The sequence below is a fragment of the Xenorhabdus cabanillasii genome (genome assembly GCF_003386665.1).
GTDB classification, from domain to species: Bacteria; Pseudomonadota; Gammaproteobacteria; order Enterobacterales; family Enterobacteriaceae; genus Xenorhabdus; species Xenorhabdus cabanillasii.
Window position 1 is genome coordinate 634,387 of the sequence record NZ_QTUB01000001.1, and the last position, 56,926, is coordinate 691,312.

56 protein-coding genes, 3 tRNA genes and 15 pseudogenes (2 of these 74 running past the window's edge) are annotated in these 56,926 nt (G+C 43.3%); 45 read left to right on the forward strand and 29 right to left on the reverse strand.

Annotated elements, in window-relative coordinates; all coding sequences use genetic code 11:
• The 3 genes and pseudogenes from tnpB to BDD26_RS03205 form a co-directional block, all read left to right on the forward strand.
• On the forward strand, positions 1–46 hold the 3' end of the coding sequence (tnpB, locus tag BDD26_RS03195) for an IS66 family insertion sequence element accessory protein TnpB (protein ID WP_170140365.1). The gene continues 308 nt to the left of window position 1, outside the view; 46 of the gene's 354 nt are visible here — the last part of the coding sequence; its start codon lies off the left edge, out of view; the stop codon is at positions 44–46.
• Between the two features lie 33 nt (positions 47–79).
• Positions 80–427, forward strand: coding sequence for an IS66 family transposase (locus tag BDD26_RS03200; protein WP_244922638.1), 348 nt, complete (start codon positions 80–82; stop codon positions 425–427).
• A pseudogene (locus BDD26_RS03205) lies at positions 403–1,297 on the forward strand (conjugative transfer ATPase); the annotation flags it as partial. The gene BDD26_RS03200 and the pseudogene BDD26_RS03205, both read left to right, overlap by 25 nt.
• A 38-nt stretch (positions 1,298–1,335) precedes the next feature.
• On the opposite strand, the gene BDD26_RS03210 reads toward BDD26_RS03205, so the two are convergent.
• Together BDD26_RS03210 and BDD26_RS20455 are read right to left on the reverse strand one after the other, a co-directional pair.
• Entirely contained in the window at positions 1,336–1,671 is a 336-nt protein-coding gene (locus tag BDD26_RS03210; RefSeq protein WP_115825527.1) for an immunity protein YezG family protein, read from the reverse strand.
• Positions 1,672–1,692: 21 nt separating this feature from the next.
• Positions 1,693–2,645, reverse strand: a pseudogene (locus tag BDD26_RS20455) (DNA/RNA non-specific endonuclease).
• Between BDD26_RS20455 and BDD26_RS19685 the strand changes: the two are divergent.
• Together BDD26_RS19685 and BDD26_RS03225 are read left to right on the forward strand one after the other, a co-directional pair.
• On the forward strand, positions 2,644–3,636 hold the full coding sequence (locus BDD26_RS19685; RefSeq protein WP_211305443.1) for a hypothetical protein: 993 nt from the start codon (positions 2,644–2,646) through the stop codon (positions 3,634–3,636). The pseudogene BDD26_RS20455 and the gene BDD26_RS19685 sit on opposite strands and share 2 nt — an antisense overlap.
• Complete coding sequence (locus tag BDD26_RS03225; RefSeq protein WP_038262848.1) at positions 3,633–4,094, forward strand: DUF4279 domain-containing protein; 462 nt, start codon at positions 3,633–3,635, stop codon at positions 4,092–4,094. Before BDD26_RS19685 ends, BDD26_RS03225 begins: the two co-directional genes overlap by 4 nt.
• Before the next feature lie 422 nt (positions 4,095–4,516).
• Here the strand turns inward: BDD26_RS03225 and BDD26_RS20725 are convergent, their stop codons facing one another.
• Positions 4,517–4,681 (reverse strand): HNH endonuclease, encoded by a 165-nt coding sequence (locus BDD26_RS20725; protein WP_368656201.1) that lies wholly within the window; start codon positions 4,679–4,681, stop codon positions 4,517–4,519.
• Positions 4,682–4,756: 75 nt separating this feature from the next.
• Between BDD26_RS20725 and BDD26_RS19900 the strand changes: the two are divergent.
• Positions 4,757–5,183, forward strand: a pseudogene (locus BDD26_RS19900) (transposase); the annotation flags it as partial.
• A 62-nt stretch (positions 5,184–5,245) separates the two neighbouring features.
• Positions 5,246–5,946: pseudogene (locus BDD26_RS03235) on the forward strand (IS6 family transposase).
• Between the two features lie 101 nt (positions 5,947–6,047).
• Here BDD26_RS03235 and BDD26_RS03240 read toward each other — a convergent pair.
• The 8 genes and pseudogenes from BDD26_RS03240 to BDD26_RS19695 form a co-directional block, all read right to left on the reverse strand.
• Complete coding sequence (locus tag BDD26_RS03240; RefSeq protein WP_115825529.1) at positions 6,048–6,350, reverse strand: helix-turn-helix domain-containing protein; 303 nt, start codon at positions 6,348–6,350, stop codon at positions 6,048–6,050.
• Between the two features lie 5 nt (positions 6,351–6,355).
• Positions 6,356–6,706 carry a type II toxin-antitoxin system RelE/ParE family toxin gene (locus tag BDD26_RS03245; RefSeq protein WP_115825530.1) on the reverse strand — a complete coding sequence of 117 codons (351 nt, stop codon included), beginning with the start codon at positions 6,704–6,706 and terminating at the stop codon, positions 6,356–6,358.
• 447 nt (positions 6,707–7,153) lie between these two features.
• Positions 7,154–7,806 (reverse strand): annotated as a pseudogene (locus BDD26_RS03250) (IS6 family transposase).
• A 111-nt stretch (positions 7,807–7,917) separates the two neighbouring features.
• Positions 7,918–8,344: pseudogene (locus tag BDD26_RS19905) on the reverse strand (transposase); the annotation flags it as partial.
• A 123-nt stretch (positions 8,345–8,467) separates the two neighbouring features.
• Positions 8,468–8,740 (reverse strand): hypothetical protein, encoded by a 273-nt coding sequence (locus BDD26_RS03260; protein WP_115825532.1) that lies wholly within the window; start codon positions 8,738–8,740, stop codon positions 8,468–8,470.
• Positions 8,741–9,267: 527 nt separating this feature from the next.
• Positions 9,268–9,711 carry a hypothetical protein gene (locus BDD26_RS03270; RefSeq protein WP_115825534.1) on the reverse strand — a complete coding sequence of 148 codons (444 nt, stop codon included), beginning with the start codon at positions 9,709–9,711 and terminating at the stop codon, positions 9,268–9,270.
• Complete coding sequence (locus BDD26_RS19690) at positions 9,680–9,868, reverse strand: transposase (protein WP_211305444.1); 189 nt, start codon at positions 9,866–9,868, stop codon at positions 9,680–9,682. Before BDD26_RS19690 ends, BDD26_RS03270 begins: the two co-directional genes overlap by 32 nt.
• On the reverse strand, positions 9,817–10,683 hold the full coding sequence (locus tag BDD26_RS19695) for an IS630 family transposase (protein ID WP_211305445.1): 867 nt from the start codon (positions 10,681–10,683) through the stop codon (positions 9,817–9,819). The genes BDD26_RS19690 and BDD26_RS19695 overlap by 52 nt, the downstream gene beginning before the upstream one ends.
• Positions 10,684–11,761: 1,078 nt before the next feature.
• Between BDD26_RS19695 and BDD26_RS19910 the strand changes: the two genes are divergently transcribed.
• The 3 genes and pseudogenes from BDD26_RS19910 to BDD26_RS19920 all read left to right on the forward strand — a co-directional run bounded on the left by BDD26_RS19910 (position 11,762) and on the right by BDD26_RS19920 (position 12,486).
• The gene (locus BDD26_RS19910) at positions 11,762–11,956 is read left to right on the forward strand and encodes a hypothetical protein (protein ID WP_115825535.1); all 195 of its coding nucleotides are present in this window, start codon (positions 11,762–11,764) and stop codon (positions 11,954–11,956) included.
• A 24-nt stretch (positions 11,957–11,980) separates the two neighbouring features.
• A pseudogene (locus BDD26_RS19915) lies at positions 11,981–12,322 on the forward strand (helix-turn-helix domain-containing protein); the annotation flags it as partial.
• 23 nt (positions 12,323–12,345) lie between these two features.
• Positions 12,346–12,486: a helix-turn-helix domain-containing protein gene (locus tag BDD26_RS19920; protein WP_244922639.1), complete on the forward strand. Its 141-nt coding sequence runs from the start codon at positions 12,346–12,348 to the stop codon at positions 12,484–12,486.
• A 492-nt stretch (positions 12,487–12,978) separates the two neighbouring features.
• On the opposite strand, the pseudogene BDD26_RS03295 reads toward BDD26_RS19920, so the two are convergent.
• Positions 12,979–13,131: pseudogene (locus tag BDD26_RS03295) on the reverse strand (IS110 family transposase); the annotation flags it as partial.
• A gap of 568 nt (positions 13,132–13,699) precedes the next feature.
• On the opposite strand from BDD26_RS03295, the gene BDD26_RS19455 reads away from it, so the two are divergent.
• The 6 genes and pseudogenes from BDD26_RS19455 to BDD26_RS03320 form a co-directional block, all read left to right on the forward strand.
• Entirely contained in the window at positions 13,700–13,864 is a 165-nt protein-coding gene (locus tag BDD26_RS19455; RefSeq protein WP_170140366.1) for a hypothetical protein, read from the forward strand.
• Between the two features lie 2 nt (positions 13,865–13,866).
• Complete coding sequence (locus tag BDD26_RS03300) at positions 13,867–14,064, forward strand: hypothetical protein (RefSeq protein ID WP_115825536.1); 198 nt, start codon at positions 13,867–13,869, stop codon at positions 14,062–14,064.
• A 138-nt stretch (positions 14,065–14,202) separates the two neighbouring features.
• Positions 14,203–15,339 (forward strand): ISAs1 family transposase, encoded by a 1,137-nt coding sequence (locus BDD26_RS03305; protein ID WP_115825537.1) that lies wholly within the window; start codon positions 14,203–14,205, stop codon positions 15,337–15,339.
• Between the two features lie 862 nt (positions 15,340–16,201).
• Positions 16,202–16,348 (forward strand): hypothetical protein, encoded by a 147-nt coding sequence (locus BDD26_RS19705; protein ID WP_211305446.1) that lies wholly within the window; start codon positions 16,202–16,204, stop codon positions 16,346–16,348.
• 34 nt (positions 16,349–16,382) lie between these two features.
• Positions 16,383–17,289: pseudogene (locus BDD26_RS03315) on the forward strand (integrase domain-containing protein).
• Between the two features lie 39 nt (positions 17,290–17,328).
• Positions 17,329–18,286 (forward strand): annotated as a pseudogene (locus BDD26_RS03320) (IS256 family transposase); the annotation flags it as partial.
• Between the two features lie 46 nt (positions 18,287–18,332).
• On the opposite strand, the pseudogene BDD26_RS03325 reads toward BDD26_RS03320, so the two are convergent.
• The 4 genes and pseudogenes from BDD26_RS03325 to BDD26_RS20730 form a co-directional block, all read right to left on the reverse strand.
• Positions 18,333–18,587, reverse strand: a pseudogene (locus BDD26_RS03325) (transposase); the annotation flags it as partial.
• 141 nt (positions 18,588–18,728) lie between these two features.
• Positions 18,729–19,205, reverse strand: a complete 477-nt coding sequence (locus BDD26_RS03330) for a glycine-rich domain-containing protein (RefSeq protein ID WP_115825539.1) — start codon at positions 19,203–19,205, stop codon at positions 18,729–18,731.
• 333 nt (positions 19,206–19,538) lie between these two features.
• Positions 19,539–19,712: pseudogene (locus BDD26_RS03335) on the reverse strand (IS30 family transposase); the annotation flags it as partial.
• Positions 19,713–19,816: 104 nt separating this feature from the next.
• Positions 19,817–20,038: a Tn3 family transposase gene (locus BDD26_RS20730; RefSeq protein ID WP_115825540.1), complete on the reverse strand. Its 222-nt coding sequence runs from the start codon at positions 20,036–20,038 to the stop codon at positions 19,817–19,819.
• On the opposite strand from BDD26_RS20730, the pseudogene BDD26_RS20735 reads away from it, so the two are divergent.
• From BDD26_RS20735 to BDD26_RS03390, 11 genes and pseudogenes are all read left to right on the forward strand, one after another.
• Positions 19,998–20,120 (forward strand): annotated as a pseudogene (locus BDD26_RS20735) (IS110 family transposase); the annotation flags it as partial. The gene BDD26_RS20730 and the pseudogene BDD26_RS20735 overlap by 41 nt on opposite strands.
• Before the next feature lie 45 nt (positions 20,121–20,165).
• A pseudogene (locus tag BDD26_RS03345) lies at positions 20,166–21,154 on the forward strand (IS630 family transposase).
• Entirely contained in the window at positions 21,138–21,944 is an 807-nt protein-coding gene (locus BDD26_RS03350; protein WP_115825541.1) for a DNA adenine methylase, read from the forward strand. The pseudogene BDD26_RS03345 and the gene BDD26_RS03350 overlap by 17 nt, the downstream one beginning before the upstream one ends.
• 584 nt (positions 21,945–22,528) lie before the next feature.
• Positions 22,529–22,960, forward strand: coding sequence for an antirestriction protein (locus BDD26_RS03355; protein WP_115825542.1), 432 nt, complete (start codon positions 22,529–22,531; stop codon positions 22,958–22,960).
• A 12-nt stretch (positions 22,961–22,972) separates the two neighbouring features.
• Positions 22,973–23,434, forward strand: coding sequence for an antirestriction protein (locus BDD26_RS03360; RefSeq protein ID WP_115825543.1), 462 nt, complete (start codon positions 22,973–22,975; stop codon positions 23,432–23,434).
• Between the two features lie 120 nt (positions 23,435–23,554).
• On the forward strand, positions 23,555–24,115 hold the full coding sequence (locus BDD26_RS03365; protein WP_115825544.1) for a hypothetical protein: 561 nt from the start codon (positions 23,555–23,557) through the stop codon (positions 24,113–24,115).
• The gene (locus BDD26_RS03370) at positions 24,112–24,408 is read left to right on the forward strand and encodes a TA system toxin CbtA family protein (RefSeq protein ID WP_115825545.1); all 297 of its coding nucleotides are present in this window, start codon (positions 24,112–24,114) and stop codon (positions 24,406–24,408) included. The genes BDD26_RS03365 and BDD26_RS03370 overlap by 4 nt, the downstream gene beginning before the upstream one ends.
• 94 nt (positions 24,409–24,502) lie before the next feature.
• Positions 24,503–25,426, forward strand: a complete 924-nt coding sequence (locus BDD26_RS03375) for a DUF1281 domain-containing protein (RefSeq protein WP_115825546.1) — start codon at positions 24,503–24,505, stop codon at positions 25,424–25,426.
• A 110-nt stretch (positions 25,427–25,536) separates the two neighbouring features.
• On the forward strand, positions 25,537–26,211 hold the full coding sequence (locus BDD26_RS03380) for an N-6 DNA methylase (protein WP_115825547.1): 675 nt from the start codon (positions 25,537–25,539) through the stop codon (positions 26,209–26,211).
• Positions 26,212–26,426: 215 nt separating this feature from the next.
• A complete protein-coding gene (locus tag BDD26_RS03385; RefSeq protein ID WP_115825548.1) occupies positions 26,427–27,443 on the forward strand; it encodes a TraI domain-containing protein in 1,017 nt (338 codons plus the stop codon).
• A gap of 57 nt (positions 27,444–27,500) precedes the next feature.
• Positions 27,501–28,550, forward strand: a complete 1,050-nt coding sequence (locus BDD26_RS03390) for a tyrosine-type recombinase/integrase (RefSeq protein ID WP_425330418.1) — start codon at positions 27,501–27,503, stop codon at positions 28,548–28,550.
• Between the two features lie 337 nt (positions 28,551–28,887).
• Here the strand turns inward: BDD26_RS03390 and BDD26_RS03395 are convergent.
• The 6 genes from BDD26_RS03395 to BDD26_RS03420 form a co-directional block, all read right to left on the reverse strand.
• Positions 28,888–28,963: transfer RNA gene (locus BDD26_RS03395), tRNA-Phe, on the reverse strand.
• Between the two features lie 130 nt (positions 28,964–29,093).
• Positions 29,094–29,666 carry a division control transcriptional repressor DicD gene (dicD, locus tag BDD26_RS03400; protein WP_038260428.1) on the reverse strand — a complete coding sequence of 191 codons (573 nt, stop codon included), beginning with the start codon at positions 29,664–29,666 and terminating at the stop codon, positions 29,094–29,096.
• 68 nt (positions 29,667–29,734) lie between these two features.
• The gene (locus BDD26_RS03405; RefSeq protein WP_115825549.1) at positions 29,735–31,453 is read right to left on the reverse strand and encodes a protein-disulfide reductase DsbD; all 1,719 of its coding nucleotides are present in this window, start codon (positions 31,451–31,453) and stop codon (positions 29,735–29,737) included.
• A gap of 154 nt (positions 31,454–31,607) precedes the next feature.
• A complete protein-coding gene (locus BDD26_RS03410) occupies positions 31,608–32,909 on the reverse strand; it encodes an anaerobic C4-dicarboxylate transporter (protein ID WP_115825550.1) in 1,302 nt (433 codons plus the stop codon).
• 635 nt (positions 32,910–33,544) lie between these two features.
• A complete protein-coding gene (locus tag BDD26_RS03415; protein WP_115825551.1) occupies positions 33,545–34,456 on the reverse strand; it encodes an AEC family transporter in 912 nt (303 codons plus the stop codon).
• A gap of 54 nt (positions 34,457–34,510) precedes the next feature.
• Entirely contained in the window at positions 34,511–35,413 is a 903-nt protein-coding gene (locus BDD26_RS03420) for a TauD/TfdA family dioxygenase (RefSeq protein ID WP_115825552.1), read from the reverse strand.
• Between the two features lie 272 nt (positions 35,414–35,685).
• Here BDD26_RS03420 and BDD26_RS03425 point away from each other — a divergent pair.
• Positions 35,686–36,436, forward strand: a pseudogene (locus BDD26_RS03425) (IS5 family transposase).
• Positions 36,437–36,555: 119 nt separating this feature from the next.
• On the opposite strand, the gene aspA reads toward BDD26_RS03425, so the two are convergent.
• The gene (gene aspA / locus BDD26_RS03430) at positions 36,556–37,980 is read right to left on the reverse strand and encodes an aspartate ammonia-lyase (protein WP_115825553.1); all 1,425 of its coding nucleotides are present in this window, start codon (positions 37,978–37,980) and stop codon (positions 36,556–36,558) included.
• A 396-nt stretch (positions 37,981–38,376) separates the two neighbouring features.
• On the opposite strand from aspA, the gene BDD26_RS03435 reads away from it, so the two are divergent.
• The 4 genes from BDD26_RS03435 (at position 38,377) to BDD26_RS03450 (ending at position 41,589) form a co-directional block, all read left to right on the forward strand.
• On the forward strand, positions 38,377–38,895 hold the full coding sequence (locus BDD26_RS03435) for an FxsA family protein (RefSeq protein ID WP_038260432.1): 519 nt from the start codon (positions 38,377–38,379) through the stop codon (positions 38,893–38,895).
• A 177-nt stretch (positions 38,896–39,072) separates the two neighbouring features.
• On the forward strand, positions 39,073–39,366 hold the full coding sequence (locus BDD26_RS03440) for a co-chaperone GroES (RefSeq protein WP_038260433.1): 294 nt from the start codon (positions 39,073–39,075) through the stop codon (positions 39,364–39,366).
• Positions 39,367–39,427: 61 nt separating this feature from the next.
• The gene (groL, locus tag BDD26_RS03445; RefSeq protein WP_038260434.1) at positions 39,428–41,074 is read left to right on the forward strand and encodes a chaperonin GroEL; all 1,647 of its coding nucleotides are present in this window, start codon (positions 39,428–39,430) and stop codon (positions 41,072–41,074) included.
• 173 nt (positions 41,075–41,247) lie between these two features.
• Complete coding sequence (locus BDD26_RS03450) at positions 41,248–41,589, forward strand: DUF4156 domain-containing protein (protein WP_038260435.1); 342 nt, start codon at positions 41,248–41,250, stop codon at positions 41,587–41,589.
• 182 nt (positions 41,590–41,771) lie between these two features.
• On the opposite strand, the gene epmB is transcribed toward BDD26_RS03450, so the two are convergent.
• Positions 41,772–42,800, reverse strand: a complete 1,029-nt coding sequence (epmB, locus tag BDD26_RS03455; protein WP_115825554.1) for an EF-P beta-lysylation protein EpmB — start codon at positions 42,798–42,800, stop codon at positions 41,772–41,774.
• A 40-nt stretch (positions 42,801–42,840) separates the two neighbouring features.
• On the opposite strand from epmB, the gene efp reads away from it, so the two are divergent.
• Together efp and sugE are read left to right on the forward strand one after the other, a co-directional pair.
• Complete coding sequence (efp, locus tag BDD26_RS03460; RefSeq protein WP_115825555.1) at positions 42,841–43,407, forward strand: elongation factor P; 567 nt, start codon at positions 42,841–42,843, stop codon at positions 43,405–43,407.
• Between the two features lie 221 nt (positions 43,408–43,628).
• Positions 43,629–43,943, forward strand: a complete 315-nt coding sequence (gene sugE / locus BDD26_RS03465; RefSeq protein ID WP_115825556.1) for a quaternary ammonium compound efflux SMR transporter SugE — start codon at positions 43,629–43,631, stop codon at positions 43,941–43,943.
• Between the two features lie 61 nt (positions 43,944–44,004).
• On the opposite strand, the gene BDD26_RS03470 is transcribed toward sugE, so the two are convergent.
• Positions 44,005–44,217, reverse strand: a complete 213-nt coding sequence (locus BDD26_RS03470; protein WP_038260439.1) for a helix-turn-helix domain-containing protein — start codon at positions 44,215–44,217, stop codon at positions 44,005–44,007.
• A gap of 147 nt (positions 44,218–44,364) precedes the next feature.
• On the opposite strand from BDD26_RS03470, the gene BDD26_RS03475 reads away from it, so the two are divergent.
• Positions 44,365–44,601, forward strand: coding sequence for a helix-turn-helix domain-containing protein (locus BDD26_RS03475; protein WP_072021990.1), 237 nt, complete (start codon positions 44,365–44,367; stop codon positions 44,599–44,601).
• 127 nt (positions 44,602–44,728) lie between these two features.
• Here BDD26_RS03475 and uriH read toward each other — a convergent pair whose 3' ends face one another.
• Positions 44,729–45,679 carry a uridine-preferring nucleoside hydrolase UriH gene (uriH, locus tag BDD26_RS03480; protein ID WP_115825557.1) on the reverse strand — a complete coding sequence of 317 codons (951 nt, stop codon included), beginning with the start codon at positions 45,677–45,679 and terminating at the stop codon, positions 44,729–44,731.
• A gap of 405 nt (positions 45,680–46,084) precedes the next feature.
• Between uriH and BDD26_RS03485 the strand changes: the two genes are divergently transcribed.
• The 5 genes from BDD26_RS03485 to BDD26_RS03505 all read left to right on the forward strand — a co-directional run bounded on the left by BDD26_RS03485 (position 46,085) and on the right by BDD26_RS03505 (position 51,359).
• Positions 46,085–47,386 (forward strand): NAD(P)/FAD-dependent oxidoreductase, encoded by a 1,302-nt coding sequence (locus tag BDD26_RS03485; protein WP_115825558.1) that lies wholly within the window; start codon positions 46,085–46,087, stop codon positions 47,384–47,386.
• A 73-nt stretch (positions 47,387–47,459) separates the two neighbouring features.
• On the forward strand, positions 47,460–47,840 hold the full coding sequence (locus tag BDD26_RS03490) for a cupin domain-containing protein (RefSeq protein ID WP_115825559.1): 381 nt from the start codon (positions 47,460–47,462) through the stop codon (positions 47,838–47,840).
• Positions 47,841–47,855: 15 nt separating this feature from the next.
• Positions 47,856–49,349 carry an aldehyde dehydrogenase family protein gene (locus tag BDD26_RS03495; RefSeq protein WP_115825560.1) on the forward strand — a complete coding sequence of 498 codons (1,494 nt, stop codon included), beginning with the start codon at positions 47,856–47,858 and terminating at the stop codon, positions 49,347–49,349.
• A 189-nt stretch (positions 49,350–49,538) separates the two neighbouring features.
• On the forward strand, positions 49,539–50,990 hold the full coding sequence (gene phoA / locus BDD26_RS03500; protein WP_115825561.1) for an alkaline phosphatase: 1,452 nt from the start codon (positions 49,539–49,541) through the stop codon (positions 50,988–50,990).
• 96 nt (positions 50,991–51,086) lie between these two features.
• Positions 51,087–51,359: a DUF1435 family protein gene (locus BDD26_RS03505; protein ID WP_038266621.1), complete on the forward strand. Its 273-nt coding sequence runs from the start codon at positions 51,087–51,089 to the stop codon at positions 51,357–51,359.
• 102 nt (positions 51,360–51,461) lie between these two features.
• Here the strand turns inward: BDD26_RS03505 and BDD26_RS03510 are convergent.
• The 3 genes from BDD26_RS03510 to rsmC form a co-directional block, all read right to left on the reverse strand.
• A tRNA-Leu gene (locus tag BDD26_RS03510) sits at positions 51,462–51,548 on the reverse strand.
• A gap of 72 nt (positions 51,549–51,620) precedes the next feature.
• A tRNA-Leu gene (locus tag BDD26_RS03515) sits at positions 51,621–51,707 on the reverse strand.
• A 177-nt stretch (positions 51,708–51,884) separates the two neighbouring features.
• Positions 51,885–52,898, reverse strand: a complete 1,014-nt coding sequence (rsmC, locus tag BDD26_RS03520; RefSeq protein WP_038264519.1) for a 16S rRNA (guanine(1207)-N(2))-methyltransferase RsmC — start codon at positions 52,896–52,898, stop codon at positions 51,885–51,887.
• A 200-nt stretch (positions 52,899–53,098) separates the two neighbouring features.
• On the opposite strand from rsmC, the gene BDD26_RS03525 reads away from it, so the two are divergent.
• From BDD26_RS03525 to BDD26_RS03545, 5 genes are all read left to right on the forward strand, one after another.
• Positions 53,099–53,509, forward strand: a complete 411-nt coding sequence (locus BDD26_RS03525) for a DNA polymerase III subunit psi (RefSeq protein ID WP_038264522.1) — start codon at positions 53,099–53,101, stop codon at positions 53,507–53,509.
• A complete protein-coding gene (rimI, locus tag BDD26_RS03530; protein WP_115825562.1) occupies positions 53,478–53,927 on the forward strand; it encodes a ribosomal protein S18-alanine N-acetyltransferase in 450 nt (149 codons plus the stop codon). Before BDD26_RS03525 ends, rimI begins: the two co-directional genes overlap by 32 nt.
• Positions 53,928–54,087: 160 nt before the next feature.
• Entirely contained in the window at positions 54,088–55,677 is a 1,590-nt protein-coding gene (gene prfC / locus BDD26_RS03535) for a peptide chain release factor 3 (RefSeq protein WP_115825563.1), read from the forward strand.
• A gap of 197 nt (positions 55,678–55,874) precedes the next feature.
• Positions 55,875–56,318 (forward strand): BON domain-containing protein, encoded by a 444-nt coding sequence (locus BDD26_RS03540; protein WP_038264532.1) that lies wholly within the window; start codon positions 55,875–55,877, stop codon positions 56,316–56,318.
• Positions 56,319–56,684: 366 nt separating this feature from the next.
• Positions 56,685–56,926: the beginning of a patatin-like phospholipase family protein gene (locus tag BDD26_RS03545; protein ID WP_038264535.1), read on the forward strand. 874 nt of this gene lie beyond the right edge of the window; the window shows 242 of its 1,116 coding nt (coding positions 1–242); it begins with the start codon at positions 56,685–56,687; its stop codon lies off the right edge, out of view.

The following is a 56,926-nucleotide window of genomic DNA, read 5'->3' on the forward strand; positions in this document are numbered from 1 at the left end:
GTCATCTGATCCCTTGATGATCATCAAACCAACAGGCATTAATTAAGCTTTTTCGCCGGGGATGGCGTAAAATGTCCCCATGAAAATCGATATCAATGCCCTGCCCAATGACCCCACTGAACTGAAACGGCTGCTGATTAAGCAGTCGCAGCGGCTGGCCTTTTTAGAAGAACAGTTTCGCTTAGCGCAGCAAAAACGGTTTGGGGCCTCTTCGGAAGCATTCCCCGGGCAAGGGGAGTTGTTTAACGAAGCGGAAGAAATTGCGCTGCCGGCTGAAACCGCCACCGCACAGGAAACCCTCACGTCTCCCCGCCGTAAGCCGATACGCCAACCCCTGCCCAAAGATTTACCGCGTGAAACCGTGTTCCACGATATCGCCGATGAGGAAAAACAGTGTGCCACATCACCCGCTCGGATCGGGGCTTAATTCGTGAGGCGATTATGCAGGCCGCCCGGATCAGTTTTGACGAGTCGCGCCAGATGGTGGCATCAGACTTACAAAACGCGCTGTATGCCATCGCCCGCAATCATCAACAGGATGACCACGGCCAGCCGTTAATCACCACCCACCGGCGGGCACGGGCCGATGAAATGGGCCAGCGCCATGTCAATGTTTACCCAGGGATTTGAGGGCGAGTTGTTTAACCGCCCCGGTACGCCGTGGCCGGAGGTGGATGTCGCCCTGATTGATCTGGGGACACTGGCGCGGGAGAACTATTCAGCGCAGATGGCACTGGCGATGGTATCACTGATTAACAAAGTCAATAATCTCGCCGAACGGGATCAGTATCAAGACCGCGAACTGCAACTGGTGATTGACGAAGGCCATATCACCACCACCAACCCGCTGTTATCCCCCTATATGACCAAGGTGGTCAAAATGTGGCGTAAACTGGGTGTCTGGCTGTGGCTCGCCACACAAAACCTGGCGGACTACCCGGATACCGCTGAAAAGATGCTGAATATGGCGGAGTGGTGGCTGTGTCTGACTATGCCACCGGATGAAGTGGAACAGATTGCCCGGTTTAAAAAACTGACCGAAGAGCAAAAAGCGGTCTTGCTCTCTGCCAGTAAACTGCCCCGCAGTTATACCGAAGGCGTGGTGCTGGCGAAAAAAATTGAGGCGCTGTTCCGGGTGGTGCCGCCGAGCCTGTATCTGGCACTGGGCATGACGGAAAAAGAAGAAAAAGCGGAACGGCGGGCGTTAATGCGGGAACATCAGTGCAGTGAACTGGAAGCCGCTGTTCTGGTTGCAAGGAAGATGGATGTGGTTCGGGAGTTGGGGGTAAGTCTTTAAAGAAAGCTCCCAGCACTATGGCTGGGATCGCGTTCAGGTTAGTCTTCGTATTTGAAGTCAACATTGAGCTTCATTTTTTCCACATCCACGGTCACTATACAGCCTGACCAATGCGGTGGTTGTTCCGAATGGATGTTGTCTACAAAAAATTGCCTGAGTGAAACTAATAGCTCTCTTAATTGATGATCTATGAGTCCATCCTCGGGTAAAAACCAATGTTTATCATGGTTATTATTGATGTAATCATATTTAAATTGGCAGCAATTACCATCTAAGGATAATTGCGCGTCCATAATGATTTTTTTTGCATCATCCGGCGCTGTATTGTACAGGAGCTGACCAATTTTGGCATATATCTTATCGTCTAAACTCATTATTTGCTTCCAGAAGCATTTTTAGTCATTATTAAAGTTGGCTCGTCTTGGTGCTTCACCACCTATTTTATAGGTAACATTAAAACTGGCCGGGCGTTTGCTGTCATCAGTATAAATTGGTTGTATTTTTACATCCACGGTCTTACCGGATTTTAATGCATCATGCCAGCTTCTTTCCATGTTTCGCCATTCACCATGTCTATTTAAGCTAGCATTCATTGGCACCATATTCAGTTTTTCACCCGGTCCATTGAAAATAGAACCGATTAAATGGCCACCATCATCGCCCGGATTCCCCTGATGACCCTTTTGCGCTGTTGGTAGTTGTTACGGTCATTAGTTGACAGGGTTAATGACGCTTCAACGCTAACCGGCCGGCTTAAGGCGTCAGTACGGTAGGTTTTGTTCCCGTCCACATGGTAAGTCGCATTGGGTTCCGGGTTGTTCATTTGTTTATCCCAGGCTCTTTTCTTACCTGAGTCGACAATATACACGGGTCCTTTAGAGGAATCGCCGTGCTGATTGGCTTGCGGATTATGGATGTTCGTTCTGATTCCTTTCCCTGTCATCGAAAATCTTGGAGCTTCACCAGTCAGAGATTTTGCACCATTAAGGGCATACGCCAGTGCCTGACCGGCCCCATTGGTATACTCTTCAAAGATAGCGTTATCTTTTGCCGTCTCTTCAAATGTGAACGCAATCACACTCTTATCAAAATACAGTCTGCCGCTCAACGTATCGGCGTATTCTAATGCCTGGTTAGCGAATTCGCTAAGTGCAAAGGTGCACATTGTTGGATTGGCCTGACACTCGGCTTTAACGAATTCTCGCTCCTCTGCCCGTTTAGTGCGCGCTTTCTCAAGGATAGATGCGGTGTCTTCCCCTCTTTCCGCCCTCGCAGCAGAAATTGGTGGCGGGGATGCGAAAGGGGCTGCTGCTGGTGCGTTGGCTGCTGAATTGGCAGCGGTTGTCATGGAAAGCACGCTATTTGAACCTACGTACAAAAATGAAGCTGAACGACAATTTCATAAAATTCAAGAAGCGCTTACAGGCAATGAAACTAAGGCTCAAACAGCGCAGGTTATTGGAGCATTGTCAGGTGCATTAATTAGCGGTACTCCAGAAGGTGTTTACAGTGCGGCTAACAGCGCTGATCTCGTTTACCGTTATAACTATACAGACCACATGTGGGATCAGATCTTCCGTGAAAACGGAAGAGATATGATAGCAGCAAAAAATGGAGATAAAGCTGCTGCAGAACGTGTTGCTGCACGACAGGATGGGGCTACCGCTGCTCTTGCCGTTTCAGCCGGAGCATACGCTACAGTTTACGGTGGTTATATACTGATTGGAAGCACTCCTGAAATGCTTATGGCTGGTCGTGCCACTTTTGAAGCTTGTAAGACTCAGCCAGCTCTATGCGTAAATAATATGGCTATCTTTACAGCTGATACCATTGCTCCTGAAGCAGCTATGGGTACTGGGCTTTTGGCTGTTGGTACTGTCAAGGTATTGGGTAACAGCAAAGAAAGTGCAATGAAATTAGCTGAGGAGTTAGGTAATACCTCAAGAGCACTTTTAGAGAAAAATAAGTTAGATACTCACATAGTAACAAATCTGGTAGAAACAGAAAAAAGAAGCAACAGAAGCGTTGCACAATTGCCAAATGGCCAGTGGGTTGATGCAGATGGTTTACCATTACCTGTTACGTCAAGTGTCGGGGTTGCTGGTAGAGTTCCTGCTGTGCTACAAAGTGGCGGTAATACAATGAATCAAAGTACAGCCAACGGATTAAATAAATATTTTGGTGAGAAATTACATAAAAGAGAGTGGGGAAGAGCCTTGGAAGAGCTAAAAGCCGATAATAATTTAAGAAATGATCACCATGGACGAATTCTTGATAATGGTGATTATATTAATTCGGTTGGTGAAATTATCGGCAATATAGGAGATTATTTAAAATGAGCAGAATTACATCTCGAAGAACCCCAATATCCCCCAATTATCCCAGTTGCGATGAATGTTATGCTAAATTATTAATTTATCCTGGAAATATACATCCAGATGAGGTGAGTTCTTTGCTGTTATTAGAACCAACTAAAAAAAATATTGTAGGGACACGGATTGTAAATAGACTGGGGCGAGTAAAGGAAATAAAAATATCAGGTTGGTTCTTGTCCTCAGAGAATTATGTAAATTCAAAAGATCTTAGAGATCACTTGAACTGGATTTTGGATAGAATCATGCCATCTTCTGGTGGGCTTAAGCAGTTACAAAATATAGATGGAGTGACAATGGGTATCGACTGTGTCTGGCGTTCTATAGCTGGTCATGGTGGTCCAACATTGTGGCCAGAGCAGATGCAAGCAATGTCTGAATTAGGCTTAGAGTGCTCTTTTGATATCTATTTCGTGGGTGATTAACGGTTGTGATGTGGCTTATGAAGCTCATATAAATCAACTTATTAAATATAAAACTTTAGCCAAAAATCTGGGGTTATCCTTTTAGTCGTTAGTTATTCTTATCAAGCCGGGTAATAAGCTGTCCGGCTTCGCTAGCAACGCTAATCGGTAACCTTATGATGCTGAATCCTGAGCGATAAAAACAGGCAGCTTAAATTAACTGGGGGGCCAACAATCTTGACAATTACCGCTCCAGTACGAGTCAATATTAATAATGCTTCTGGGTCGGATAGACGACACCTGTTACCAAGTGCCGTCCTCCTAAGAACCGTACGTGCGGTAGAGTAGAGCGCCAGCGAGTTACCGTTTATCACGGCACTTTTCCGGGCACCCCCCTCTCCAAACCGGACATGAGTCTTTCGATCTCATCCAGCTTTCCAGTGTCACCTCTCCCGATGTCTGGCAGACCGAACCCTGTGAATCTCCTCATGACATTTGACACAAACGACTAAAGTTTTACGCCGTCGTGACGCCATTCGCTTGATCCACATTGGTTTTTCCTTCCTCCCTCGTTGGTTCAGATCACTCAATTTGCGGATATGATGCACTTCGAGTGATGTGGCACACTAATTTTGGTCACCATTACAGAGGTGATATTCTTACCTCAATAAAAAATAGGTGACATTATGCAAAGACGTTTTAGTTCAGAATTCAAACTGGAATCCGCACTACTCTGGTGCTTGAACACAACTATTCTATCGCCGAGGCAGCCAGCGTCATGAATGTCAGTAAATCTGCCATGGGTAAGTGGGTTAATCAGTTAAGGGATGAGCGACTGGGACTCTCACCAAAGGCAACGCCAATCACACCGGAGCAGCTTGAAATCCGTGAATTAAAGAAAAAACTGCAACGCCTGGAAATGGAAAATGAAATCATAAAAAAGGCTACGGCACTCTTGATCTCGGACTCCCTGAACAATTTGCGTTAATTGAACGATTCAGAGTGCATTACCCCGTCGTTTTGCTTTGCCAACTCTTCGGCCTACATCGCAGCAGTTATCAAGCCTGGCGAACCCGAAAAAAATCGCCAGACCCCGAACGTGTCCAACTAGGGTTCTGTCGCATTAATGGAACATCAGGTAAACTTCCCGTTTTTTACGCGAGTCCCAAATAATGTCTTTGATCCGAAAAGCCTTCAAACGCCTCCATTATCCGGTTGGTATCATCGCTCAGTGTGTCCGCTGGTATCTGGCTTACGCACTGAGTTTGCGTAATCCGGAAGAAATAATGGCAGAGCGGGGGATTGCCGTAGATCATTCCACTCTCTCTCGTTGGGTTCACCGTTTAGTTCCGTTGATTGTTAAACGTTACCGCCACAACAAGCCTGCGGTTAGGCGTCGGTGGCGAATGGATGAAACGTATATCAAAGTTAAAGGCCAGTGGAAATACCTCTACCGAGCAGTCGATTCTGACGGCAATACGATTGATTTTTTGCTGACTGCTTATCGGGATAAGCCCGCGGCTCTGCGTTTCTTTAAAAAAGCCATTCGCCAGTATAGTATGGAAAGCCTGACGTGGTCACGATAGATAAAAGCGGTGCCAATAAAGCAGCAGTAGACAAATTAAATCAGGGAAAATCAAAGGATGACGCCATGGTTATCCGACAAAACAAATACCTCAACAATCTGATTGAACAAGATCATCGTGGTGTTAAACGACGAACTCGCCCCATGCTGGGATTCAAAAATTTCAGGCGGGCTCAGACTGTATTGGCAGGGATTGAGTTGGTTAACATGTTGCGTAAAGGACAATATATTCACCCTAGAGAGAAAACCTTATCACCCGCCGCCTTCTTTTATCAACTAACTGCATAAAAGTTAATCAATCCGGCTTTCCTTCGAACTATTATTCTTAACGCGACAGAACCGGAAGAAGAGCAGGAGAAATAATACGCCCCAGGGCGGGGCGTATCGAGTTAAACAGCAAATCCGTAGTGGGTGCCATCCGGGAGCTCCACATCAAGTCGCAGCTTACCACCAGAAGCCTCAACGTAGCGCTTAATGGACGAAAGCTTGAGATCTCGGCCAGGTTTCTCCATCTCGGAGACTGTAGGCTGTTTCACACCCAGAGAAGCAGCAATTTCTCCTTGCGTGAGGTTCATGAGGTCACGAAGCTCTGCCAGGTGGATGTTCAGCAACATCTCAGTGGCCGCTTTCTGTGCTTCGGCAACAACCTCAGGCTTTTCTGCTGCCAGCATTTGGTCAAGAGTTCTTGCCATAACGTTCACTCCTTCTTCAATTTATCCAAGTGCGCCGCAAATTCGCGGTCTGCAATCGGAATCATTACTTCATAAAACCGTTTCTCGTCCCCGGTCTTGTTACCGGCGCAGAGAAGAATCCCCTTACGCTTTGGATCGAACGCAAAGAACGCTCTGAGAGGATCTCCTTTGCTTTGGACCCGCAGTTCTTTCATGTTGCTGTAGGATGAACCGTTCACCGTGTCCGCGTATGGCCTCGATAGCATCGGCCCTCGATCTCGAAGCACCATCATTGAAGCCAGCACGTTAGCTCGGTCAGTGTCATCCAGAGCATCGAACCACTCATCAAAGGTGTCGGTTGTCTTGATGGCCCACATGATTTCTCCTTACTTAATATAGGTGCGATTCTATATAGATTCAAACCTATAATCAAGAAAAATCGAAGGGAAGGTTTATGTTCATAACTGGCTGAGGTTTGAGCCTTGCTGTCATATGTAACCTAGAATACTTTCACGTGTGAAAGTATTGCTTAGAGCCTTTTTATACATTACAGTATCATAAAGTGAATCTGTAAATGTGCGCGATGAATGTGTTTCCTGAGAAAGCCTTGGCTTGGTCATTACAATGCCACCAGGACTGAATGGCGGTCAGCGTACCGGAACGCAAGGTGTATGAAGAGCGTTGGGGAAGAGCCTGATGCTTCGTTTCCGGTATTGCTTGGAAAGCACAACTCATCATCATCAACGAGAGAGGCCGGGTAGACAGCTTGGCGGTTCTGTCGCGTTAAGAATAATAGTTCGAAGGAAAGCCGGATTGATTAACTTTTATGCAGTTAGTTGATAAAAGAAGGCGGCGGGTGATAAGGTTTTCTCTCTAGGGTGAATATATTGTCCTTTACGCAACATGTTAACCAACTCAATCCCTGCCAATACAGTCTGAGCCCGCCTGAAATTTTTGAATCCCAGCATGGGGCGAGTTCGTCGTTTAACACCACGATGATCTTGTTCAATCAGATTGTTGAGGTATTTGTTTTGTCGGATAACCATGGCGTCATCCTTTGATTTTCCCTGATTTAATTTGTCTACTGCTGCTTTATTGGCACCGCTTTTATCTATCGTGACCACGTCAGGCTTTCCATACTATACTGGCGAATGGCTTTTTTAAAGAAACGCAGAGCCGCGGGCTTATCCCGATAAGCAGTCAGCAAAAAATCAATCGTATTGCCGTCAGAATCGACTGCTCGGTAGAGGTATTTCCACTGGCCTTTAACTTTGATATACGTTTCATCCATTCGCCACCGACACCTAACCGCAGGCTTGTTGTGGCGGTAACGTTTAACAATCAACGGAACTAAACGGTGAACCCAACGAGAGAGAGTGGAATGATCTACGGCAATCCCCCGCTCTGCCATTATTTCTTCCGGATTACGCGAACTCAGTGCGTAAGCCAGATACCAGCGGACACACTGAGCGATGATACCAACCGGATAATGGAGGCGTTTGAAGGCTTTTCGGAATCAAAGACATTATTTGGGACTCGCGTAAAAAACGGGAAGTTTACCTGATGTTCCATTAATGCGACAGAACCCTAGTTGGACACGTTCGGGGTCTGGCGATTTTTTTCGGGTTCGCCAGGCTTGATAACTGCTGTGATGTAGGCCGAAGAGTTGGCAAAGCAAAACGACGGGGTAATGCACTCTGAATCGTTCAATTAACGCAAATTGTTCAGGGAGTCCGAGATCAAGAGTGCCGTAGCCTTTTTTATGATTTCATTTTCCATTTCCAGGCGTTGCAGTTTTTTCTTTAATTCACGGATTTCAAGCTGCTCCGGTGTGACTGGCGTTGCCTTTGGTGAGAGTCCCAGTCGCTCATCCCTTAACTGATTAACCCACTTACCCATGGCAGATTTACTGACATTCATGACGCTGGCTGCCTCGGCGATAGAATAGTTGTGTTCAAGCACCAGAGTAGTGCGGATTCCAGTTTGAATTCTGAACTAAAACGTCTTTGCATAATGTCACCTATTTTTTATTGAGGTAAGAATATCACCTCTGTAATGGTGACCAAAATTAGTGTGCCACAACACAACCCTCCTAGCATAGACAAATGCTACATAAGGAAGAATGCGTTTCATAGAATTTAGTCTTTATCCAACTGGAGGAGTTCAGAAAAATCAAGCATAAGTTTATCTAATCGCGTAGAGAAGTTCAGTAACTGAGATTGATGATTAGATAAAATCACTAAATTATGCCACAAATCACATACGCTATTTGCTTGAGCATAAAAACGCAGTAACACCAATTGCTCATAATCTCGTCCTTTATTATTTATCCTTGTTTGAGATTGAATTAATCGATCAACAATATAATCCTCTGTAACACTTGCGAGATAATCATAACTAAGCCAGTTCATATTTTTTCCTTATATTATGAGATTGATTTTATTTATACAGAAAAATATATAAACAAAGTTTATAACAAAAATATATAAGAAAATGATTTGCTAAAAAATTACACCTTTTAAAGGACAATATCTTTAACCTAGAGGATTAAATCTTAGTTTTCTTGTTTATTTCAGATAAAAATGACAAAATTTCACAAAGAAAAATGCTCCTATGAATAAATAAGATTTCAAAATAGTAGATCACTTGAAGGGAACTCAGTCCGATTTTTGCGATCTGATTAATTGCCAAATCAAAACAAATCCCAAAATGGACTGAGCGATGCCAATTATAGCACCAATACCTCGAAGTGAACGAAGTCAATTGATGCAATTCTAACATAAGGGGAAATTCCTCTTATGTGTCATTGAACTTATTTCAGTCCATGTAGTATTTTTATTAATTTATTCAGATCGTTACTCTTTCCTTCTGTGTAATCCGGCCACGGCATAAATGGCTGATCAGTTCTTTCATTCAAAATTAATGATGTTGGGCAACGTCATTCAATAGGCTTTTCAGGATCGTTATTCAACTTAATCAGCATAACAGGAGAATCGCATTGCACATCTTTCACCAGACTATAAATCAGACCGTAACGGAGAACCAAGACATCATTACTGAAGAAATTTAAATGCTTATAGGAAGAAATTCCACAGACAATACCTATTATGCAAAATAGCAGAATCGGTAACACAGTAGATATCTTTGATAACGTTTTTGCCTTCCATCCTTTCACTAAAAACAGTATAGAAAATACTGTAACTATAATGCTCCCCCCGAATAACATCCAAACAGAATTAGCAGCATAGACATGCCCAAAATTTGTTGGTGAATCTTCATTCAATAGAATAATTGTGGAAAGTAAAGGAGAACTTAGGAATAGCGTTGTCAAAATGAAGAAAAGTAAGTACTCAAGAGAAATTAATTGCAAATCGGTTACCATAACCGCCCAATAACGTATTTAATTCATTCTCCATTGTCTCCTGAGTCCAAGTGCTGAAACGTCGCCAGTGGTACTTGGCCTGCTTCCAGACGATTTCAATCAGATTCAGCTCTGGGCTGTAGGCGGGAAGGTAAAATAAAACAGGTTGTGTTCGCATAACCAGCGCTTTTGAATTTCTTCCTCTCTCCCATGGTAAATAGGCGCATTATCTAACACGACAAATGTCAGGCGATCGTCCCCCTGTTGGGCGACCTGCTCTAAAAAATCAATCACGTCAGCCCGCGTTGTACTGCCTGACACCGTCTGGTAAAACAGACTGTTGTCCGTGTAATTTAATGCGCCCAGAACTGACCGTCTGACATGCTTTTTCGGTTCAGTTTCATGGGGTTTACCTCGTGGGCTCCAGCCGTATTGCACCGGCGGAGACGCGGCAAAACCGGCTTCATCAAAATAGACCAGGCGGTAGTGGCCTGACCGGGCCCCAGCCTTAATTTTACTCAGTAAGGCGAATTTGCGAGCAAATTCCGTTTCGTCGCGTTTTTTTTTAAGCGACAGGCGGGTGCGTTTATAGGTGAGTCCCTGCTTTTTCAGGGTACTTGCCAGCGTTTCAAGCGTACAGGGCAAGAGACCATGCCTGGCCTCAACGCACCGGGCTATCCGGGCCAACGTCAGGGACTCTGCGCCGGCGGCTTCGACCGCCGTGGCAATCATTTCAGGCGTCATGGCCGGATACCGTCCTCCGACATGGCCGCCTAATAATCCCGCGATACCGAAATCATGCCATGCGTGAACCCAATTATAGATAACCCGGACACTGCATCCTATCTCAGCAGCAATCTGGGGCGGTTTTATTCCTCTGTCCAGCATGAGCAAACCCGTCCCTCGCGTACGGATGTCCCGATGCTGATGATTCAAAGCAAGTTGTTGTAACGTGATCCGTTCAGGCTCAGAAAGGACTATATTTGATTTCATGAGTGGAAGCTGTCAGTCAGGTTATCGTATTGCCTGTTATAACAAAATGCAGATAGTTTATCTGATCAACTTAGTATACATGCCAATGATACAATTTTTTTACGTTCTAATTTACCATCATTTCTGCTGAAAACCGTTGTCAAAGATTGGAAGGAAACAAATATTGCTGTGATAAGGTATAAAAATACAGCTAATAAATACATAAAGATGCCTTATGAAATTAAGTAGTTTGCCAAAATGCCCCTGTTCCTAAATTTCGAGAGTATAAAAAAGTGTGGGGCACTTTGTTCAGTTAGCGATTAAATACCGGCAACTACAGAATCCGGAAAAAATAGTACCTAAGTGTAACAGCTAAGCCATGAGTGTCAATTTGAACCATATCTCAACTTGGCGTTAGACCAAACAGGGAAAACACGTCAGAGTAGAGTCGTTTTCCGCATTTCTTGACACTTTTGATGTACTGTCTATGACTTCAATCTGACACCTCACGCTTTTGGCGTACAATTTTTTCCGTTTTTTTGTGGTGACGCCAAATAAGTAACTAGACGTGCTTTTATCAGAGAACTTGAGTGAGTTATCCAGTCGCCTCTTCTCTTCAGATTGCTAAGGGTGACGGCAGAATTGGCGAAGATAACGTTGATGACCAGAACGAGAGCACCCATTACGGTGGATCTCTTTAACTGCACAACAATGAGGGACAGATCACATTAATCTTTGCCATCTGGATGTTCTCCAAATAGGCATACTATATATGATTCAATAAATTAATGTCACGACCTTGCGTTATGAGGAGTAAGGAATCTTCATAATTTTAGGGGGATTACCAACCTATTTAATAGTGGTAGGAATATTTATTGCCTTTATATTTCAAAGGAAAAAATCATCTTCTTCTTGAAGATAAAAAAACAGAATAATTTAGTTGTATTTTGAGTGATTATTTAAATTTATGTCAAAAATATGTATTTTTTTATTTTTTCTGCTTCTTTTTACTTTTTTAAGTATCAAGTGTATCTATATCTTAATTTTCCTGTTTTTTATAAGTTTGTATAGTCAACTCATCTTCTGAGAGAATTATGTTATGAACCAAGCTAAAAAAAATAACTATCCTATTAAGAATAAAAAATTTCAAACCTCAATAACTGGTAGAAAAATAAATAGAAAAATGCATGAGCGCCTTGATGAAATAATGTTGGATATAGGAGGTGTGTGTGATGTTTATAGAAAACCCTCTTCGATTTTATATAATAAAAAAGGGAGTCGGCAAGATTTATAAAGTAAATTTGATGATTGGAGTGATTATAAAATAATAAAAGAAATTAAAAAGAAAGGATTTAACCTTTTAAGTTTATCTCGTAAGTATGGATATGCATCTAATACATTACGGCATGCTTTAGTTAAACCATATCCGAAAGCAGAATATATTATTGCGGATTTTCTTAATGTACATCCATCAGAAATCTGGCCTAGCCGATATCTTAATGAATTAGGTTGTTTATATATAAGTAAAACAGTTAAGGATAGATATGAAATTAATTCCAAAAAATATAGAGAACAATGTGATACAAATAAAGATTGGAGTATCTCTGGTATTATAAATGCTTTGAAGACAAAGAAAAAAACTTATCCGCTTTATCTATAGAATCTGGATTAAATGTTTCTACTTTGAGGAATGTTTTGTATCGTCCCTGGCCAAAAGGAGAACGGATAATTGCAAACTGCCTTAATGTACACCCATCAGAAATCTGGCCAAGTCGATATTCTTCTAAAAAGAATCGCAGTCGTCGAGACAAAGTTAAGGGATAGATAGAGATAAGAAATAAAATTTCATATGAAATTATTATTTTGCTAAAAATTAAATTTGTTGAATTTTTATTAAGAAGTAAATTGGTTATGTTTCTTTTAGTTAGGAGAGCATAACTCTATGGTTCCCCTCGTTTTTGCAACACTGATTTTGATTTATGATGGGCGTGTGTAAATCTATCCGGCGTCAATATGGGAAAGGATGCCCGCGCCCCAATGAGTTCCGCGCCTGATGCGCCTAAAAAACGGTTCGGCTTCAACGAGCCATTTTTATGCTTAGGTTCGTCATCTGGCCGTTCATGTCATCAATAATCAGTCTTCGCAAAACCAGATGGTAACTCTTTAAATCAACGATAAAGTTGCTGCTTAGGGTTTATCGTTATCTTTCAAACATGGTTTGATGGGTTGTTATGGCCTAGGCTATTCGGGCTAACTTGTTTGCCAATGCACAGGCGACAACGCAGGAATGCTTTTCGCATTGAAGGACGGCGCCGGCATAACGGTTGCTAATGGGCAGTTAGCTAGAAATTCCATTAACTTGGTGTGGGTTAGCTTTTTACGGAGAAGAGCTTTACCTGATTTATCCTGACAGTGGATATGAAAGGTATGTTTGCCGACATCGATACGGATAAGTATTATATTATTCATGGTGATAGCCTCATGTAAAAGAAATCACCTTGTCAAAATACGTCTACACCTACAGAGTGACCATCCCATTAACTATGGGGTTATATTCCCCTATTTAACAAAGCCGCTAAAGAAGTTTCGCCTGATAGCCTGAAACTGCGCCAGACCATAGGACTGATACCTCAGAAGGCCACTTTAACGATATGGGCTTTCATGGTGAGGGGCCTGACAAAAGTATGTTTGGTTGCCCATTTTATCGCGAACTGAATAAAGTGCCCCATGGTTTTTATTCTCTCCTGCCATTAGCGATCTCATGAACTGAAAGGTTTGAACGATTATTGCACGCTTGTGGATTGAACGGGTTTTTTGTTGATTTCTAGTTTAATATCGTCATGAACTCAATGAACTGCTCTATTCTATAAAAGAATGGTTTTTTATGCTAATTCGCACAATATATTCACCAGTTATCAAAGCTAATGGCATATATAAAAAATATTAGATTAAAATACTTGAATTGATATATAAAATAGGTTAATTTAAAAATACTATTAATGAAAGTGAACTGTTAATAGTCAAGGAATTCTCAGCCTTGTATCATCAACACACTGGTAAGGTTATTCTTGCCAGTGTCCTAGTTATAGCCCGATTCGTTTATTCAATGACGATTCAGGCAGGGGAGGCTTACGCCTCGCCGGATGTTGATGCCGGTACTGAGAATCCTTGTTTGAATCGTCGCCACATCGGGGATAACTAAAAATGAATAAAAATAATACAGAAATATCTGACATACCCTCAATTAAAAAGTACATATCTGTTGTTCTGCTACGTGAGAGTAAGGAAAATAGGTTCAATGAAGACTTGGATTGGACTATAGATAAAATAGAAGCAGAACTTGCCAAGAAAAAGTTATCTTTGTCTCTATTAGAGAAAATTTTTTATGTAAATCATATATAGTCACGTAATCTCATTATTTCTCTTAAGCAAGGCCATATGAAAGGCAGGGCGAGATCACGAACATTATTTAATCAAAAGTAATCCATTTGACCTACGAATTAAGTTGTGATCTTATACTCTTTTTTCGGGAGTCCGCTCATGGAATTCGATGCCTTTTCTCAACATTTCAGTGAAATCAAAGATCCTCGCCAATCTGCCAAAATCAGCTATCCCCTGTTTGATGTGCTTTTTCTGACAATGTGTGCCGTTTTAACTGGCGCTGAAGGCTGGGAAGATATTGAAGACTTCGGAAATATGCGCAGCAACTGGCTTCAGGAAAAGGGATTTTTTCAAACCGGTTTGCCTGTCCACGATACAATAGCGCGTATCATTTCCCGCCTTGATCCTGTCCAGTTTCAACACTGCTTTATTCGCTGGACTCAGGCGGTAAGCGAGCGTACCAACGGTGAAATCATCGCAATTGATGGCAAGGCATTACGGGGAACCGGGCATTGGCATAAACGATTATCGGCTATTCATATGGTGAGTGCATTTGCCACGGCCAATGGGATTGTCATGGGGCAGCTAAAAACCGAAAAAAAATCGAATGAAATCAAAGCAATTCCTAAATTAATTGATTTGCTGGACATCAATGGCTGTTTGGTCACCCTTGATGCGATGGGATGCCAGACCCAAATTGCCCAAAAAATTATCGCCCAGGGCGGGGATTACCTGTTGGCCGTAAAAGATAATCAGGCAACATTACACCGCGAGCTTAAACAAGCGCTGTTAACCCACGTCACTGCCGTCAGCCAGTCAGAAAATGTCAATATAGAACAAGGATATGGTCGAATTGAATTACGTGAATATCATGTCTTACCGGCAGGGAAGCTTGCCTTGCAATTGCCGGAATGGAAAGGCTTGAAAAGTATTGGCGTGGCAATACGATATCGCCTTGATAAAGCGAGAAAAAAAGAATCACTGGATTATCATTATTACATCAGCTCAGCGGAACTTGACCCCGATCGTTTTAAGGCGGCAGTGCGTGGGCATTGGAGCATAGAAAATCGCGTCCATTGGATTCTTGATGTTTCAATGAATGAAGATGCATGCCCCATTCGTCGCGGCCACGCTGCCGAGATATTAGCGGGGATGCGGCATTTTTCACTGAATATGCTGCGAGCAGAAAGCAGTGTAAAAGCCAGCATCCGGCGTAAAACTAACATGGCTAATATGAGCAGTGAGTATTTGGATAAGGTCTTAATTGCAGGGTTTCAGGTGTTGGGCAAGAAATGAACACTCATGCTCTCACCCTGGGTTTCAAAGTTAGTAAAATTAATGTATTCATTATCTGGTAAACAATAAATTGAAAATTTGCATTATTTCAATCCACCATCTGAATAAACACCTTATTCAAACGATCAGTATGGTTTTAGTATTAGGGGGAAGAGGAAAGGAATACTGGATTCCGCTATGGCGTTTACAGATAAGAGAGGAAGAAGGTATTATGTGCGGTATAAAAAACTATATTATAAAACAAATATTGCTCCTACCTGAGACAAACGGTATCATCCGGATATTAATACCAGTGATCTTATCGCCTGCAAAGATCACCAATGAAAGGGCGAAACAAACCTCCCGTAGCCTGCAAGGGAGAGCAACCATGCGGTACATCTGCGCACTTTTGGAAGCAGATGTCGTCGGACAACAACCCTCCGTCCGGCAATGAAAGTTATCCGGTGTGATCCACAACCGGCTTACCACATAACACGGGCAGCACCTGCTTTGCCTCGTTCTGAAAAACATTAACCTGCGTTTTGAACACTGACGATAAACGTCCTGAATTCTGTACGGCGATTGCGCAATAGGATCAGCGGGTGTCAATGATTTCAGCGTCCACTGTTGCGCGGTGTCACTTGGGTAAAAGCAGCGCGATTACCAAGTGACGCCGTCAGGCGGCCAACGTCCAGAGCACGTCCGGTCTGGCTTTACAACCCATTTGATCCACGCATTACTCAGGGAAGCCCGTTTCCACGAGCGTTTTTCTGCTTCTGACTCACTTTATTCCGTTTATTTTTTAACACCCATGCCTTGCAACAGGCTGATGCCGTAAAAAAGGAGAGATTACCTACGTCAAGATAATGAGGCGTTCATCCTGATGGAATCAGGCACTGAACGGGGAGCATGTCATCGCTGTGCTGAGCACATCGCGAGCTCCTGCAAAAACTCAACACAACCTCGCCCTGCTACACATTGTCTGACGCACCACGGAACGGTGAACCTGAACCGACACGCAGAAAAATAAATAAAACAGCAGCAAAGCAGCAGGAGATGCGAGGATGGCGCAGAAATCGACACGTTCAAAAGTTGAGTTGTTCAGGAAAGCATTTATTGCCTGTGCCCGAAACGGGCACGGAAGTTTTGCGACGGTGGCGGATCGCCCGGCAATTTCTTCATTTTCTGAAAGACAAAGGCATAAAGCTCCGGCAGATGGACAGTCTCAAAACAAAATATATTGAGCACTACATTGCACAGCGAAAGGCTGACCATATCAGCCACCGGACATTGCAAAATGAGATGGCTACGCTGCGAACCATTTTAGCGCAGGCCGGGAAACATAAGCTGGCGGCAGCCGATAATCCGCGTCTGAGCAACCGGGCACTGGGTATTGCCAATACGGATCGCCGGGGAGCAAAAACCGCATTAACCCCGGCGGAATTTCAGACGGCTTTTCAGCAGGCCGAGCAAAAAGATCGGGGCGTGGCAGCGGTAATGCAGCTGGCGTATATATTGGGGCTGCGCACCAAAGAAGCGGTGGAATCCGGTAAGTCCTTAGCCACCTGGAAAAAAGCGCTGGAAAACAGTCATACGTCTGTGTGGGTAGTGTTCGGCACCAAAGGCGACCGACCGAGGCAGACGGTCATACTGGATCGGCAAGCCTTGCAACACGCTATTGCGTATGCTGAGCGAGAACAGGCAGGACGCAGCGGCAGATTAATTGATAAGCCCACGATCCATCAGGCGATAGACCGTTACCGTTACGTGGTCAGAAGTGCCGGACTGGTGGGTAAGCAAGCGCCACACAGCATGCGATATCATTTTGCCCAACAATCTGGCGCATATTATAAAGCACAGGGTTTCAGTGAGCGGGAAGCGCTGGCACTGGTGTCAATGGATTTAGGACATGGTGATGGGCGGGGACGTTATATCCGGCAGGTGTATTACCAGAATATTGAGGGAGAATAATAAGTTGTATTGATTCACACTAGATTTGATGTGTTCACTGAAAGCACGTTTGAACCCCAAATGGTCAGGAAAAATCAAACGCGGATTACCGGCATGGACAGTCAGATACTGGCCTTGTACGCCAGAGGGATGACAACCCGCGATATCGCAGGGGCTTTCAAAGAACTGTATGATGCGGATATCTCGCCGTCGCTGATTGCGAAAGTGACTGATGCCGTGAAAGCCGAGGTGATTGCGTGGCAGAGCCGTCCACTGGACAGCTTGTATCCGATCGTTTATCTGGATTGTCTGGTTGTCAAAGTGCGTCTGGATAATCAAATTATTAATAAATCGGTCTTCATCGCGCTGGGGATTAATACCGAAGGGCACAAGGAACTGCTGGGGCTGTGGCTGGCTGAGAATGAAGGAGCCAAATTCTGGCTCAGTGTGCTGACCGAACTCTATCATCGGGGTCTCAAAGACATTTTTATCGCCTGTGTTGACGGGCTAAAAGGGTTCCCTGAGGCGATTAATACCGTTTACCCGCAAACCCGGGTTTCAACTGTGCATTGTTCACATGATACGCAATAATCTGCGCTACGTGTCCTGGAAAGACGCTAAAGCGGTCGTCAAAGATCTGAAACAGATTTATCAGGCCCCGACAGAAGAAATAGCCCAGCAGGCCCTGGTGACTTTTGCTGAACAGTGGGACGGGCGTTACCCCCAAATTAGCCGAAGCTGGCGGGAAAACTGGGGTAATCTGTCGACATTCTTTGCTTATCCACCTGAAATCCGGAAAGTGATTTATACCACGAATGCGATCGAATCGCTGAACAGCGTCATCCGGCATGACATCAAGAAACGCAAAATATTTCCGTCGGATGATTCGGCGAAAAAAGTTATCTGGCTGGCGATTCAGGCGGCCTCTAAAAAATGGACGATACCGATCCAAGATTGGCGTCTGGCGATGAGTCGATTTATGATTGAATTCGGTGACCGTTTGAACGGTCACGTTTAATTAATATGAAAATGGCGATTACACAAAATCGTAAACAGGGTTTGCTTTCACGATCACGGGGAATTTGCAGATCTAAGTCGCCGTCTTCGGTCAGCAAAGTCTTAGGCGAGTAGCCATTGCGGGTATTGGAGTCCGATTTCGGTTGGTGTTTTTCATGGCCCAGATGAGCAGCCAGTTCTGCCTTAAGGGCGGTTTCAACGGTCATTTTTTTGAGGAAGCGGGAGAGCTGGCTCAGATCTTCCGGAGTTTTAAGATTTTTAGCCAGCTTAGTAGCCAGGGCTTGTAACTTTTTCTCGTCCATCTTTTCACCTGTTTTAGTTGATAAATTAAACATACCAAAAACAGGCAATTACACAAATTCAGGTACAGGGTCGTGCTTTGATTATTCTAAATATAGGGCTGTATTTTTTACGCTCTATATAAATAATGAATGTAAACATAATTAAAAATCTACTTCATACATATGTTCACCAAACTCTTTGAAGTAAAGTTCTTGGGTTTTCATAAAATGATTATTCATTGATTTGAACGTATCTTCTTCATTTTTAGATGATGGAAAATATGAAAAATGATGTACGAAATAACCAAAAATATTTTCACAATCTTTTTTATAGTTTTTAGTGTCTAAAATATGATGATGCCATATTTCATCTACTTCAATAGATGGAGCAATGTATGCATCACCATTCTCATATTTATAAACAATGAACATAAATTTTTTATATTGCTCCACTGCATCACGTGCACCTTCTTCTGTCCATACCCTAGCAATATTAGGATGTTTTTTTGTTATTTTCTTTATAATGTTTTCAAAATTCACACTTTCCATTTTTTTTAAAAATTCTTTTTTATTCATTTTGTTAGTCATTTTTTCAACCGTATTATTTTTTAATTTAAATAAGGGGTGATAAAAATCCACCCCTGTTGCTTAAATAAAATACCTAGCTACCAAGGCCTGTAACCACAACCTGATTGAGTTGATATTTTTCTAACTCGTTTAATAGCATTCTCTTTCATGATTTTTTCCTTTTTATTATTGAGTTTGAATTTCTATTTTGTTTAAAAAAACAAAAGAACCATAGCAATAACAATAAAAAGATAAAACAATAAAAAAAATTAAAATACATTTTTTTTTAATATAGGAATAATCACAATGATTATTTGATTTATAATATATAAACTAAATAATCAGTTATTAAATTTATTTTTTGATGATATAAAAACTTGGATTCACATAATAAGTGCAACATCGTTAGTCCGGAAGTAAACATGTTCGTATTCCCTTAAATAATCCATTCGGTATTTTCCCACCCCGTGTTTTTCGGGGACGATGATTTAATCGGTTTACCACAAAATTTATTTCCTTAGCTGAGACCTTATTAAAATTGGTTTCCTTTGGAAAGTATTGTCTGTTTTGAATATTAATGCTTTTGTCTTTGTTGCAAAATTCATATTTTCCTAAGAAGCTTAAATACCGCCAAGCAACGGGGGACATTTGAGCTATCGCTTTCGCTTTTTGTTCATCTTTATTTAAAAATACTCATATAGTCGACATAGCAACTGTGCATTGTAAAAAATAATTATTGTTGCAATAAGGCGAATGGATTCTGCATTGATACCCAAGTCTATTTCATCTTTTCCATTTAACACCTTACCGCCACTAATCTTTGCTATTGCTGATGTTAATTGATGGTAAGATTCACCACGACAGATGGAGGCTTGTGCCGGCGCGCATTTTATGGCAAGACGAATAAATGATTTAGGCCATGAAACTCAATTAACCAAGTGGATATGTTCCTATTTCCCCGCGCATAAAGTCTATACCAATCGTAATTGAGGATGCTTGATTTTTCATTCCTATCAGATCAAGATTATGCCCATGAAAATTACCCTGACAAATGCCCAAAAAAAGCTCTCGAATTGATGCACGATACCACTCGTGATGGGCGTGTGCGTGATCGCATCAAGGCCGTACTTTTGGCATCGGAAGGTTGGACTGCCCAGATGATTGCCCAGGCTTTGCGTATTCATGAAAGTACGGTGAGTCGCCATCTGAAAGCTGTTTATCTGCCGAACAAACGGCAGAACTCGTTGAATATCTGGCGGCAAATTTGATGCACACCACCGTGCAAATTGTTGATTATGTCTGGGCACGCTGGCAGGTGACTTTCACGGTAGCCGGGATGACAAAATGGCTCCATCGTCAAGGATTCAGTTACAAAAAGCCGATGGGAACGCCGCATAAATTCGACGTGGATAAACAACAACAATTTATTGAGACCTACAACGCGCTGACAGCGAAATGGGGTCAGCATGAGCCGATTTTGTTTATTGATGCCACGCATCCTACCTAATCCACACAATTAAGTTACGGTTGGATGAAACGCGGCAGAGAGCAGGTCAAAGTGGTTGGAAACCACAGGCAGCCGTACCCGTCTCAACCTCATGGGTGCACTCAATTTGCAGCGGATTGAAGAGACAGTTATTCGTGAATATCCGACGATTAACGCAAAAAATGTCGTCCTGTTTTTCGGTGCAATCCGGGAAACGTATCCGCTTTCACAAAAAATTCATATTATTCTGGATGGAGCCGGTTACCATCGTTCTGAAAGAGTTAAATTTTTCGCCGAGGTTCTGGATATCGAGTTGCATTATCTGCCGCCTTACAGCCCTAATCTCAATCCGATTGAGCGATTATGGAAATACGCGAATGAACAGATACGCAACAATGTCTATTTCCCGGATGTAAAAACATTCTGTGAAACATTTCATCATTTTTTTCATGTCACCTTCCCCGAAAAAATACAGGAATTGGCTACTCGGCTGACGGATAATTTCCAAACTTTAATTCCTGCATCTTCAAGTTAATTGCGTATATGTTGAGCCATATTCGGGTGTATCTTCTATTTTACTAGGAAAGTCAATTAGTTATAGCGAAGTTTATAACGACTTAGATCAAGAGTTGTTCAATCTATTCCTTGTTTTAAGAGATAAAGAGCAATCAAAACGCTTGCATGAGCTTTGCCAACTCACACCATACAGTCGAGATGAGTTTGCATTAGGTTATGAACCCGCCACTGACTTTGTCGAGCGGGCAAGAAGAATGATCGTTCGTAGTGCGATGGGTTTTAGTGGTGGCGCAGCGTGCGGTCATAAGACGGGATTTCGATGTGATGCAAAGCGCCCGAGTGCTACACATGCCCATGTATGGAAGAAGTATCCCGCTGTCATTAAATGGGTTTGTGCTCGTCTCCGTGGTGTCAATATCGAAAACCGACCTGCTGTTGACTGTATTCAATATCATGATTCGCTCAATACGCTTTTCTATGTTGATCCGCCATACCTGCACAATACGAGAAATTTAAACTTATCGGGTAGTGTGTATAAATATGAAATGACGGAAGATGAACACGTCTATTTGCTGTCTACATTAAAAAACTGTGACGGCATGGTGGTTTTAAGTGGATATGATTCAGCACTGTACAATGACCTTTTGCCAGGTTGGCGAAAAGAAGAAAAAACAGCGCGTATTTCAGCGGGGAAAGGTACTGGATTAAAGACTGAATGCTTATGGATAAGTCCTTATTGTGACGAAATGCTAAGGCAGAGTGGAAATACAAACATATGTCACACATCACAAGGGGCATACATCACATGAGAGCGGAACATACTGAAAACAAAATCAAATCAGAAATTGAACGCATGATGATGAATGGCGATAAGATAAATAAAACATCGATTGCTAAAAACGTGGGGATCTCGAGAGAGCAAATAACCCGAAGATACGGCCACCTATTTGAAGGGCTAAGTAGTATAACGGCCGACAGGTAACGTGTGAAGAATAGGCTCCCTTTGCATTGTGGCGATGACAGAGATGAGTACACCTATTGAGTAACGGATATCTTTGATTGGGAGGACCCTGTACCTGACATTATTTTTTGTCCCGGGAAATGAATTACCCATTGACCTTATGATTTCCTTTCATTAGCGTGGAAAAGTTTACGAATGATCCGGTCGCTTGTAAGGATCACCTTCGGGCAGCGACAGCAACACTCCTGTAGCCTGCAAGGGAGTACACCACCGTGTGGTACATCTGCGCACCTTTGGAAGCAGATATCGTCAGTCTGATGACGATGAAGGTTGTTTAATCTTATCCATCATGGCCAACCGGCCAGTCACCCAACGGGGAACACGTTTCCCAGTGGGTCCTGTGTTCTCCGTTGTTTCATTAAGGAGAATACCATGCAACAAAATACACCTCCGATCACGGACATCGTGCCCGCGTCTGAACACTCCCCCTTTGCTGAAATTTTTCCGCACACCGGTTCGCTGGAGCTGACGCTGCTGGAGCATACGTTCATTAAAGCCGCCGCCGTGCTGTGTGATGATAACCGGTGTGATCAGTGGCAGTACCGGAAAGTGTCAGACACTATCGCCTATATTGTACCGGTACGGCCGGATTCCTCAGGGGTCAGGGTTGAAACAACGGATTTTAAAGGTGAGGTTTCTGCCGATGCCTTCGGACTGATGGTCACCCTGAGCGTATTGGGGTATCTGACGGCCCTGATGAAGCTGGACGGGTACGCTGAACGGTTTTGCGCCCTGCGAGAATATGCGTTGCAACATCCTCAGGCTCAGTGTATCCGGGCGGCTTTGGGCTTAAAGGGTGCATAACGGGAGAACGTGATGCCAAATAATGAACTGATTATGCTGGACAGTCTTGCGCTGTCGGTCGTGTTTCCCGACAAAACCCCGCTGGAACGGTTGTTTCTGGGATTCCTGCTGGCGAATACCGCATCGACGTTATGTAGCGATTATCAGCCTGAACAGTGGACAAGCCGACAGGTGTCTGAATCGCTGACTTATATGGTGCCGACACGGGCGGAAACGTATTCCGTTTACCTGCCGGTTACGCAGCTGACGGTCACGCTTTCAGCCGATGCCTTCGGGCTGGCGGTCACGGCCATCGTATCAGCCCGTATCGCGGTGCCGGATACACAGAATAAGGAGGCGTATCGGTTCTGCGCATTGCAGGAGTATGCGCAGCAGCACCCGGAAAGCGGCCTGATAGCCTCGGTCATGACACTGAAACCCGGAGAGGACGTTATCAGTCCGTCACTTATCCATAACAAAAATAATCATCATTAATGTTATCAGCCCATGAGGCTGTTAACGCTTTTCTTAAGCGCCTGACCGGGGAAGCCAAAACACCTTCCCGGTATCGGGTGGGTGTTTTCTTTCATTGACATAAAATCAAGGAACAACACCATGAACCCCATTTTTTTACCGGCATCGGATGAAACTGATACCGCATTACGTGAAGAACTGTTTACCGCTCAGGTCACCGGCCTGAGGCAATACCCGAAAGCACCACAGTCATTGCAGCCGGAAACCCTGATGGTGTGCGAAGCCTCCACCGTCACGGAAGTGGTGCAGCGGCTGAAGGTGATCCATCTACTGGGTGACTGGCCGGTGCCGGCGAGGTTATCTGCTCAGGTTTCGGGGACTTTTTTTCCGCTGACCGTTATGATTTTTGATGCACAGGACAGAAAAGTGCTCGGTGGCCGGTTTGATGAAGAGATTATCTGGGCGCAGCCGGTCATACTGACGTCAGAACGCCTGTCACTGGAACAGCAACAGCAGCGGTTATGTCAGGCAGCGATGCTTGAGCAGAGCTGGCAGAATACTCCGGCGGCGCGTGCGTTGTGGCACAAGGTGCATTTATTGTCACTGCATGGGGTTTCCTCCTGTTATCAGCAGTGCCATGAAGTGCGGGATATTCTCCGGTATGGCGTCTCTGTCAGTGTCTTTTCTGAGGGGACGTTATGACCACGTTACGTTTAACCGTCTGGCAGGTGATTGCGGCGGCTTTGCTGAAACGGCATTTTGGTCTGAGCCTGACTGACACGGCACTGTGTGAAACTGACACGGTGGCAGCACTGATAGCCCGCGGTGTCCGGCCTTCTGAAGCCATTAACGAACTGGTGGATAAATACGACCTAACCCGGCTGAATACGCAGGTTATCCCGCGCAGTACGCCTTATCTGGATATCCACGATGAACTGACGGTTATTTTTGACAGCGGTCTGGCTGACAGGCTATTCAGGCAGACCGGACAGTAATCCTTTTTGTTCAATCTACCCATCGGGGGGGAACTGTGCCCTGGGTGGGCCGTTCCTCCTGTTTATTCTTATCATTCAAGTGAGGAACTTAACCATGGCAGAATGGTGCACCAATCAACTGGAAATCACCGGCAAATCCGTCTGTCTCGATGTGATGCAACAGTGGGTCTGCGGGGAAGAAGTCCCCCGTTACCGTCAGGCGGTGTTACAAAGTCTGCGCCTGTTTCTGGCCGGTTGTGCGGGGATACTCAAACCCACCAAACCGCAGACTTACACGCCGTACCCGGCGCTGGTGCGCGGCACGGCGGCACCAACAGCGCAGCATCTGGCCTTTGAGCAGTGGTTGTTGCTGTTACAGAATAATGTGCCGTTGAATACGGACAATATTAAACGCATCGATAACCTGTACCGTCAGTCCGGTCTCAGCCTGATGTCCTGGGACAAGGTGCCGGAAGCAGCGCGTGATATTATCGCCCGTCTGCTGACCCGCCAGTATACCGACTGGTTCGGCATGGTGGGCTGGTCTGACACACCCGATATCGGGGCCTGCTGGGATAAGCTGAATGCGTACCCGCAGGCGGCACAGCCTTGCGACATGCTGATGATTATGTCAACGAATCTGGCGACCGAAATCAACGGTAGCAGCACCCTGCTGAAAGGCATTGCCACGACGGCGCAGTTTTACGATGAACAATACGGGATGGAATGGCCGTTTGGTCACCATGTTCGCTGGGAACGCCGCAATGTCAGCAGTTTAACCGTGCGTTTTGATTCCCCCTGGGCACCGCCTTCGGCGGAACTGATGGGCGAGCTGTCCGCGATGTTTGACTGTGAAATCCGCCACTGGTACAGCGAAGCATCAGGTCAGCTCAAAGGTTACGACTGTTATGATCAGGGCGAGCACGTGGACAGTGGCCACGGTCAGTCAGGCCGGGAAAACCGTCCGGCACTCTATCTGGTCACCGGAGAGCAGGCGGAAACGGCGCTGGCCCTGCCGGCTATCGCAGTCGGGCAATAAGCGGTTATTAATTTTATACAAATTGACCACATCAACCGAAAGGGAAACCGGTTCCCTTTTCGGGGCATGTTTTCCTTTTTTCGCTTTTTGTTCAGCAAGGAAAACATGCAATGGCATCCCGAACCGATCATCAGAAAGCATTCATTTCGCTGTTTAAGCAAACGGCCCGTTATCAGGTCTTCCGGGATTTTTGCAATTGTGCCATGGCGGCGATCCACAATAAGCACTGTTTCAGTGAGGAGCTAGAGCAGTATTACCTGAAAACCATCAAGAAGTACGAGCGGGCAGATGTTGACCGGATTGTACAGCTGTTTTCCCATGTGGTGCTCGGACTGGCGCAAGAGTCCGGTGACTTTCTCGGCAGTGTATTTATGCAGCTGGAACTGGGCAATAAAGATCTTCAGCAATTCTTTACCCCCTGGGAAGTGGCCAGAATGATGGCACAAATGCAGTTGCATGATGCGGCCGGGCTGTTGCAGACACAACCGTTTGTCACGCTGTGCGATCCGTGCGTCGGGGCGGGTTGTATGATACTGGCTGCCGCCGATGTACTGAGGGAATTGGGGCATGATCCGTTGTGCAGCCTGTGGGTGTCAGTGGTTGATATTGACCCGCTGGCGGCGGTGATGGCGTATATCCAGTTATCCCTGAGCGGTATTCCGGCCGCCGTCACCATTGGCAATGCTCTGCATGATGGCGGCAACAAACGGACGCGTTACACGCCCGCGCATTATCTGGGTAACTGGTCTGCGCGTTTGCGGGAGGTTAAGCTTATCGCCGCCTGACCGTATTTTTCAACCACAGCGCCTTTCGGGGCGCTTTTTTTGTTTTTAAACGATGTTAATGCAATGAATTAGGGTAAAAATTAAGTTGATTCAGTAAGCCAGTTAGGGAGTGAATCGAGTCAGATTAATTTTCATTTCCGTAAAAAGAGTTGTGCCTTGTTTCCGACCGGGATTCATCGACACTGAGCCACATTTGAACCGAAAGAGGAAGCATGATGTTTCAGCGTCTTAAATCCTGTTTTACCCGACAGACACGCCCGCAGCCCAAATCATTTTCGTCGGAAGATTGCCGGGGGTATTTTCAACCCCAATCAGCCGATGAATTGTTAGCAACGCCCCAGCGTCGGCAGTACCTCCAACAATTATGGCAAAACAGTGCACTCCCTAACGGGCTGTATCAGCGTTTTTATCTTGCACCGGTGAAGCAATTGCTGGGCAGTGTCGAACAGGTACCGGCAACACAGGCAGAGGAATGGTCAGCATTGGGGGGATTTGCTGACCTGACGCTACAATTTACCACCTGTGCCGTGCGGTTAGCGAAAGGGCATTTATTACCGCCGGGTGTAGCTCCGGAAACGCAGGCAGCACAGGGTGTCTTATGGCAGGCTGCGGTGTTCTGGGCGGCGTTGTTTTACCACCTGCCGTTGTTGCGGCAGCTCGAAGGGGAACTGGAAGACGGGCAGGTCTGGCAACCGGGCATTGGTATTCCCGACAAACCGTTTCGTTTCCGTTTTCGCGCACCGGAGAACATACCGTCGGCCCCGCAGGAAGTGTTGCTGGCAGCCTGTCTGTTACCGGAAAAAGCCATGATGTGGCTGGTGACCGTACCGGAAGTCTGGCACTGTCTGATGCAGCATCTCAATGGCCGGCCTTCCACTGTCCCGCTGATAGAGGCATTGCTTCAGGCGGCTGCCGGGCAGGTTCATTCCCCTTTGCGGGGGAAACAGGAAGTTTCTCCATCTCCGGCGAAGGAGGCGGTGTTATCTTCCGAATGCAATCCGGTACCGGAAACGACATCCACGCCTCCTGTCAGTGAAATCACAACCCCACCGCCATCCGTGTCTGACGATACCCTGACATTATTATCCTTATTTCAGTCACCTGATGGATCTTCGCCGCAAAATCAGGGAAAAAATCACCACTCCGCCTCGAAACTGACCAAACGGTCAAAACGAGAGAAAGAAAGTATTGCCCCTGACAGTCACCTGCATTCATCATTTAAAGATAAATAATTCAAATGGTTATTTGTATTTTATTGCCGCGAATTGTTTTGGACAGGAAACGGCAGGATGAGCCGAGGAAAAAATAACATGTTGCACACAGTAGACACCCTCAGTTGGGAAGGATTATTAGAAGAGTACTTTTTTTCACATATCCTGAGACCGGATACCGAATGGAGTTATCGCAAGGTCACACGGGGTTTTATCCGGTTTATGGGGGAGGCGGCATCACCGGCGCAGGTTATTCACCGGGAGGTGCTGCGGTGGCGGCGTCACCTTCTGGTGGAGAAAAAGCAGTCGAGCCATACCTGGAATAATAAGGTGGCTCACCTGCGGGCGATTTTTAATTTCGGAATGGAGCGAAAACTGCTGCCTCACACCGAGAACCCGTTTAACAACGCCGTGGTTAAAAAAGAGAAGAAAAAGAAGAAGATTTTGAGTCAATCGCAGATAACCCGTATTAATCTGTTGATGGGGAAGTTTGCGGAAGAAGAAAGAACCGAGGTGATGCCACGGGGAGGGCGTTGTGCTCTGTATCCGACCTGGTATTGGTCAACGGTGCTGGCGACATTGCGCTTTACGGGGATGCGGCAGAATCAGTTGCTGCACCTGCGGTTACGGGATATCAATCTGGAAGGAAATTCGATTGAACTGGGTCTGGCAGGCAGCAAGAATCACAGTGAATGGGAGATACCGATTGTCCAGCCTCTCAAGCCCCGGCTGGCACATTTGATTGAACGGGCGGTGGCCGCCGGTGCGAAAGCGGATGATCCGATTTTTGACCTCAGCCGGTTAAGTGTGCCGCACCCAAGCCGGCTTTCCCGTTACAAATACGATATTAACCGGGAAAAACAACAGCTCCGCTCTTTTTTCCGCCGGTTATCCAGAGAGTGTGATTTTGCCGTCTCTCCGCACCGGTATCGTCACACGGTGGCTTCAACGCTGATGAAATCGCCGGATCGCAACCTGCCGCTGGTGAAACGATTACTGGGGCATCGTAATGTCGCAACGACGATGGAATACATTGATCTCGACATGGAAGTGACAGGGAAAACACTGGAGCGGGAACTGGGGTTATACACCGACCGCTTTGATGCGTGTTCCGATGAGCATGAATAAAATGGATTAAAAAAAACAGGGCGGGACTCAGGCGGAATTTAGGCGGTAGCTTGTGTGAGCTGCCCTGCATCAACAGGGATGGCATAAAAAAGCAGCACGGCCAATTCTGTGCCCCGTGAAGTTTTCGCCTGACTTGACATCAGAATCAATTACTGAAATCATTACCTTCAACGAGAAAAGGGCGGCTATTAAAACAGCCACCCTGTAATCTTGTCTAAACCTTTTTTAAACACCACAATAGCGTGCAAATTGTCATTTAACATCTTATTAACTATTGTTTGTTTTTAACGCATTTGTCAGTAAATTTAACAAACTCTGACAAACCCGCATCAAATCTTGGTGCCCGGAGGCGGAATCGAACCACCGACACGGGGATTTTCAATCCCCTGCTCTACCGACTGAGCTATCCGGGCTAACGGGGACGCATTAAACCGTATTCACTCCAATTCGTCAACGACTTTCTGCGAAAAAAATGTGAAAAATGGCTGTTGGTTGTATTTTTATACTGTTCTGGTGTGATTATTCAGCTTTGGCTACTTTTTATCAGCTCAAAGCGCCGTCTTTCCGGCATTTAGCAATGATCAGAATATCCTGAGCCAGTAATTTCGCCGTAATCACATCCTCAAGTTCTCTTTTCACTAATAGTTTGCTGAGACAGCCTTCAAGGATAAGTTCCATCTGTTTGGCAACCTGTTCACTATCTTCGATACCAATTTGCTGTAATAACCCGATCGTATAGTGAAAAGAATTCTGTTTTTGTAACTCTGCCAGTTGATGAATCGGATGGTCAGTATCAGGAAAAGCGCCACAAGCTGCAATGAACAAACAACCGGGATAGCGCTGCTCTCGTACCTTTTCCTTTAGCGTATCGTAACGGGCCAATAATTTCTGCTCCGGGCTTAAGGTTTCATCCAACAAGATATGACGCTGCCAGGCTTCAATTTGCTGACTATGATAGCGTAAACAATCGTAGAGCAGGGCCTCGCGATCAGGCCAGAAATGTTTTATGTGGTTGATATCAATATTGAGGGGAGTTAAAAGTGTTTCCAATGTTGCTGATAAACCATGTTGCTCAAGTAAATTCAGACTATGACTAAGCACATATTCACGTTGCACAATTGTTCTCCTTTTAAATGATTTCTGTTTACCCTTCATCTTGCTGATTCCGGTTGGGAGTTTATTGGCTATAGATGCTGCAAGTGGCGGTTGAAACGTTCTGCATCCATAAATCCATTAACCCGTGAATCGGATAGCTCTTTTCCCTGAGAGTCAAAAAACAAAATAGTAGGAAGCCCAAGTACCTTCAATTTTTGCAGCAGTTCTTTCTGTCTGGCGCTATTTTCTGTGACATTAGCCTGCAACAGGAGGAAATTGCTTAACTGTTTTTGCACCTGTGGGGCGCTGAAGGTATATTTCTCGAACTCTTTACAGGCGACACACCAATCTGCATACAGATCCAACATTACCGGTTTGTGGCGGTTTTCAGCCAGAATTTGGCTCAATTCCTGCCAGTCACTGACTTGCTGAAATTTCAAAGATGCTTGTTGTTGTGCTGTAGCCTGAGTTCCCCATACCCAATCCTGCAAGGGGCGTGACGAGATTAAAGCCAGTGTCAGTAGAATGAGTTGTAGGGTACGTAGCCAACCATTTTTGTTGTTGAGTGTTAACACAAAAGCCCAGCTGAAGAAGGCTACACCCAACATGCTCCACAATCTTATTCCCCAGGTTTCACCGAAGACCCTTTCCAGTAAAAAAATTGGCAGTGCAAGAATAATAAAGCCGAATGCTTCTTTAACGTATTGCATCCATGGGCCGCTGCGGGGTAAGAATTTGTGACCAAATAAAGTAACAGCGATGAGTGGTAATCCCATTCCTATTGCATAAAGGTAAAGTGTCAGGCCACCAAGCACGGTGTTACCACTTTGGGCGATGTAAAGTAAGATGGCGCTAAGTGGGGCTGTTGTACAGGGAGAGGCAATCAGTCCTGCCAGCATTCCCATAATAAATACCCCCAAATAAGAGCCGCTTTTCTGCTGGTTACTCCAGTTCACCAGACGGGTTTGAACGGAAGAAGGGAGCTGTAGTGAATACGTTCCAAACATGGATAATGCAAGTAAGATAAACAGTATGGACAGCCCCGCCAGAATATAAGGGCTTTGCAATGCGGCCTGAAACTGTAGACCTGCCGCAGCGACGATTAACCCCAATACAGTATAAGTAATAGCCATTCCTTGCACATAACTCATCGCCAGCCAGAAAATACGTTTCAGGCTTTCAGGTCTCTGTTGCCCCAGAATAATGCCGGAAATCAGCGGGTACATAGGCAGAATGCAAGGCGTAAATGCGATACCAATACCAATCAATAACGCCCATAGCGGTGAAAAGGGAGTCTCATGTGTTTTGGGGAGTGTTTCTTTCTGTAGTGAAGGTTCACTCAGAGATACTTTTGGTGAAGAGGAAGCAATGACAGCACGCAGAGGTACGGTAAGTGTTTCCGGGGGGTAGCAATACCCCGCTTCTGCACAACCTTGATATTTGACCTGAAGAGTTGAGTTATTGGTCGCAGCAAGGATGGGAATGTAAATATGCGCTGATTGGAAATAGACCTCGGTTTTGCCAAAAAACTCATCTTCATGCGCTGTCGCCTTGGAAAAATCGATATGACCTAAGGTAGCTTGTTGGTTTGGTGTGATGATGAACTGTTTTCTATAGAGGTAATAACCGGGTTTAATGTCCCAGCTCAGAGTCAGTTGATCCCCTTTCTGCTGAAAATCAAACATGAATGCTTGTTCAGCGGGAAGATATAAATTCTGTTCGGGCCGCTCAAACAATGCGTTGGCTGTAATGGGAGAAGCAGCAATTGCACTGAATAGTAGAAACAATATGAGAACACGTTTCATCATAAGATATCTTTTGCCTGCCTGTTTTTTATAGGGTTGCCTAATATTAAAACAATGCGGTGTTTTTTTCAGGAAAGATTATTGGAAATAAGTATGGGAAAGAAAATATTCAGGGGCTTTTTAAACCCCTGAGATAACACTAAGCAAAGTGTGAAAATTACAGAACCATGTCTCCAAATAGGAAACCGAATGCTACAGCCAATCCAACAGCAATTGTTCCCGGAATGAAGAACGGGTGATTGAAAACGAAGCGTCCGATCCGGGTAGTTCCGGTATCATCCATTTGCACTGCTGCAACCAGTGTCGGATAGGTTGGCAAAATGAATAGACCGGAAACCGCAGAGAACGAAGCAATTGCAGTCAATGGTGTGACATGCAGTGCCAGCGCCATTGGCATCAACGCTTTTGCTGTTGCTGCTTGCGAATAAAGCAAAGCGGAACAGAAGAAGAAAATAACGGCCAGCAGCCACGGTTGAGCATGGATCAAACTCCCGGCGGTGGCTTTGATCCAGTCAAGATTAGCCTGTACAAAAGTATCCCCTAACCATGCAACCCCTAAAATACAGATACATGCACTCATGCCTGCTTTAAAAGTACTTGAGTTCAGAATGGCATCCGTATCGACAGAGCAGAGAATGGTGGTAAGGGTAGCGATACTGAGCATGATGATCAGAATTGCATTTGTGGTGTTCATCAGGGATTTTTCAATAAGGCCGACACTCGGACTGTTGATAATTGCATAAATAACGATCCCAATTACCCCTAATAGAAACAGTAGGACAGAGAGCTTAGCTTTTGGTTTGATATCAATTTTTTGGTTACTGCGTAGTTCGATTAGACCATCTGTAAGGCGTTTTTGATAAATCGGATCGTTAGACAATTTAGAATCGAAAAACCATGAAATAATGAATGACATCAAAATAACCGCAGTAAACGATGAGGGGATTATTACCATCAACATTTGAATATAGCTAATACCTTGCCCTTCCATAATAGAAGACATATAAACTACTGCGGCGGAGATTGGTGAAGAGGTGAGTCCAATTTGTGCGGCTACGACGGCTGTTGATAGTGGCCGACATGGTTTAATGCCTTGTTCTTTTGCTACTTCGGCGATCACGGGTTGTGTTGCCAGAGAAATATTTCCTGTTCCAGCCAACAACGTCAAACAATAAGTGACGATTGGTGCGAGGATAGTGATATACTTCGGGTTTCTTCGCAGTAGTTTCTCTGTTTGTTGAACCAAATAATCTAGCCCACCAGCTACTTGCATGACAGAAATAGCCGCAATGACTCCCATGATGATTGAAATAACGTCAAATGGAATACTTCCCGGTTTGACTCCGATTATAGACAGAACTAAGACACCAAGTGCCCCGGCAAAGCCAATACCGATTCCCCCTAATCGCGCCCCCAAAAAAATGGCCAGCAGAACGATAATTAATTCTACGGCTAACATATTACGTACTCCTTTGTTTTTTAATATTGTGAAAATTTTTTGTTAAATTTTAGTGTGATTGGTAAAGCTAAAAATTCTATATCTAACTAAGAATCTACCCATTAGGTTCTAACTGCCCAATAATAGAACTCTTTATTTCGGTTCCTGATATACAAGACTTTCAGTCGATTGCGAGTTATGTGATCGACACAGAGTTGAGGTCAAGAATCTCCTGATTGTGTAACGGCATTAAAATCAGTAACTCATCTTAATTAATTGATTTTTTTACTAAAAATATTTATATTGTATGTCATCGTCATCAAAGCATTTTACTTTTATATGCTGGTTTTTTTATTTATTGAGTAATTTAATAGAGATTACATCATTATATATTGTTTTAACACAAACTTTTTATGTTTTTATAAGTGTAATTTACGTTTAATTTTTGATATGAAGGTCGGTTATAGTTAGAAAATAGTATTTTACATTAAATCGTTATAAGTGATTTTAATGTAAATTTCATGTTGCAGTTACTATGCGGAATCGAGAAAAATGTAATGTTATTTTAGTTGTTATAATATGAGCCATGTTGTAGCTCATATTATATTTTGACTTCTATTTAAAAGGGGATGTGATTTTAAGTATAATTATTAAATTCAACTAGTGAAATTGCTAAATATGATGATGGAAATTGGTACAGTAATAATGGCAAGTATTGTACTCAACATTACTGAAAAAGCTGCTTTTTCAGGATGTAAATTAAGGTTGCTTGCAATAACAACTACATTACCGGCCATAGGTGTGGCTAACATTAATGCTATTACAGTTAGTAAGTTATTAGGGACATCAATTATATAATAAAAAAAGGATATACCAACAACAGGATATATCATATGTTTCCATAACAATGAAAAGAAAGAAAATTTCCAATCAATCTTTATCTTATAAAAAGAAGATAGAGTAATCCCAATAACCATCATGCCAAGAACGCTATAAGCACCTTTGAAATTTTCTAGTGTAGAAATGAGTATTGGATTTAATGTGATCTCACTACTTTTAAAAAACACGCCTAATATTGCAGAGTAAATGATTGGTAATTTAATGATTTTTATTAGGCATTCTCTTGTGGATAAATTACCTTTGGCGGTAATAAAATAGCCCACTGTAAATTCATATAGATTGATGCCTATAATGATAAAAATGGTAATAGCTATTTGATTAGAGTTAAAAATAGCAAAGGCTATCGGTAATGCAAAATAGCCAGTGTTACCTGTTCCGCCTGCGAATCCAAATAGATTTGATTTATTGCAGTCCCATAAAATTTTTCCTACTAAATAAGCCATGAATGCAGAAAGTGACGCTGTCAAAAAACTTGCGATTGAATATGAGAAATAAGTTAAGTCTGAGGGTGATTGTATTATTGAGATAAAAATAACAACAGGGGATATAATATATATTAATAATGATGATATATCTTTTGTTTTTAAATTTAACACCTTGCCAATAACAAAACCTATTAATGTGATGAATACTAATAAAAATACTCTAAACATAACTTCAAAAAACATAAATCACCTAATTTTTATAAAATTTTAAGCCTACAAATTAGTAGGCTTATAACTTTAACATGTTAATTCCAGTACAGTAGCTGTTGGAATTATGGATGAACCATAACACCGCTGAAGCCAGCGTTCACCTTTCACTTCTCCCCTACCATGTACGCATCTTAAATTATTGAATATAATAAGATTTCCAGGTTGCCATTCATGAGTAAAAACGACACTATCAATGGCATCATGTAAGCTAGATAAGGCTTTTTGGGCTTTTTCATTTATACCTGTTGTATTATGGAATGCTACTTTCATTTCATAAATTCCATCAATACGATCTAGTACAGATGTTTTTGTTTTTTCAAAGTTAACATTAAATGTAGCAGGAGCAGTATGAATATATAATTTACTCATTAATATATCTATTTCATCTTTTGAGATTTTTTCCAAGGCTTCGCTAAGTGATGCTAATCTTGTTCCTGTTTTATATTTATCAGTCAAACATACTAATGATAGAGTATGTGGTCTAATATATCTATTTAAGTAAGCTGCATCAGTATGATAATCAAACTCTACTGTTCCATTATTCGATGGTACATTTTCTTTGGATTTAACAGGAACAATTTCGTGGACAAGGGCTCCATCTTTTTCTTCCTTATATGAGAATGGATTGAATCCTAGTGCGTTACTTACTCCGAGAATACTAAGCTCTGAGATAATTCCTTTTTCTTTAGAGACCGTTCCATCAGTTGGAACGGAAGGTATGGCTTTATCTATAGGGATGTTAGAGAACTGGACATATCCTTTCCCGTAATTAATTTCATTACGAAGTTCTTTAATGTCAGGTAAAAATTTTTCAGCTATTTCTTTACTCTTAATAATTATCTCTTTATTAATACCTGTTACGTTTCTGGTTACTCCGTAAAGTTCCTCTTGCCATAATTCGTATGCTTCATTAGGTATGACGATTTTCATGATTATATTCTTGGTGTTAATATTTGTTATGTGAGTTTTGTATTTTGATAATACGGTGTTTCTTTGTTTGTGTAAATAAATAATAAATATCATAATGTAATAATATTTAATATAAACGAAATAAAATGGAGTGTTATTGATTTAATTTAATGATGTGATTGTTATTATTAGTGATTTTTTTGTTTTTACTAGATGTTATCGTCATAAATTAATTAATTAATTAATTAATTCATGTAATAATATCCGCTTATTACCGGAATGATTACTTAGCTATGAACACACCAACACACCGCCGTCACGATATTTCCGATCATATTTGGCGTTTGCTTGAACTTCACCTACCGGACGTAAGGGAGTTTGGGGGCGTGTCGTATTTATTAATGCCGTGTTCTGGATTTTACGGGCAGACTCCCCTAGAGAGATTGACCGCCCGATTATGGTGACTGGAAAAATACGCATAGCCGTTTTTGTTGGTGGCAGGACAAAGGCATATGGGAAGGATTGCTTGAAGAACTCATCTTTGAACCCGATTTCGAATGGCTGATGATTGACACAGTCACATTCAGGTCCATCCCCATCGTGCCGCAAGGGCGGTAGGAGGCAATTAGGATATGGGGCGCACAAAAGGAGGCCCAATACCAAGATACATCCGTCTGTGGATGCACATGGTATGTCGATCAGAGCGCTTATTACACGCGATAACACAGCGGGTTGCTCACACGCTGAGGCCTTGATTGAAGGAATAGAAGTAGGCCATTGATTAGCGGATCGGGGCTATGACGGTCATTCCGTTGTTGAACAGGCAAGAAACAAGGAATAGCCGAGCACATTCCCAGCCACAAAATCGCAAAAATGAAATGAGAATATGATCGGAACTTCTATCGACTCAGGCAATGAGTTGAAAATGCTTTTCTTAAACTTAAACGTTGGCTTGGTATAGCGACCCATTATGCCAAAAATAGTGCCTCATTTCTTGCTGCTGTTCAGATCCGCTGCTTCGCGCTTTGGCTAAGCATTTTATGACGATGCTATTTAAGAAGATAAAAATAGAATAATCTATAATAATAAATTAAAAAGGCACGCTTCCGGTTGGAATAGCGTGCCTTAAAAATTAAGACGAACTCGTTATTATAATCATTTAATCAGTCATCAAAACGTTTTGCTTTATAAGTCGGATGTTTTAGGTTCTCAACAGAGAAAATATCATCTAATTGCGCTTCTGTCAGCAGGCCACGCTCCAGAACGACTTCCCGGACACTTTTACCCGTTTCTGCACAGATCTTACCTACGATATCGCCATTATGGTGACCGATGAATGGATTCAGATAGGTTACGATACCGATAGAGTTAAAGACAAAGCTTTCGCATACATCTTTATTGGCCGTAATACCATTAACACATTTTTCAACCAGATTGCGGCACGCATTGCTCAGGATCGTAATGGATTCAAACATTGCCTGACCAATTGCTGGCTCCATCACGTTCAATTGTAATTGACCTGCTTCTGCGGCCATGGTGATGCAGGTATCATTGCCAATAACTTTGAAACAAACCTGGTTAACAACTTCTGGCACCACCGGGTTCACTTTGGCTGGCATAATGGAAGAGCCAGCCTGCAACTCTGGCAGATTGATTTCGTTCAGACCCGCGCGTGGGCCGGAAGAGAGCAGACGCAGATCGTTACAAATTTTGGACATTTTTACTGCCAGACGTTTCAGTGCTCCGTGAACCATCACATAAGCACCACAGTCGGAAGTTGCTTCAATCAGGTCTTCTGCGGGTACACAAGGCAGGCCAGTGACTTCTGCCAATTTTTCCACAACCAGTTTCTGATAGCCGGGTGCTGTATTCAGGCCAGTACCGATAGCAGTTGCTCCTAGGTTGACTTCCAATAGCAATTCCGCTGTACGGGTGATATTTTTAGTCTCTTCTTTCAATAACATAGAGAAGGCACGGAACTCCTGACCCAAAGTCATCGGCACAGCGTCTTGCAGCTGAGTACGACCCATTTTCAGGATGTCGTCGAATTCAATCCCTTTTTTGTCAAAGCCTGCTTTTAATAATTCAATAGAATCGATCAACTGTATGATTGAGTTGTAGACAGCAATACGGAACCCTGTAGGATAAGCATCGTTGGTTGACTGGCTTCTGTTCAGATGATCATTGGGGTTCAGGTACTCATATTCACCTTTCTGGTGTCCCATCAGTTCAAGACCGATATTTGCCAACACCTCATTCGTATTCATATTTAGTGAGGTGCCTGCACCGCCCTGAAAAACGTCAACCGGGAACTGATCCATACATTTACCCGTGTTGAGCAGCTCATCACAGGCTTTGACAATGATATTTGCAACTTTACCGGGAATAGTATGGAGCTCTTTGTTTGCCAGTGCTGCTGCTTTTTTCACCATTACCATGCCACGGATGAATTCAGGTACGTCGTTGATGGAGCGGTCACTGATATAGAAGTTTTCAATCGCACGTAGAGTGTGAATACCGTAATAGGCTTCAGCAGGGACTTCACGTTTACCTAACAGGTCTTCTTCGATACGAATGTTGTTTGACATGAGAACCTTCTTAAGATTGGATACGTTTTTTACTGTTTGTTATGTGTTTGTTGAGATAATGTTTCCGATGGTAATTACTGTGATATTAACCAATTACCACTAAATTGCCGGCGCGATCATATTTGGATTTGTTAGAAATGCCTTGAACCTGGATCACTTTATAGTACGATTTTATTTAATGAAATGGCATATGTGTGATTAAGGTCACGGTTACTCAGCTTAAAAGTCAAGCGTCACAAGTATTGAAAACCGTTATTGTTATCCCCACACTATGTCAATCTCGAGCGTTATCATTAATGAACATGGTTATAAGAAAGAAGACTGTATTCACAATCGGATGAAAATGCCAATTTATCCCCTTTATCTTTCAGGTTGCCTCAACTAAAGGAGAACAACGTGCGCTGGCTCCCACTTATCCTGATATGCCTGCTGGTTTATATTGAATCAGTTCTGTTCGTCCGCATTGCTTCTGAAGTCGGGGTCTTGCTAACCCTGTTATTGGTAGTTCTGACTTCTTGTGTTGGTGTTTCCCTTGTCCGTAATCAGGGAATCAAAAATTTTATGACGATGCAGCAGAAAATTGCTACCGGAGAAAGCCCTGCGGCAGAAGCCGTTAAAAGTGTCTCTTTAGTGATAGCGGGATTCCTGTTAATACTCCCTGGCTTTTTTACCGATTTTCTTGGGTTATTGCTGCTGCTGTCTCCGGTACAAAAATTACTGGCAGCAAAATTGCTGCCACATATTACCTTTTATCGCCCGAATGTCCGTGGAGGATATGGTCAGGATGATGGTCATGGGCAAACATTTGAAGGAGAGTATCAGCGCAAGCAAGATGATGCCTCCTATACTATTACTCGTGATAATCAAAAAAATGATGATCAAAAACGTCATGATGATAGTTACAACAAGAAGTAATTTCGGCTTATGTTGTCTGAGATTTCAGAGGGTAATAAAAAAGTGAAATATTTTTTGCTATCCCCCCTTGAAGTACTGCTTATATGCCCCAACTTGTAGCTTCATGGTACTGGTTCTGTTGGGTTCTGGTATCAATCCTCTTACCTGATATGGACTTTATTTATAGGAGATCTATCAATGAAAATTCGTCCATTACATGACCGCGTTATCGTTAAGCGTACAGAAGTTGAATCAAAATCTGCTGGCGGAATTGTTCTGACGGGCTCTGCTGCGGGCAAATCTACCCGTGGGGAAATTTTGGCAGTCGGCAATGGTCGCATCCTCGAAAATGGGGACGTGAAGGCGCTGGACGTAAAAGTGGGTGATACCGTCATTTTTAATGAAGGTTACGGCGTTAAAACAGAAAAGATCGATAACGAAGAAGTGTTGATCATGTCTGAAAGCGACATTCTGGCAATTGTTGAAGCGTAATTGAGAATCTTATTACGCTGAGATCTTCTTAATAATTGAACGAATTTAAAGGAAAGACACAATGGCAGCTAAAGACGTAAAATTTGGTAATGATGCTCGCAGCAAAATGTTGCGTGGTGTGAATGTACTGGCTGATGCAGTTAAAGTGACTTTGGGTCCTAAAGGCCGTAATGTTATTTTGGATAAATCTTTTGGTGCACCTGTAATTACTAAAGATGGTGTTTCTGTAGCACGTGAAATCGAATTAGAAGACAAGTTCGAGAATATGGGTGCACAGATGGTTAAAGAAGTTGCCTCTAAAGCTAATGATGCAGCAGGCGACGGTACAACCACTGCAACTGTACTGGCTCAAGCGATCGTCACTGAAGGTCTGAAAGCAGTTGCTGCTGGCATGAACCCAATGGATCTGAAACGTGGTATCGATAAAGCAGTAATTTCTGCGGTTGAAGAGCTGAAGAAACTGTCCGTACCTTGCTCTGATTCCACTTCCATTGCACAGGTTGGTACAATCTCTGCAAACTCCGACGAAACCGTAGGTAAACTGATCGCAGAAGCGATGGATAAAGTCGGTAAAGAAGGTGTAATCACCGTTGAAGAAGGTACTGGTCTGGAAGACGAACTGGACGTTGTTGAAGGTATGCAGTTTGATCGTGGTTACCTCTCTCCTTATTTCATCAACAAACCAGAAGCAGGTTCTGTTGAGCTGGAAAACCCATACATCCTGCTGGTAGACAAAAAAGTTTCTAATATCCGTGAACTGCTGCCAGTTCTGGAAGGTGTAGCTAAGGCGAGCAAGCCTCTGGTTATCATCGCTGAAGATGTTGAAGGCGAAGCGCTGGCTACTCTGGTTGTGAACAACATGCGTGGTATCGTGAAAGTTGCAGCGGTTAAAGCACCAGGTTTCGGTGATCGCCGTAAAGCAATGCTACAGGATATCGCTATTCTGACTAACGGTACTGTGATTTCTGAAGAGATTGGTCTGGAGCTGGAAAAAGCAACTCTGGAAGATCTGGGTCAGGCAAAACGTGTCGTTATCAGCAAAGACACGACTACTATCATTGATGGCGTAGGTGAAGCTAGCGCAATTGAAGCGCGTGTTAGTCAAATCCGTCAGCAAATCGAAGAGTCAACTTCTGACTATGACCGTGAAAAACTGCAGGAGCGCGTAGCGAAACTGGCAGGCGGTGTTGCTGTGATCAAAGTTGGTGCAGCAACTGAAGTTGAAATGAAAGAAAAACGTGCTCGTGTTGACGATGCCTTGCATGCAACTCGCGCAGCAGTAGAAGAAGGTGTTGTTGCTGGTGGTGGTGTTGCTCTGGTTCGCGCAGCGGCAGCTATCGCAGATCTGGTTGGAGACAACGAAGATCAGAACGTAGGTATCCGTGTTGCACTGCGTGCAATGGAAGCGCCAATGCGTCAGATCGTAGACAACGCAGGTGAAGAGTCATCTGTTGTTGTGAACAACGTGAAAGCAGGTCAGGGCAACCACGGTTATAACGCTGCAACTGAACAGTACGGCGACATGATCGAAATGGGTATTCTGGATCCAACTAAAGTAACGCGTTCTGCACTGCAATTCGCAGCTTCTATTGCTGGTCTGATGATCACCACTGAAGCGATGATCACTGATCTGCCAAAAGATGACAAAGCAGACTTAGGCGCAGCTGGTGGCATGGGCGGTATGGGTGGAATGGGCGGCATGATGTAGTGCTGTTCATCCTGATGATGGAATTGCCCGTCCATTAGGATAAAAGTTTGAAGGCGAGCAGAAAATATCTGCTCGCCTTTTTACTTTTGACTCTTAATGAAATACAAAAGGGTATATTTATCATTGTGGTATAAGTTTCGTGGTGTAAGTTCCAATAACCGATGAGGGAAGAAATGCGAATTAAAATTTTGCTCGGATTGTCAGTATTGCTACTGGCTGGTTGTACAACGAATAATCAATTAACTTCCGCGGGCTCTAATGTACGTTTTGTCGATACTCAGCCGGGTAGCGAATGTCAGCGATTAGGTGAAGTGACTGGTACTCAAAGCAACTGGTTCAATGGGGTTGGTAATGAGAGCAGTTCTATGCGTGGTGCAGCTAATGATTTACGTAATAAAGCGGCTGCAATGGGGGGAAATGTCATTTATGGTGCAAATAGCCCATCAGAAAATCTGTTAGGTAGCTTTGTTCCCCTTGATAGCAAAATGGTTGGACAAGTCTATAAATGTCCCTAGGCGCCAGTAAGAAGATATAGCAAAGAAAAAGAACATGGTATGCAGTTTGGGCAATGTCCAGAAAAACGTTTTGTAACACGATAAGTGACCTGATCGTTTGAATTTCTGTGCACTGCCCATTATGAAATGTTTGTGACGGTGGGTTTGTTGAATCAGCGATGGCTGAACATCATCTTGATCAGTTAGTGCTGCCCGAAGCCTAAATCCAGTGGTGTTTTACTCGGTTCGCCACCGATTTCCCTTATCAGACGCGGAACCAAATAGCCGGAGACTTTAGCCAATAGCTCCCTCATAATGGATTTTGCTTCTTCATCAGTGACAAGAAAATGTGCAGCTCCCTGAACTTTATCCAGCACATGGATGTAGTAAGGTAAGATCCCCGCATCAAATAACGCATTACTTAAGTCTGCCAGAGTATCGGCATTGTCATTTACATCACGCAATATAACGCTTTGATTCAACAGTGTTACTCCCGCTTGTTTCAATCGCATCATGCTATTGTGAAAAGCATCATCAATTTCATTTGCATGGTTAATATGGGTTACCATAATCACTTGCAAATCTGATTGTGCCAAACGGTTACATAATGAAAGAGTAATCCTGTCGGGGATGACGACAGGTAAGCGGGTATGAATACGTAACCGTTTAATATGCGGGATGGATTCAAGATGAGTAATTAGCCAATCCAGTTCATGATCTTTCGCCATAAGCGGGTCACCACCGGAAAAGATGATTTCATTCAGCTCAGTATGCTGTTCAATATAATTAAGTGCTGCATGCCAGTTGTTTTTATTACCTTTATTATCTTCATAAGGGAAATGGCGTCGGAAGCAATAACGGCAATTTACCGCGCAGCCTCCTTTGACCAGTAATAAAGCACGGTTGCGATACTTATGCAGCAATCCGGGAACCACTGGATGTTGTTCATCTAATGGATCAGTGGAAAAACCAGCTGGAATATCAAACTCTTCTCGTGCAGTAAGAACCTGTAGTAATAAGGGATCCCGCGGATCGCCTTTTTTCATTCGTGATACAAATGCTCTTGGCACACGTAAAGGAAATAAGCGCCGCGCCTCATTGCCTTCTTTCAATATGGCGTGCGTGCTCAGGGACAACAATTGCAACAACTCATTGGGATCAGTGATAACATCCGTAAGTTGTTGTAGCCAGACTTCTCTGGCAGGGTGAGTTTGGGTTATAATGTGTGCCATTTTTTGGCTAAGCCATTTCGTTAAAAATTAGAGGATCTCCATGGCTACTTATAGTACCAATGAATTCCGTTCAGGTCTTAAAATCATGTTAGATGGCGAGCCGTGCGCTATCCTTGACAGTGAGTTTGTTAAACCTGGTAAAGGGCAGGCATTTGCCCGCGTCCGTATTCGTAAGTTGATTTCTGGTAAATTGCTGGAAAAAACTTTTAAATCAACAGACTCTGTTGAAAGCGCAGATGTTATGGATATGAACCTGACTTATCTGTACAACGATGGTGAATTCTGGCATTTCATGAACAATGAGACTTTTGAGCAGTTAGCTGCTGATGTGAAAGCCGTTGGTGATAATGAAAAATGGCTGATCGATCAGGCAGAATGTATTCTGACTCTGTGGAATGGCCGTCCTATCGCTGTTACTCCACCAAACTTTGTTGAACTGGAAGTTGTTGACACTGATCCGGGCCTGAAAGGTGATACCGCAGGTACTGGTGGTAAACCAGCAACTCTGAGCACTGGCGCAGTAGTGAAAGTACCTCTGTTTGTACAGATCGGTGAAGTCATTAAAGTTGATACCCGCTCTAACGAATACGTTTCTCGCGTGAAATAATCGCATATCGTTATTTTAAAAAAACCGTAGCCTTTTCGTCTAGAGGTTACGGTTTTTTTGTTGCATTAGATTTGTTACACGTTGCCACTCTCTGATCTGATAGTTATAATCCAGTTGCATTTCTTATCGTTATCTGGGACGACCTGGATAAACGTCATCTGATTGGGGACGGCCCCGCTTTTCATTGGATAATTTTCCATTAGATATTAAGGTGAAAAGGCATGTCTTGGTTGATACTTCTCATCGCGGGTTTACTTGAAGTTGTGTGGGCTGTGGGCCTGAAATACACTCAGGGTTTTTCTCGTTTAGTTCCGAGTCTAATTACCATCAGTGCGATGAGTGTCAGTATAGGGTTACTGGCTTATGCTATGAAAAACTTACCAGCAGGAACTGCCTATGCGGTATGGACAGGCATCGGGGCTGTAGGTACAGCGATCTTCGGTATTATAGTATTGGGGGAATCTGCGAACTTTGCCAGGATATTGAGTCTTGGTCTCATTATTGTTGGTATTATTGGCCTGAAATTTGCCAGCTGACTGTCAGTAAGGTTTGATGATTTGTCAATGAACCCAGCATAATGCTGGGTCTTATTTTTGCTCATTTTTTCTCATAACGAGAAGGCCATATCTCTTCCGGTGTAAGCCCTAGTGCGGCTGCGATAAGACGTTCTCCTTTTGGCCAGTGGCGTTGTAGAGCATTGGCAAGTGTTGATGATGCTAACCCGGCAGTACGTGACACTTCTGATAGTGTTGTGCCTCTTTTTTTCAATTCAGCAATGATATCAGCGGAATGCCAATCTTTATTTTCCATTCTTAAGTTCTCCTGTTACCTGTCATTTTTCAATTAAAAAGAAATGGATTAATAGTAGACTATGAGTCACACATAATAACATAACTAAGATTTAAATGTGACTCATAGTCCGTGGTCGGATAAGTAACATGAATCGATACTTATCGGATGAAAACATCGAACAACATAAAATCCGTTTTTGGACAAAGAATTAGATATCTCAGGAAAGAAGCCGGGATGTCGCAGGAGGCTTTTGCCGATAAGTGTGGTTTGGATCGAACTTATGTCAGCGGCATTGAACGCGGTGTCAGAAATCCTACCTTAGAAATTATTTATGTCATTGCTAATGGATTGCAAATTGAGTTGAATGAACTGTTCAGTTTTGAGACTTCTGTTTCCCCCTAATTAAAATTTCTACAAATTATTTCATTAATCATGATAAGAGACTGTCTGAACTTTGTGGTGTAAAACCACCTTTGGGCTTTGTGAACTATATGCCCAAAGGTGATATTGAATATAGTACATAGTGTTATCAGAGCGCTGTCTCCCCAATATTGTTTAAGGCATCAATGATCATCTGCCAAAATTTGTCTTGATCCAGTTTTACGGCAACTTGAGTATGGCAGCCTTCTGGGGGAGGAACGCGGAAGTCAGCGACTGTCATACCTGTCGTTAAAGCTCCTGTCATCTCGATATTGACGGGGATTTTCTGGGTAGTCATAACCGTAGGATCAATGACATAAGCAACTGCGCAGGGATCATGGACTGGAGGATAATTGAAGCCTTGCCATATCCGATAACTTTCTCCATAAAATTCCAGTGCATCTAATACAAACTGAGCCGGACGTGTTTTTATCCGCGCAATTGCCTCAATCACTTCTGGGGTTGCCTGAGCTTGATGGGTAAGATCTAATCCAACCATTGTTAGTGGCCATTTTTCATTAAAAACAATGTGAGCAGCTTCAGGGTCGATCAAGATATTAAATTCAGCAACAGCGCTCCTGTTACCTATATGGTAACCACCGCCCATTAATACAACTTCTTTTACTCGTTCAACAATGTGGGGCGCTTTTCGGGCAGCAAGGGCGATATTAGTCAAACCTGCCGTTGGAACTAACGTCACGCTTTTAGGCGGATATTCCATGATGATATCAATGATCAAATCAACTGCATGCCGCGGATCCAGTTTTATTACAGGCTCAGGCAATTCAGTGCCGTCCAGACCGGTTTCTCCGTGAATGTCGGGTGCAGTTTTGATCTCTCTTACCAGTGGGCGATGGCACCCCGCAGCAAACGGAACATTGTGGATATTAGCGATACAGGCAATGGAAAGCGCATTACGGGTAACTTTATCTAAGGTTTGGTTACCAACAACGGTCGTCACAGCTAAGAGTTCGATATCGGGGTTTCCATGGGCAAGCAGCATGGCAATGGCATCATCGTGACCAGGATCACAATCGAGGATAATTTTCTTAGGAAGCATATTTATTCCTTTTACGGTGCCTAAAAATTATGGTGCTCAAATATACATACCAAGAATAATTCACCATCAGTAAAAATTCTTCTGCTGACTATCACAAAATGACATGATAAAAATAATAACTTATTAACAATAACTTTAATTATTGTGATTTAATTAACATAAAAATAACAAATAATTTGAGCATTTCTAATACATGTGATTCATATATAGAGTAAAAGTTTGTGGATGAACTTTTCTTATTTTTATTAACTTATTAATTATTTATTTTAGTATCCTTTTGTTATTCCAATTGAATAAAAAATATTACCTGAATAAACGATTTTAAATAAACGCGATACGAGTCCCTGAATAGAAAGCTGTTGGTAGTGTATATCAGGGAAAGGACTGATGCTCACGGGGTGTAATATGAACAATCAGATCGATTCATTAACATACTATGCAGCAACCAAAAAATATGATCTTCGCTTCCCGACACTGACAGAAGATCTGGATGTCGATGTCGTTATCATTGGTGGTGGATTTTCGGGTGTAAATACTGCACTGGAACTGGCAGAAAAAGGCATTACCAATATCGCGATTTTGGAAGGAAGGACTCTGGGATATGGTGGAACGGGGCGCAATGGCGGGCAGGTTATGACTGGCATGGGTCATGATTTGGATCGGATTAAACACCATGTCGGTAAGAAAGGTCTGGAGACAATATTTAAAATCAGCAACATGGGGGCTGAAATTATTCGTGACCGGATTGCCAAATATGATATCAAGGCGGATTTCTGTCGGGGTTATGGTTATCTGGGTTATAACTCCCGACAAGAGAAAACATTGCGAGGCTGGCTGAAAGAATTTCGGGAAGTCAGTCCTGATGTGGAGATTGAACTTTATACTGGTTCAGATGTTAAGAAAGTCATTGGTTCAGATCTTTACACTTCTGCATTGAAACATATGGGCGGAGGGCATGTTCATTCATTGAACCTATTGTTGGGCGAAGCCAAAGCAGTCACAGAGTATGGCGTCAAAATTTTTGAAAACAGCCAGGTTTTGAATGTGGAATATGGCCCACGGGTTACCGTTCGTACAACAATGGGCTCTGTGCGGGCGAACAAAATGCTATGGGCGTGCAATGCTTTTCTGAATGGTCTTGAACCAACTATTTACAAAAAAACGATTAATACTTACGCATTCCAGTTAATGACAGAAGAACTATCAGATGAACTGATAGAAAAAATCAGCCCGATCCGTGGTGCATATAGTGATATCAACCCTGTTATCAATTACTACCGGGTCACCAAAGAGAACCGATTGCTATTTGGTAGTGCGACAAAATATCTCGAATATATTCCTTCGGATTTAAAAGAATGGAACCGCAAGCAGATGCTGGATGTTTATCCCTACCTGAAAGATGTGAAAATTGAATTGGCATGGGGTGGGCCTATGAGTTGTAGCGCCAATCTCTTCCCACAAATAGGTTCTTTGCCAAAACATAACAACGTGTTCTATGTCCAAGGTTATTCGGGTTTTGGTGTGACGCCAAGCCATATTATCTGCAAAGTACTGGCAGAAGGTATGAGTGAAGGCTCCGAGCGCTATTCACTGCTAAGTTCTATCCCACATCTTAATATTATCGGCAAAGATAAATTGAGGCATTTGCTTCTTTCTGCCGGGAAGATTTGGCATCAAGCGTCAGGCTATTGGAAAGGGCGTCGTTAGCGTTATTGATTTTGGAATTTTCACTTTTTGCACATGAACTTTTTTGCACAATTAATTCTGAAAGGTAAAAGTCATGATAAAGCCATTATTGTTAAATAAAGTACTTCCTGAATTAATGCCGATTGGTAGTGTCACCAATCTTGGTTCTATTGTTGTAGAAGGCGATCCACAGGCAAGTGGTGCAATGATCCACGGAGAGCCAACGGATAACCTGACTTGCGGTATTTTTGCCTGTACCAAAGGAAAATTTAAGATGGTTTATCCCTTTGATGAAATGGCAACCGTTCATGAAGGATCCGTGAAACTGACGGATGTTAAAACGGGGATTATGGTCGAATACCACGAAGGTGACTCATGGTTTGCGGCGAAAGGCGCTGAAGTCTTGTGGGAGATCACCAGTGAACGCTTCGTTAAACACTATATGGCATGTGTCAATGCTCAGGTTTCAGACTGACAAGGGGGAAATATAATGAGTGAAATCACTTTGCTAGATTCCGTTACAGCTTTTTTGCAACGTTCTCATGGCCATTATATCAATGGACAGGCTGTTCGTGGTCAGGAAGGCAAAACCTTTTCGGTCGTTAACCCTGCATCTGATGAGGTGATTGCTACTGTCAACCGGGGAAGTCAGGCAGAAGCTAATGCCGCTATGGAAGCGGCATCAACGGCTTTTCATGGTTCATGGGCACAGACTTCTCCTATGGAACGTGGCAATTGTCTGATTCGATTGGCGGATTTACTGCAAAAACATAGTGAAGAACTTGCTCAGCTTGAAAGTCTGTGTTCAGGAAAAACCATTCAGCTATCACGTATGCTGGAGGTTGGTGCTTCTGCTGAGTACTTGCGCTACTTCGCCGGTTGGTCGAGCAAAATAAGCGGTGAAACGCTGAATGTTTCATTGCCATCATTCAAAGGGGAGCAATATACCGCTTTTACCCGTCGTGAACCTGTTGGTGTGGTAGTCGGGATTATTCCATGGAATTTCTCGATTATGATCGCCATCTGGAAACTGGGAGCGGCATTGGCCTGTGGTTGTACGATTGTTCTGAAACCCAGCGAATATACTCCCTTAACTATGCTGCGTGTGGCAGAACTGGCGAAGGAAGCCGGAATTCCTGATGGTGTGATCAACATTGTTAATGGTTCTGGTACTGATGTGGGGGCGGAACTACTCGCTCATCCACTATGTGCCAAAGTCACTTTTACGGGATCAGTCCCTACTGGCTTACTGATTGGTCAATCTGTGATGGAAAACGGCCTGCTCCGTGCAACGTTGGAGTTGGGAGGCAAAAATGCGGCGGCTTTCTTGGCGGATATGTCTGTCGAGAAAATTGTTGAAGGAATATTAGAAGCTGGTTATGTGAATCAGGGGCAAATTTGTGCAGCGGCGGAACGTTTCTATATTCCTTCTGTTCACATGGATGCGGTTTTGAAATTACTTTCTGAACGTTTGTCTGCGATGAAGATTGGCTCTCCCCTTGATGAAACAACAGAGATGGGACCTTTGGCAAACAAAGAGCATTACGAAAAAATTCTGTCTCTGTTTGAAAAAGCGCGCCAGGAGGGGAATGAAATCATATATGGTGGCCGTGCACTGGAAGGGAAAGGTTTCTTTGTTATGCCAACCGTGATCCGTGCGAAAAGCGCCGAAGATACGTTAATGAAAGAAGAAACGTTCGGCCCGATAGGGACCTTCCTCAGTTACGATGATGAGGAAGAGCTGATTGCCATGATGAATGCAACGCCATTCGGCTTATCTGCCAGTTTATGGACAAACGACTTAAGTAAGGCAATGCGCATGATCCCACGTATCCGGGCGGGTATTTTATGGATTAACATGCATACGTTCCTTGATCCCGCAGTTCCGTTTGGTGGTATGAAATCTTCAGGAATTGGTCGTGAGTTTGGCAAGGAATTCATTGAGCACTACACAGAACTAAAATCGGTCATGATGCGATATTGATAGCAACAGGCCATTTATACTAACAAATTTCAGGTTGTCTCATAGAGCGTAAACGGGGCAACCTGTAATAAATTGTCATAAATGTGTTATTAACTTTTCACAGTAATGTCATATTAGGTGTTCACTATTTGGGGATAAATTCATATTTATGGTGTTTTGTTTAATTTTCCCGAAAGTAAGGAACCCTCTATGCCTTATAGCTACATCCCCTCCCGTAATTACACAAAAAACTTGCTAATTCTTACTATCGCCATATTAATGTCAGGAACCTGTTTATCTGCACGAGCCGGTAATACAGATAACATCATGGCAGAACCCCGTTTGGCCCATGGAGATATAACCCAGTTCGGTGGTGCCCGTCGTCTTACCAAAGATCAAACGGATGCTCTTAAAGCAGCATTGAGTAATAAGAAAGCGAAGAATGTTATTCTGTTTATCGGTGATGGTATGGGTGATTCTGAAATCACATTAGCCCGTAATTATTCACAAGGCGCTGGGGGGGTTTTTAAGGGAATTGATGCACTGCCTTTTACTGGTCAATACACGCATTACTCTCTGAATAAAGAGACGAAGAAACCAAACTATGTCACGGATTCTGCTGCTTCTGCCACTGCGTGGTCAACAGGGACGAAAACCTATAATGGTGCGTTGGGCATTGATGTTTTTGGTAAAGCACATCAGTCATTACTGGAGTTAGCAAAGAAAAACGGAAAAGCGACAGGAAATGTTACGACGGCCGAAGTTCAGGATGCTACACCAGCCGCGTTGTATGCCCATATCACAAACCGTAAATGCTATGGCCCACGGGAAACTTCGGCAAAATGTCCTACCGATGCTTTAGAAAACGGTGGTAAAGGTTCTATCACAGAACAGCTTTTAGTTGTGCGTTCCGATATTACTTTGGGGGGCGGTGCTAAAAGCTTTGAGCAACAATCGTTATCCGGCGTTAATAAAGGAAAAACGCTGAAACGACAAGCCCTGGAACAAGGGTATCAATGGGTAACGGATATAAAATCATTACATGGTATTCAAGAGGCCAATCAGAAAAAACCACTGTTGGGATTGTTCAATGATGGAAATATGGCTGTGATCTGGGAAGGGCCAAAAGCGGTTTATCATGGCAACATTAATGAAGCGCCAGTGAAGTGTAAAATTAACACTGATCGTAATTCCGCTGAACCCACATTGGCACAACTAACAGAAAAAGCGATTGATTTACTGAAAACCAATAAGAATGGATTCTTCTTGCAGGTGGAAAGTGCTTCGATTGATAAACAAGATCATGAAGCTAACCCTTGTGCCCAAATTGGGGAAACAGTGGCATTAGATGAAGCTGTACAAGCGGGTTTGAAATTTGCAAAGCAACATGGAGACACTTTAGTTATTGTTACGGCTGATCATGCTCATTCCAGCCAGATTATTGAACCCGATGTTAAATCCCCCGGACTGACCCGCTCATTGATTACCAAAGATGGTGCAGTCATCACTGTAAACTATAGCGATTCAGAAAAAGACAAACAAAATCATACCGGAACACAATTACGTGTTGCCGCTTATGGCCCTTATGCAGCCAATGTTGTTGGTTTAACTGATCAAACCGATTTGTTCTTTACCATACGTGATGCGATGGAATTGAAATAATAAGGTAATGAATGTTGTTATAGATTTTCAATTTGTGATTAAGGTGCCACACTATATGATAGTGGGAATTATTATCATTTATTGTGGCGGTTGATTATGACCAGTGTAAAGCGGAATCTAAAGCTGACTGTCTGGCACAGTATTACGGGATTGTGGGGTATTCTGCTATCCAGTTTGGTTACATTCGCATTAGTAATAACAGGAGCAGGGATAGAACAATTTAAAATCAGCATCCAGGGGGCAATGATTTTAACACTTTTGCTATTGTTACATCGTAATGCCCGCCATTTTTTGCTGCTCCCTGCCGGGATTGCTGTGACATGTAGTTTGTTTGCTGGTTTGCGTTATTTAGGGCACTTTCATTTTTGAGAGTAGTAAGATGTAATTATGGGGATAAAACCAAAAAAAAGAACGGAGAAAAAGCGAGAAAAATGTGAAACAGATAAGAGATGAGCAGATAAGTATTAACAGTGGTGCGAAGGGGGGGACTTGAACCCCCACGTCCGTAAGGACACTAACACCTGAAGCTAGCGCGTCTACCAATTCCGCCACCCTCGCAGGTACTGCTACTTATCTGGTTTGTTTAACTGATTTATCCAGTTGATTCGTTTAATCGATAGTTATCTGATTTGGTGCGAAGGGGGGGACTTGAACCCCCACGTTCGTAAGAACACTAACACCTGAAGCTAGCGCGTCTACCAATTCCGCCACCCTCGCAAATTCAGACACTATCATTTAAATAGACAACCACTTAAACAGATAGTATGGGGGCGAATTCTAGAGATTTTACGGCTGACGTCAATCATTATTTATCGGGAGAAAGTATGATTGATGCAAAAATCGACATATCGGTATTGCCCACCCATTTGGGAAGGGCAATGGTTATTTGATTCGTTACTTTTTAGTGGCTTGATAAATTTTGAATTTACCTGTCTGAGCAATCACTTCGTGTTTACCAAAAGCGCTATCCAGCAGCTCCGGGTAAGGTAAAAAAGCATTTGCTACGATCCGAAACTTACCACCATATTTCAGATAGTTGGGTGCCATGCGGATTATATCATCAGCCGCTGACAGATTTGTCTTCAGGCCGTCATGGAATGGCGGATTGGAAATGATCCAGTCGAATTTTTCTTCAATAGCGGAGTAAACATTACTGGTAATGACATTCCCTTCCAGTGTATTTGCTTTCAGTGTCGCTTTACTGGATGTGATAGCTGCTGCATTGACATCGCTGAGTGTCAGTGACAAGCCGGGGTTATTTTTACCCAACACCGTTGCTAAGACACCAGAGCCACAAGCGATGTCCAGCAGGTTGCCAGAAATCGGTGTATCAAACGTAGAGAGCAGAAGACGGCTGCCAACATCCAGATTATCCTGACTGAATACGCCGGGCAATGTATTGACAGTGACATCGCCGACTTGATAGCTGTTCCACCAATTGTTCTGATCAAACTGAACCTGATACTCCAGTTGACCGTAAAAAAGGCTGCAACGGCGGGCGCTGTCTACTTTGCGGAAAGTGGCAATGCCTTCCATCAGTTTATCAACGCTACGAACACCACTGCGATTTTCGCCGACAATAAAAACATCGGTTCCGACAGGCAGAATGGAAAACAGACTGCGAAGTTGGAAACGTGCTTCATGCTTGCTTTTTGGCCAATAATAAATCAGCGTATCACATCCTTTGACAAATGTGCTGTCCGCAGTAAGACCAAACGAGGCATTATCACCCAGTGTGCGGATCAGTGACTGCCAGTGATGATATTGATTAGTATGTACCCGCACACTTGCAGCTTCAATTTCCGTTGCCAGAGTATCCTGAAGGTCACCCGCAAAAAGCAGATGATGGGAGCGGAATTGCTCTTGATGGCGCAGGATAACCTCACTGGCCGGTGTTAATACTGACATCTATGATTAGCTCCTTATAAATCTTTATCCAGTAACAATTATCTGTGGGCAAAGCTGAGATACCGTGTTGATTGGCGCAGAGATAAGCCCTCTGATAATATACCTTTCATCTTTCAAGTTGCAGTTTTGTTGGCTGCAACTTGAAATCTATTAGGTATATATTACCTGTTATTTTTTATGGCAGATGGAATAAAAACACGATGACAAAGCGTGACAGATCACTTACTCGATTGGGCATTACCCAATGGGTTTTGCGTAGCCCTGCGACCCTGCGAGGTGAATTATCTGTCCTCATCCCTGACTCAACCCGTCTGTTGATCATTAGCCATGATCACATTGACTTAAGTCATGCATTACTTGCTGATATTTTCACAGCCATGGGGATTAATGTCTCATCAGTTTATTGCATCACGACAAAAGATGTTGAGTTACTTTCGGAATCAATCCACTGCCCATGCTGGCTGTTGGGGGTTGATATTACCTTATCAATACAAGGGATTTCTTTGAGAAGCCCTGCATTAAATGATTTATCCCTTGATGGGGATGCAAAACGCGCTCTTTGGCAACAAATTTACCATTATGAAGAATATTTCTCTATTAACTCCCGTTGATCTTCCCGTTGCATTTCAAATAGAGCAGATCAGCCATGCTTTTCCCTGGAGTAAAAAAACTTTTTATTCTAATCAGGGAGAACGCTATCTCAATTACAAAATCGTGCTTAATGACCAGATGATTGGTTTTGCAATAGTACAGTGTGTTTTAGATGAAGCGACACTCTTTAATATCGCTATTCATCCTGAGTATCAATCACAGGGGCATGGGAAAACATTGCTGAAATACTTGATCGATGTATTACCTCAAAAGCAGATTAATACGTTGTGGCTTGAAGTACGATATTCAAACAGGTCGGCGATTCGTTTGTATGAAGATTTGGGATTTAACGAAGTTTCCATTCGCAAAAACTATTACCCAACCGCGACAGGAAAAGAAGACGCAATCATTATGGCGTTGCCGTTATTTGGAGAGTAACGGAGTTTTACACCATATTGAGTATCATTGGTTGTCTATAACGCCAAGTTCAGCGAAAATAAGCGCCAATCACGATTAACATGCCGGATCCGAAGGTGAAGCGTCATTCTGTGCATCACAAACGGTAGTTATCCGCGCGTAGACTAGAAGATTTCAATTAATGTCAAATTCCTCATTCTTGCAAGAAGTAGCCAAGCGGAGAACCTTTGCAATAATTTCTCACCCCGATGCGGGTAAAACGACTATTACTGAAAAGGTATTGCTGTTCGGACAGGCTATTCAGAAAGCGGGTACGGTAAAAGGCCGGGGTTCCAGTCAGCACGCTAAATCAGACTGGATGGAGATGGAAAAGCAACGTGGTATCTCCATTACCACCTCGGTGATGCAGTTTCCTTATAGTGATTGTCTGGTTAACTTACTGGATACTCCGGGGCATGAGGATTTCTCCGAAGATACTTATCGTACTCTGACTGCGGTGGACTGCTGTTTGATGGTAATTGACGCTGCTAAAGGTGTTGAGGATCGTACCCGTAAACTGATGGAAGTCACCCGCCTGCGTGATACGCCGATCCTGACATTCATGAATAAACTCGACCGTGATATCCGCGATCCGATGGAATTGATGGATGAAGTGGAAAACGAGTTAAATATCGCCTGTAGCCCGATCACATGGCCGATCGGCTGTGGTAAATCATTTAAAGGGGTTTATCATCTCTATCTGGATGAAATTTATCTGTATCAATCTGGTCAGGGGCATACGATTCAGGAAGTCCGGGCTATTAAAGGGCTGGATAACCCTGAGCTGGATGCGGTAGTTGGTGAGGATCTGGCTAATCAGTTACGTGAAGAGCTGGAACTGGTCAAAGGTGCCTCACACGAATTCGATCTGGATGCCTTCTTACAAGGTGAATTAACCCCGGTATTTTTCGGTACTGCACTCGGTAATTTTGGTGTTGATCACATGCTGGATGGCCTTGTGAAATGGGCACCGATGCCAATGCCTCGTCAGGCTGATGCACGTGAAGTCACTGCAAAAGAAGAAAAATTCACGGGTTTTGTTTTTAAAATTCAGGCTAATATGGATCCGAAACACCGTGACCGAGTGGCATTTTTGCGTGTCGTTTCTGGTAAATACGAAAAAGGCATGAAACTGCGTCAGGTGCGTACCAAAAAAGATGTGGTTATTTCAGATGCGCTGACTTTTATGGCCGGAGATCGCTCCCATGTCGAAGATGCGTATCCGGGAGACATTATTGGCCTGCACAACCATGGCACGATTCAGATTGGTGATACCTTTACCCAGGGTGAAGAACTGAAATTCACAGGCATTCCAAACTTTGCCCCTGAATTGTTCCGTCGTATTCGGTTGCGTGATCCACTGAAACAAAAACAATTGTTGAAAGGCCTTGTTCAGTTATCAGAAGAGGGCGCAGTACAGGTATTTCGCCCATTAACCAATAATGACCTGATCGTTGGGGCAGTGGGTGTACTTCAGTTTGATGTTGTTGTGTCCCGTTTGAAGAGTGAATATAACGTTGAAGCGCTGTATGAACCTGTCAACGTTTCTACTGCACGTTGGGTAGAATGTAATGATGTCAAGAAACTGGAAGAGTTCAAACGCAAGAGTGAGCAAAATCTGGCACTTGATGGTGGCGATAACCTGACTTACATTGCACCAACCATGGTTAATTTAAATCTGACCAGTGAACGTTATCCTGATATTGTTTTCCGTAAGACGCGGGAACACTAATATTTTTTCGGGGCCAACAAGTCGTTGGCCTTTTTAATTTGTTACTCCATTCTAAATATATTGGTTATGCTATATTTAAAGCATAATTTTCTGGCTTAAGAAAATATACGTTATTTATTGTAAAGCCCATTTCATCCCCATAATTTGATGATATATCATCTTCTGACAATTTAGCTTAGTTAAGGGAAGGTAGTAGGATGAAAAAATCAACGTTCACACACTCACTCCTGTCCGTTGTTTTAGGATCGGTTTTAAGCTTGGTATTGATAAGTGGCAGCGTATCAGCCGCAGAAACATCTTCAGGCAATGCTATAGAAAGTAATTCCTTAGAAAATAAAATATTAGAAAATACGAGCCAGAAAATTGATAATTCAATCAAGAACGCAGCGGAAAAATTTGATAACTCACTGAAACAAGTAGGTAGTTCTATTGATGATAGTGTTATTACTGCCAAAATAAAAGAAAAGTTACTGGAATATAAAGGGATTAATAGTAACAATATTTCAGTGAAAACGGAAAAAGGCGTGGTTTATCTTTCCGGTTTTGTCAAAAATGAAGAACAGGTTAAGCGGGTTATCAAAATTGCGCATCAAGTAGATGGAGTTAAGTTCGTAAACAGTACGTTAACTATCAAAAAATAATGCGTATTTTGCTGGAGTGGCAGATAATAGGCCACTCTTTTTGTTTTTATTCTCCAGGTCTCCAAATAAAACCCAACCTGATTAAGCGATTAACTTTTCAAGAGGCATAATATGTGCTGTCTATTCAAAGAGTAAGCAAATGCTTGTCTGTTGGTGAATTAATCTTCATTATTTAATCCAAGTTTTATAAATATAAACACACTGTTTTTTACAAGCACTTTGTTTGCATAACAATATACTAATAGACAGTTATATACCCAATGGATGTCAAAAGGCGTCGCAGCCAACACAAAGAGACAACTTGAAAGACGGAGGGTATAACTCAAATTGCATTTTGAAACTGACATTGACTTTGCAGGGGGGATTATGGGGAAACATATTCAGATTACGCTGGGTAATTTAGAGCCGTTAGCTTATACGTCACGGATTAAACCGGGAAAAATTGCACTTGTCTGTGAAGGTGGTGGGCAGCGGGGAATTTTTACCGCAGGTGTGTTGGATGAATTTCTCCGGCTTGACTTCAACCCATTCGAATTGTTTCTTGGTACTTCCGCAGGTGCGCAGAACCTTTCTGCTTATATCTGTGGGCAGAGAGGATATGCCCGTAA

Coding starts and splice junctions, on each gene's coding strand:
- BDD26_RS03200 (WP_244922638.1), top strand. CDS start 80: ATGAAAATCGATATCAATGCCCTGCCCAATGACCCCACTGAACTGAAA.
- BDD26_RS03210 (WP_115825527.1), bottom strand. CDS start 1,671: ATGAGTTTAGACGATAAGATATATGCCAAAATTGGTCAGCTCCTGTAC.
- BDD26_RS19685 (WP_211305443.1), top strand. CDS start 2,644: ATGGAAAGCACGCTATTTGAACCTACGTACAAAAATGAAGCTGAACGA.
- BDD26_RS03225 (WP_038262848.1), top strand. CDS start 3,633: ATGAGCAGAATTACATCTCGAAGAACCCCAATATCCCCCAATTATCCC.
- BDD26_RS03240 (WP_115825529.1), bottom strand. CDS start 6,350: ATGGCAAGAACTCTTGACCAAATGCTGGCAGCAGAAAAGCCTGAGGTT.
- BDD26_RS03245 (WP_115825530.1), bottom strand. CDS start 6,706: ATGTGGGCCATCAAGACAACCGACACCTTTGATGAGTGGTTCGATGCT.
- BDD26_RS03260 (WP_115825532.1), bottom strand. CDS start 8,740: ATGAACTGGCTTAGTTATGATTATCTCGCAAGTGTTACAGAGGATTAT.
- BDD26_RS03270 (WP_115825534.1), bottom strand. CDS start 9,711: ATGGTAACCGATTTGCAATTAATTTCTCTTGAGTACTTACTTTTCTTC.
- BDD26_RS19690 (WP_211305444.1), bottom strand. CDS start 9,868: ATGCGAACACAACCTGTTTTATTTTACCTTCCCGCCTACAGCCCAGAG.
- BDD26_RS19695 (WP_211305445.1), bottom strand. CDS start 10,683: ATGAAATCAAATATAGTCCTTTCTGAGCCTGAACGGATCACGTTACAA.
- BDD26_RS19910 (WP_115825535.1), top strand. CDS start 11,762: ATGAACCAAGCTAAAAAAAATAACTATCCTATTAAGAATAAAAAATTT.
- BDD26_RS03300 (WP_115825536.1), top strand. CDS start 13,867: ATGAATAAAAATAATACAGAAATATCTGACATACCCTCAATTAAAAAG.
- BDD26_RS03305 (WP_115825537.1), top strand. CDS start 14,203: ATGGAATTCGATGCCTTTTCTCAACATTTCAGTGAAATCAAAGATCCT.
- BDD26_RS19705 (WP_211305446.1), top strand. CDS start 16,202: ATGGAATCAGGCACTGAACGGGGAGCATGTCATCGCTGTGCTGAGCAC.
- BDD26_RS03355 (WP_115825542.1), top strand. CDS start 22,529: ATGCAACAAAATACACCTCCGATCACGGACATCGTGCCCGCGTCTGAA.
- BDD26_RS03360 (WP_115825543.1), top strand. CDS start 22,973: ATGCCAAATAATGAACTGATTATGCTGGACAGTCTTGCGCTGTCGGTC.
- BDD26_RS03365 (WP_115825544.1), top strand. CDS start 23,555: ATGAACCCCATTTTTTTACCGGCATCGGATGAAACTGATACCGCATTA.
- BDD26_RS03370 (WP_115825545.1), top strand. CDS start 24,112: ATGACCACGTTACGTTTAACCGTCTGGCAGGTGATTGCGGCGGCTTTG.
- BDD26_RS03375 (WP_115825546.1), top strand. CDS start 24,503: ATGGCAGAATGGTGCACCAATCAACTGGAAATCACCGGCAAATCCGTC.
- BDD26_RS03380 (WP_115825547.1), top strand. CDS start 25,537: ATGGCATCCCGAACCGATCATCAGAAAGCATTCATTTCGCTGTTTAAG.
- BDD26_RS03385 (WP_115825548.1), top strand. CDS start 26,427: ATGTTTCAGCGTCTTAAATCCTGTTTTACCCGACAGACACGCCCGCAG.
- BDD26_RS03390 (WP_425330418.1), top strand. CDS start 27,501: ATGAGCCGAGGAAAAAATAACATGTTGCACACAGTAGACACCCTCAGT.
- BDD26_RS03405 (WP_115825549.1), bottom strand. CDS start 31,453: ATGATGAAACGTGTTCTCATATTGTTTCTACTATTCAGTGCAATTGCT.
- BDD26_RS03410 (WP_115825550.1), bottom strand. CDS start 32,909: ATGTTAGCCGTAGAATTAATTATCGTTCTGCTGGCCATTTTTTTGGGG.
- BDD26_RS03415 (WP_115825551.1), bottom strand. CDS start 34,456: ATGTTTTTTGAAGTTATGTTTAGAGTATTTTTATTAGTATTCATCACA.
- BDD26_RS03420 (WP_115825552.1), bottom strand. CDS start 35,413: ATGAAAATCGTCATACCTAATGAAGCATACGAATTATGGCAAGAGGAA.
- aspA (WP_115825553.1), bottom strand. CDS start 37,980: ATGTCAAACAACATTCGTATCGAAGAAGACCTGTTAGGTAAACGTGAA.
- BDD26_RS03440 (WP_038260433.1), top strand. CDS start 39,073: ATGAAAATTCGTCCATTACATGACCGCGTTATCGTTAAGCGTACAGAA.
- groL (WP_038260434.1), top strand. CDS start 39,428: ATGGCAGCTAAAGACGTAAAATTTGGTAATGATGCTCGCAGCAAAATG.
- BDD26_RS03450 (WP_038260435.1), top strand. CDS start 41,248: ATGCGAATTAAAATTTTGCTCGGATTGTCAGTATTGCTACTGGCTGGT.
- epmB (WP_115825554.1), bottom strand. CDS start 42,800: ATGGCACACATTATAACCCAAACTCACCCTGCCAGAGAAGTCTGGCTA.
- efp (WP_115825555.1), top strand. CDS start 42,841: ATGGCTACTTATAGTACCAATGAATTCCGTTCAGGTCTTAAAATCATG.
- sugE (WP_115825556.1), top strand. CDS start 43,629: ATGTCTTGGTTGATACTTCTCATCGCGGGTTTACTTGAAGTTGTGTGG.
- BDD26_RS03470 (WP_038260439.1), bottom strand. CDS start 44,217: ATGGAAAATAAAGATTGGCATTCCGCTGATATCATTGCTGAATTGAAA.
- BDD26_RS03475 (WP_072021990.1), top strand. CDS start 44,365: ATGAAAACATCGAACAACATAAAATCCGTTTTTGGACAAAGAATTAGA.
- uriH (WP_115825557.1), bottom strand. CDS start 45,679: ATGCTTCCTAAGAAAATTATCCTCGATTGTGATCCTGGTCACGATGAT.
- BDD26_RS03485 (WP_115825558.1), top strand. CDS start 46,085: ATGAACAATCAGATCGATTCATTAACATACTATGCAGCAACCAAAAAA.
- BDD26_RS03490 (WP_115825559.1), top strand. CDS start 47,460: ATGATAAAGCCATTATTGTTAAATAAAGTACTTCCTGAATTAATGCCG.
- BDD26_RS03495 (WP_115825560.1), top strand. CDS start 47,856: ATGAGTGAAATCACTTTGCTAGATTCCGTTACAGCTTTTTTGCAACGT.
- phoA (WP_115825561.1), top strand. CDS start 49,539: ATGCCTTATAGCTACATCCCCTCCCGTAATTACACAAAAAACTTGCTA.
- BDD26_RS03505 (WP_038266621.1), top strand. CDS start 51,087: ATGACCAGTGTAAAGCGGAATCTAAAGCTGACTGTCTGGCACAGTATT.
- rsmC (WP_038264519.1), bottom strand. CDS start 52,898: ATGTCAGTATTAACACCGGCCAGTGAGGTTATCCTGCGCCATCAAGAG.
- BDD26_RS03525 (WP_038264522.1), top strand. CDS start 53,099: ATGACAAAGCGTGACAGATCACTTACTCGATTGGGCATTACCCAATGG.
- rimI (WP_115825562.1), top strand. CDS start 53,478: ATGAAGAATATTTCTCTATTAACTCCCGTTGATCTTCCCGTTGCATTT.
- prfC (WP_115825563.1), top strand. CDS start 54,088: ATGTCAAATTCCTCATTCTTGCAAGAAGTAGCCAAGCGGAGAACCTTT.
- BDD26_RS03540 (WP_038264532.1), top strand. CDS start 55,875: ATGAAAAAATCAACGTTCACACACTCACTCCTGTCCGTTGTTTTAGGA.